Here is a 57,671-nt window from a genome sequence, read left to right as displayed (position 1 = left end):
TAAAACCGGGTCGTGTTGTAAATAATTTTGCAAGTTTTACAGATATAGCACCAACCATTTTAGATATTGCAAATGTTAAGGAAAAGGGAAGTGGTATGGTAAAAATAGAAGGCAAAAGTTTAGTCGATATTTTTAATAATAAATCAAGTAAAAACAGAGACCATGTAATTACAGGGCGAGAAAGAAACGACCCTAGCAGACCAAATGGTTGGGGATATCCGGTGCGTAGTATACATAATCAAGATTTTGTTTATTCTTATAACTTTCATCCAGAGCGTTGGCCATGTGGCAATCCAGAAGCCGATTATAGAGATACAGATAAGAGCCCAACAAAGAAGTATACCAAAACATTACCACATTCTAGTTTGCCTTTTAAATTGTGTTACGGTAAAAGGGCTCAAGAAGAGTTATACGATTTAAAGAAAGACCCAGAATGCTTAAATAATTTGGCATTTAACACAAAGTATAAAACATTAAAAACGAAGTTGCATAACGAGCTTTTTGACGAATTAAAAAGACAAGAAGACCCAAGAATGTTTGGTAATGGAGATGTTTTTGAAAGTTACGAAGGCGAAGCTAGAACTAAAAAATATTTACTTTTAGTAGAGTGGTTTAAAACAGGGAAAAAACCAAATAATATAAAAAACCAATAGTGTAATATGTATAAACACAGTTTGCAATTGTTAATGTCTATAATTCTTTTTTTTGTGATTCCCATTGGTTTTGCTCAAACTAAAGAAAACCTGCCTAATATTGTTTTAATAATGGGAGACAACATTGGTTGCTCTAACATTGGAGCCTATGGAGGCGAAATAGAAACGCCAAATACAATTAAGCCAAATACAATAACTAGCCAACCAGCACATGTAGTAGGCTCAAGCAAACCCACAGAAAGTCGAAGAGTTAATTATTATACCAAACCTCCTCTGGGAGCAAAATCAAAAAAAATAATATAATTATGAGAAAATTATTAAGTATTGTTTCCTTTTTTGTGTTGTTATCGAGTGTTTTTAAAATCGAAGCCCAACAAAAAAATATTATTATCATTTTTACAGACGATCAGGGTTATGAAGATTTAAGTTGTTTCGGGTCCAATAAATTAAAGACGCCAAACATAGATAAAATGGCAGAAGAGGGTATAAAACTAACAAGCTTTTATGTGGCTTCTTCGGTGTGTTCGCCATCTCGAGCAGCTTTACTAACAGGCAGATTGCCTAAACGTGTAGGTGTGCCTGGTGTATTGTTTCCCAGAAAAAATGAAAAAGGACTCCCAACAGACGAAATAACAATAGCAGAATTGTTAAAAGAGAAAAACTATGCAACCGCTCTGGTTGGTAAATGGCATTTAGGTCACGATAAACAATACTTACCGCTTAATCAGGGATTCGACTCTTATTTTGGTATACCGTATAGTAACAATATGTCTATTGCATCTGGTATAGATATTTCTCCAAATATTGTTTTAAATGATGGTTATACGCTAGCTAAAATGCACGAAGATCTTAATATATTAGAAACAAAATCGGCTAAAGAAGCAAGAGATAGGTTAAAGAATAAACCACCATTAATGCGCGGAAACGAGATTGTAGAATACCCTACAAATCAAGGTACATTAACAGAACGATACACTAAAGAAGCGGTGTCGTTTATAGAAAAAAATAAGAAAAAACCATTTTTCTTATACTTTGCACATGCTTTTCCGCATGTACCTATTTATGCAGGCGAGAAATTTAAAGGTTCTAGTGGTACTTCCCCTTTTTATGATGCTGTTCAAGAAATAGATTGGAGTGTGGGTGAGGTTATGAAGGCTTTAAAAGATAACGGATTAGATAAAAATACTTTAGTTGTTTTTACGTCTGATAATGGACCGAACAGTCATGGATCTGCTAAACCATTAAAAGGACGTAAATTTGATACTTACGAAGGCGGACAACGTGTTCCAGCTATTATTTGGGCACCAAACGATATACCGTCTGGACAAGTAAGCGACGAGATTGTATCGGCCTTAGATATATTTCCAACCATAGCAAGTTACGCCAATATTGCTATGCCAAAAGATAGAGTGTTTGATGGTCATAATGTTTCTGATTTTTTAAAAGGAAAAACAAAAAAATCGCCAAGAAAAGAAATGTATTTTTATGGTTCAAATTCAACTAAAATTGATGGTGTTCGTATACAAGACTGGAAGTATTTAATTAATGGATACAGAAAAGCATCTTGGCGAAAAGCAAACTTAGAAGAAGATAAAATCAAATTGTTTAATTTAAAAGAAGATATATCAGAGTCTAAAAACGTTATAGATGATAATCCTAATAAAGCCAAAGCGCTTTTAAATCGTATGATGAGTTTTGATGCAGATTTAGAAAAAGATATTGCTAAGCATTAAAAATGTAAAAACAACCCAATTTATGATCAATAAAGTTAACTTTTTTAAGTTTTTAGTGTGCTTTTTCATGTTTCAAATTTATGCACAAAGAAAACCAAATGTTATTTTAATAATGGCAGACGATGTAAGTTGGAATTGTTTTGGAACTTACGGAGCTCAAGATTATAATACACCAAATATTGATGCTTTAGCTTTAAAAGGTATTAAATTTAATCACTGCTATTCTACACCAATTTGTACACCTTCACGTGTAAAAATAATGACAGGTCAGTATAATTTTAGAAACTATACGCATTTTGGTTATTTAAACCCTAAAGATAAAACCTTTGGTAATTTAATGCAGGAAGCAGGCTATAAAACTGCTATTGCTGGTAAATGGCAGTTAAACGGGCTTTATCACAAAGCAGAAGGACATTTAGATAAAGATAGGCCTCAAAAGGCAGGGTTCGATCAGTCGTGTTTATGGCAGGTTACTACAAGAAAAACAGGGGTAAATGGAGGAGAGCGTTTTTGGAGTCCGCCATTGCTTCAAAATGGAAAATTTTTAACTATAGAGGATAATAAAGATAAATACGGACCCGATATTATGTCCGATTTTGTTTGTGATTTTATAGAAAAAAATAAAAATGAGCCTTTTTTCGTCTATTACCCTACCGTCTTGGTGCATAGCCCTTTTGTGCCAACACCAGATACAATAGGTAACCAGCCCAAAGATCAGGCAGCTAATAAAACTCCAAAAGATAAAATCTTGAAAAAAGCCAATTATGTGGCTATGGTAAATTATTTAGATAAATTAGTAGGTAAAATTGTAAAAAAAGTAGAAGCTATTGGCCAGTTAGATAATACTATAATTATGTTTACTTCAGATAACGGAACAGCTTCAATTACATCTAAATGGAAAGGGCAAAATGTTAGTGGGGCTAAAGGAAGAACGGTAGATATGGGAACACATGTACCATTGGTTGCCTATTGGAAAGGGCATACGCCTAATGGAGGTGTAAGTGACGATTTAGTAGATTTTACAGATTTTTATACCACAATTGCTGATGCTGCTAATATTAAGCCTAAAGCAAACGATCCTATTGATGGACGTAGTTTTTTAGCACAACTTAAAGGGGAAACTAGCATGCCAAGAGATTGGGTGTTTTGGCAATATCAGCCTTATTGGGGTAAATTTAAAGGTACTCAGTTTGTTCGAAACCAATCGTATAAACTTTATGAAGACGGAAGTTTATACGATGTTCCTAACGATTTGCACGAGAAAAATAACCTTATACTAGATACAGGTAATTTAGTAGCTCAAAAAGCAAAAAAGAACCTTCAAAAAGTACTTGATAAAGCTCCGCCAGCTCCTATAATAAATGGAGGGAGAAAAATTCAAGATCAAGATAGGGTTACATATCCAGATTGGACAAATATTGTTAATCCAGACGATTAGTTTTTCTATAAATAACATATTTTATTATGATACATAAAATTCAGTTTAATATTTGTGGGCTACTTTTTTTAGCCTTTATAAACCTATTTGCTCAAAAAAAGCCAAATATTATTTTAATAATGGCTGATGATATGGGATATTCTGATATTGGTTGTTATGGTGGCGAAATACAAACCCCAAACTTAGATGCTTTGGCTAAAAACGGTGTGCGTTTTAGTCAGTTTTATAACAATGCTAGATGCTGCCCCACACGAGCTTCAATATTAACAGGGTTATACCCTCATCAAGCAGGTGTTGGTGGTATGGTTGGGAATGGTCATGGCGATTTAAGTGAAAAAGCGGTAACTATAGCAGAAGTTTTAAAATCTAATGATTACGCTACATACATGACAGGTAAATGGCATGTAGCAGATTCTAGTACGAAAGACGATATGCACAATTGGCCCAATCAGAGAGGTTTTGATAATTTTTTTGGAACAATTAGAGGTGCAGGCAGTTATTTTGAACCTCATACTTTAACTTACAACAATAAAACTGTAAAGTTAAGTGTAGAGGATGATTTTTATTATACCGATGCCATTTCAGATTCTACAGTAACATGTCTTAATAGACATTTTAAAGAAAAGAAAGACAAACCATTTTTCTTTTACGTGGCATACACAGCACCACATTGGCCTTTGCACGCTCTACAAAAAGATATAGATAAATACAAAGGCGTATTTAATAAAGGTTGGGATGTTTTAAGAGAAGAACGTTTGGTTAGAATGAAAAATTTAGGTGTTGTTGCTAAACACACGCAATTAAGTAAAAGAAATCCAAACGCTAAGCCTTGGGATATTATTGAAAATAAAGCATGGGAGTTACAACGTATGATGACTTATGCAGCACAAATTGATAATATGGATCAAGGTATTGGACGTATTTTAGAGAAACTAAAAACGGAAAACGCACTCGATAATACGTTAATTTTATTTCTGTCGGATAATGGAGGTTGCGATGAGCTTTTAAAAGGCGTTAAAAAATGGGTGAATGCCAAAGAGGTAACCGAAACTTTAGATGGCAAAACAGTATCTACAGGAAATATACCAGGTGTAATGTCTGGGCCAGCATCAACTTATATGAGTTATGGTGGCTCATGGGCAAATTTAAGTAATACGCCTTATAGAAAATATAAAAAGTCGGGGCATCAAGGTGGTGTTGCAACACCTTTTATTGTGCATTGGCCAAATGGGTTTAAATTAAAAGATAAAATTAAAACAGAGGTGGCAAGTATTATTGATGTAATGCCAACCATATTAGAAGCAGCAAAAGGAACATATCCTAAGACATATAACGGAAATAAAATTAAGCCAATGGAAGGCGTTAGTTTATTACCCGTTTTTAATAATAAAAGTTTGGATAGAGACGAGTGGTTTGTTGAGCATGGTACAAACAAAGCGTATAGAAAAGGCGTATGGAAAATAGCTTTTTCAAGAGATGATAAGCATGCTAAAAAATGGGAGTTATACAATTTACAAGAAGACCCTACCGAGCGTTTTAATTTGGCGTCTCAATATCCAGAAAAATTACAAGAAATGACAAAAATATGGGTAAAATGGGCTAAACGCGTTGGTGTTATTAAAAAGTAGAGTGAAAGTATAGTTGCTTTTTATTAAGTATTGGGCTTTGTAATAATCCAAAAACCTATAATTATTGGCTAATAAGAGCAATATTGTATTTATATTAAGTACAAATGGTTTTTAGGTTTTTATTATTATACAGTAGATATTAATTTGTATTCATATTAATTTTCAAACTTAAAAAATACAACTCATGCGCATGTTTAAAAAAACAGTCAAAAAATCTTTAGCTATAACTTTTCTTATGTTGGCTAGTTTAACTTTTGCTCAAAAAGGACCTCAGTTTAAAAAAGGAGAAGATCCAAAACCAAATGGAGCAAAGTGGAAGTTAGTAAAAAATATGTCAGATGAATTTAATGGTAAAACGTTAAATAATAGCAAATGGCAAAGTTCTGGACAAGGATGGAAAGGTAGAGCTCCGGGTTTATTTCTTCCAGAAAATGTAAAGGTTAAAAACGGTGCTTTAGAAATTACAACCACCAAAATGGAAAAAGATGTTGTTAAAAATGGAAAAACATTTACGCATGGAGGCGGTTATGTTGGTTCTAGAAATGGTATGAAGTATGGTTATTACGAATGCGAAATGAAAGCTAACAAAACTTTTATGTCGTCTACATTTTGGTTAATTAATGAAAATAAAGGTGTTAAGGGTTGCGATAGAAGAACAACAGAATTAGATATTCAAGAATGTGTAGGCGAAATTGTAAACGATGCAGCTTGGATGAAAAATTTTGACCAAAGAATGAATTCTAATACCCATAGCAGAAACATTCCTGAAGGATGCGATTATGTAAAAGGAACTAGTAAAGGTGGAGCTGATGCAGGAGGTAAAGTTTATGATGATTTTCATGTTTACGGTGTATGGTGGAAAAGTAAAGATGAGATTTTATTTTTCTTAGACGGAAAATTGGTTAAAAAAGTAACACCACCGTCAGATTTTAATATTCCTATGCATTTAAGAATGGTTGTAGAAACTTACGACTGGAACCCGGTACCTGCAGATGGAGGTATGTCTGGTAGTAAAGCAGATAGAACAACCACTTACAATTGGGTACGTTCATGGAAATTAGTAAATTAATCTATGTTTAGCTCAAATGGAGTGTACATTGGTTCATTTGTTGTTTTTTGTCACACCATTTTTTATCAATTTTGAAAAGTTAATATATATAATATGAAGAAATATAGTACTACTTTTTTAGGATTGATTATGTTGTTTTCAATTCAAACTATAATTGCACAAACCGAAAAACCAAATATTCTGGTAATTCTAGCAGATGATTTAGGGTATGCAGATTTAGGTTTTACAGGTTCTAAAGACATACAAACGCCTAATTTAGATAAGCTTGCTAATAATGGTGTAGTTGTAAAAAATGGTTATGTAACGCATCCATATTGTGGGCCATCTAGAGCGGGTTTAATAACAGGACGCTATCAAGCGCGTTTTGGTATGGAAATAAACCTTACAAATTCTTTTTACGATATGTATAACGGTTTACCATTAACAGAGCAAACATTTGCGAATCGCTTACAAAAGTCGGGATATAAAACAGGTGTTGTTGGTAAATGGCATTTAGGAGGGTCGGATACGTTTCATCCAAATAATCGAGGTTTCGATTATTTTTACGGATTTCTTTCTGGAGGTCATTCTTATTTTCCAGAGAATGTAAAGACTCACATGGATCTTATAAATCCTAAAAACGGTAAACCACATTACAGTGCTAATGAAGGAAGCTACTGGCCATTAACACGTAATAATAAGGCTGGTGAGTTTAATGAGTATTTAACAACAGCATTAAGTAAAGATGCAGCTAATTTTGTGTCAACTAGCGATAAACCATTTTGTTTGTATTTAGCTTATAACGCACCACATTTACCATTAGAAGCTCCAAAAGAAACTATAGAGAAATACAATTTTATAAAAGATAAAAAACGCAGAGTATATGCTGCTATGGTTGATGAATTAGATCAGGGTGTTGGTATTGTTATAGAGTCGCTTAAAAAATCTGGTAAATTAGACAATACATTAATTTTCTTCTTGTCGGATAACGGTGGGCCAAGAAAAAAAGGAGAAAATTTTGCTAGTAACGGTAACTTTAAAGAAGGAAAAGGTAGTATGTACGAAGGCGGATCTCATGTGCCTTTTTTAGTACATTGGCCTAATGGTAATTTAAAAACAGGGGAGTTTGATGGTTTAGTATCGGCATTAGATATTGCTGCTACTGCAGTGGCTTTGGGTAATGGCGATACCTCTGGACATGCTTTAGAAGGTGTTAATTTAATACCATATTTAAAAGGAGAAAAGAAAGGTTCTCCGCACGAAGCTTTATACTGGAGAATGCAAGATGGCGCTGCTTGGGCTGTAAGAACAGAAAACGGAAAGTATTTAAAGCGTAATAAAAGTAAAGTAAGTGAGTTGTTTAATATGGAAAAAGATCCTTTTGAGGACAATGATATAATAGCTAAATCTCCAAAATTAAGAAAAGAATTGGCTAAGCTATGGAACGATTGGAATAAAGAAAATATGGGAAACATATTTTTACAAGCAAATGCCTATCAAAAAAAACGCTTACAAATGTATAAAACACTTTATGAAGAGTTATTAGAAAAAGCAAAGAAAAAGGAGCTTTTAGAAATAGAGTAAAAACTAAATAAAGATAAGTAAGAAGCGCTAACAGCATATTATGTTGCTAGCGCTTTTTTTTGCTTTACGAGAAACTTTGTAAAAATTCAGAAAGAACTACTTTTCTATCTAAACTCATTTTCTTTCTTAACCTGCTTCTAGATGTGTTAATACCCTCAACAGTAATACCCATAATTTGAGCCATGTCTTTGCTAGAAAAACCCAATTTAATAAAGGCACACATTTTTAAATCGGTAGGAGTAAGTAGGGGATACTGGACTTTTAAAGACGAAAAAAAGGAGTCGTTAACTTTTGTAAAATGTGCTTGAAATTCTTTCCATTTTCCTGTTGTACTTGTTTTTAAGGCATTCTTTATACCTTTTATTATAGCTATATTATCGCCTTTTACATGTAAGGTATTAAGCTGTTTTTTTATGTCTTCTTGCAATGTGTCGCGCTCTAAAAGTTGCAAAGCAGAAGTTAGTAATTCTTTGTTTTTTAACTCTAAAATTTCATCTTGCTTTGCTATTTCATCTTTTTGTCTTTGATTGATAAAATCTTGATTTAAAATTTTAATTCTGCTTCGTCGATTAAAATAGAAAAATACAAAGCCAAACGCACTAAATAAAAATAAGACAATTAGTATTACTCTTAGTCGCCAAAATACCTTTTCATTTTCTAAAATTTTAATTTGTTGAGATTTTATGGCTTCTTTGTTTTCTTGTAGTTGAGACTCGTATTTGTTTTTTATTTCAAACAACTCTTTATTTTGAGATTTGCTAAAGCTAAAAATTTTGTCGTTTATATTGGAGGTTAATAGCAAGTATTTATATGCTAGTTTGTAGTTTTTTATAGCTAAATAATTTTCTGATAGCTTTTTTGCTACTTGTAATTTCTTATCAGGATGATTTTCAAATTTATCAATAGCTGCTAAACTTGTTTTAAAGTAATAAATGGCAGAATCTCGTTCTTTTTTTGCGTCATAGTACTGGCCAATACGTTCGTGTAACAGAGCATGTATTGGTTTTAGTGGTAATGGGTAATCCTTTTGTAACTTAAAGAGAATGTTTTTAGCCTCTTTTAATTTTTCGTTTTTTATATAAATATGAGCAAGTTGTATTTGTGAATAGTCAGGAATTATAGCTGTTGTTTTTTTGTATGCTTCTATACTTTTTAACGCTAATGCTTCTGCTTTATCATAATTTGAAGTCAGTCTAATCTCTATCCAAGCTTCTAAGTTATATAATCTGGCTAGTAGCTTAGACTTGTCTTTTTCGTTTAAACTATTGTTTTTAACTAGATTTATAGACTTTTCAAGATTTTTGTAAGCTTTATCTTTTTGTTCAAAAATTATGTAAAGAGAAATTAATCTATCAAGTATTTCTATGCGTTGAGTTAAAAATTTAGGAGACTCTAATAAATGGAGCGATTGCCATACTTCGTCGTAACTTTTGCTATATAAGCCTTTTTTCGAGTAATATTTTATTCGTTTAATTCTGGTATTTACAATTTCTAGTGTATCCTTTTTTTTAGTAAAATATTCTAAATCGGTATTTAATTTAATCTGAATAGAATCTGTTTTTATTGCAGAATTTACTTCTGAAGAACTTTGTTGTGCTAGTAATACGTTAGTTAGTAAGAAGCATCCAACTTGAAAGATGCTTTTTATAAGGTTAAATGACATTGATAGGTTGGATGTAATTGTATAATGTTGATTTTGTGATATATAAATATAAATAATATTATATAATGCTAAGTTAAAAAAAGCAATAAAATTGTCATTGCTATGTTTATGCTATGTTTAAAAAGGCTGTTTTTTAGATTAAAAATATAATATTTGGGTTCATATTAAACTAAATTATAATGGTATGTGAATTATATAGCGTATAGCATTAAAATTATGTTAGAAAATAGGTATATGAAGAATACAATATTAATAATGTTTTTGGTGTCTTGTTTTGTTTTTTCTGCTCAAGAAAAAATAGAAATAGAAAAAGGCGATTTTCAACCCAGTTATAAGTCTTTACAAAATTATCAATGTCCAGATTGGTTTAGAGATGCTAAGTTTGGAATTATTGCACACTATGGGCCACAATGTGCTCCAGAATATGGCGATTGGTATGCTAAAAAAATGTATGAGCAATACGATAAGCATTTACGTGCTGGTAAATCATATAACTATCACTTTAAAAATTATGGTCATCCATCAGAGTTTGGTTTTAAAGATGTTATTAATACATGGAAAGCAGAAAAATGGGATCCAGAAGCTTTAGTTAAATTATATAAAAAAGCTGGTGCTAAGTATTTTATAGCGATGGCAAACCATCATGATAATTTCGATATGTACAATTCTAAATACCAAGAATGGAATAGTGTAAATATGGGGCCAAAAAAAGATTTAATCGCCGGTTGGAAAAAAGCAGCTATAAATCATGGTCTTAGGTTTGGTGTAAGTAACCACTCATCTCATGCATGGCATTGGTACCAACGTGCTTATGCTTATGATGTAGATGGGCCAATGAAAGGTGTGCGTTACGATGGGTTTGCAACCAAAAAGGATGGTAAAGGTAAATGGTGGGAAGGTTACGATCCGCAAGAATTATACCCTGGTAATCATTTTGCTCCACCTGCAGGTTTTGAAACAAAAGAAGAGATGGATAATTGGTTTAAAACTAACGATAGTTGGTTTGAGACTATACCGCCAAAAGACAATGGCTATGCCTTAAAATGGTTTTTAAGGTGTAAAGATTTAGTAGATAAATACAAACCAGATATTCTTTATTTTGATGATTATGGTTTGCCTTTGGAGCAATACGGATTAAGTATGGCTTCTCATTTTTACAATTCGAATAAAAAATGGCATAACGGAAAGTTAGAAGGTGTTATTAATGCAAAACATATGGATTCTGTAAAACGGAAATCGGTTGTTTTAGATATAGAACGCAAAAAATCTAATTTGTTAGATTTGGTGCCTTGGCAAACAGACGATTGTATTGGAGATTGGCATTATAGAAAGAACCAAAATTACAAAAGTGTTGGTTATGTTATCAAGAACTTGGTAGATATTGTAAGTAAAAATGGAAACTTGTTATTAAGCATTCCAATTAAATCGGATGGATCTTTAGATGCTTACGAAATTCAGTTTTTAAAAGACTTAGGTCATTGGTTTGATGTTTTTGGAGAGGCCATTTATAATACAAGACCTTGGCATATTTACGGAGAAGGTAAAGAAGAAAAAAACACAACAACTACAATGGCTGCCGATGGTGAAATTAAGCAGAAAAAAGCTAAGCCATTAAGTGTAGATGATGTTAGGTTTACAACTAAAGATGGAACTCTTTTTGCTTTTGTTTTGGGTAAACCGAAAGGTGTAATAAACATAAAAGCATTAGGGTTAAAGCCTGAGTTATCAAGTAGAATTCAATCTGTAAAACAAGTAGGTGTAAAGCAAAAAGTAAAGTGGAAACAGCTGGATAATATGTTAGTAATAGAGGCGCCAAAATATGTTGTTTCAGAATATACAACTGCTTTTAAAATAACATTTAAAGACTAAAAACAGCAACGAAAAGTTAAATTAATTTTTGTTTAAAAACAAAAGAATATAAATGCTAGTGGCATAGAAAACCACTAATAATTAAGCAGGATGACTAATTTAGTAAAAACGATATTTATAGGTTTAACCATTTGTACATTATTTTCATATGGTCAGCAAAAAAAGGTAAAACCCAACATTATTTTTTTATTGTCAGACGATCAGCGAGACAATACTTTTGGTGCTATGGGGCATCCTATAGTAAAATCTCCAAATGTAGATAAATTAATAAATAATGGTGTGCGCTTTTCTAATACTTACATTGCAGAACCTTGTTGTTCGCCAAGTAGAGCAGCTTTTTTTACGGGCATGCACGAGCGTGTAAATGGTATTGGTTTTACATCTAGTTATAGTTTAACCGAGGCACAATGGGTAGAAAGTTACCCAGAATTACTTCGCGAAAATGGTTACTATACAGGATTTATAGGGAAATTTGGAGTAGAATATTATACGTTTAAAGGTAATGCTTCAGAGAAATTCGATTATTGGAGAGCACACGATGGATGGTCTAAGTTTTTTCCTAAAGAATTAGAAAACTGCAAAGCATACTCCAATTCAAAAGAAGAAATTATTACACCAATAATGGGCGAAAGTATCGAGCAATTTCTTGAAAAAGCTCCAAAAGGAAAGCCTTTTTGTTTATCTGTAAGCTTTTCTGTGCCTCACGGAAGTCAAATTATGTCTATGCATCCAGAAAATTGGGATGCTCAAATATGTAAAGTACCTGCCAATCAAAACGAAAAATTAGAAGGGCATCCGTTTTACGACACGTTATACAGAAATGTAGATGTTGAAATACCCGAAGAAACAGCAACAAATCCGTATAAATACATTCCGTTACATATGATTGATCAATTAAAAGGGCGTGCTACACAAACGTATATTTACGACTATAATGTAGATTCTTGTAAAGAGCATCATATACGTTATTACCAACAAATATCTGGAATGGATAAGGTTATTGGTGATATGATGAAGTCTCTGGAAGAAAAAGGATTAGCAGATAATACAGTCATTATTTTTGCTAGTGATCATGGTTTACTAATGGGAGAATATGGCATGGGAGGAAAATCACTCTTATACGATTTGGCATCAAAAATACCATGTTTTATTTACGATCCGCGTTTGCTAGAAGGTCAAAAAGGCCAAACAATTACTAACCTTGTTTCTAGTCTAGATATAACTTCTACAATTTTAGATTATGCCAATATAAAATCTCCTGAAATTATGCAGGGAAAGAGTTTAATACCTTTAATACATGGAGAAGATATAGGGTGGAGAGACGAACTTTTTCTAGAAAATTTTTTTACAGGACGTGATAATCCCTTTTGCGAGGGTATTAGAATGGGAGATTGGAAATACATTAGGATGTATCGTGGCGGATTTTGGGGGTATAATGAAGCCGATATTAACTTTAAAAATAAGCAACCAGGTTTTGAGCAGTTATTTAATTTGAAGGATGACCCTAAGGAAATGCATAATCTTATTAAGCAGTATGAAGGCACCAACTTATTAAGTGAGTTAAGACGAAAAACAGCTAATTATGCTAATACAATGAACAACACGCGAGAAAAATATAAGGAAACTCACCAAATAGCATTAAGAAAGCAAAGAAAAAACAATAAAAAAGTTGAGAAATAAGATGAATTATAAAATTAAAACTTTAGCAAGAAACCTACTATTGCCTATGTTGGTAGTGATTTTAATAAACAAATTAAAGGCCCAAGAAAAACCAAATATCATTTTAATAATGACAGATGATCAAGGCTGGTTTGATGCTGGTTTTAATGGGAATAAAACGATAAAAACTCCAAATTTAGATATGCTGGCTGCTAAGGGAGTTATTTTAGATCGGTTTTATTCAGCTTCAGCGGTTTGTTCTCCAACACGAGCTAGTGTTGTAACTGGAAGAAATCCTTATAGAATTGAAATTCCCGATGCAAACTCTGGACACATGAAAACAGATGAGATAACCCTTGCCGAATTAGTAAAAAAAGAAGGTTATGCTACAGCACACTTTGGTAAATGGCATTTGGGTATTCATACAAAAAAAGAACTAGATGCCAATAGAGGAGGCAAAGAAAAGCATTTTAAGCACTATAGTGTACCAAGTATGCATGGTTACGACGAGTATTTTTGTACAGAATCAAAAGTACCAACTTATGATCCAATGATTTCTCCTGTAGTTTATAACGAAGAAGAATCATTAAAATACGGTTGGACAAGCATAAAAAAAGGAACAGAATCTAAAAATTACAACACGTCGTATTGGGTAGGAGACGAAAAAAAAGCTACTGAAAATTTAGATGGAGATGATACTAAAGTAATTATAGATAGGTTACTACCTTTCATTGAAAAATCTGTAAAGAATAAAAAACCATTTTTTACAACAGTTTGGCCTCACACACCTCATTTACCTGTAGTAACAAGTGATTATTATAAGAATAAATATTATGGAATGACTAATAAAGAAAAACTGTATTACGGTTGTATTACAGCTCTAGATGACCAAATAGGGAGGTTGTGGAAAAATTTGGAAGAAAAAGGAATAGCAGAAAATACGATGATTTGGTTTTGCAGTGATAATGGCCCAGAAAATGGTACACCAGGAAGCGCAGGGCATTTAAAAGGAAGAAAGCGAAGTTTGCATGAAGGCGGTTTAAGAACACCTGCATTTGTGGTTTGGCCAGCAAAATTAAAAGGAAATAAACGAGTAGATTTCCCTGCTTTTACCAGTGATTATTTACCAACAGTTTTAAGTGTTTTAGATATAGAATACCCTAGTAATCGTCCTTTGGATGGCGTGGATTTAATGCCTTTTTTGAAAAAACCTAAAAAAGAAAGAAAAAAACCAATGGGATTTCGTTACAAGAAACAAATATCTTGGGTAAACTATCAGTATAAATTAATTACAAAAGACAATGGTAAAACGTACGAGTTGTATGATCTATTAAATGATGTTTCAGAAGTAAAAAATATTATTAAAAAAGAACCAAAATTGGCTAAAAAAATGCAGGAAGAATTAGGTGTGTGGTTAGTATCTGTAAATAATAGCAAAAATGGTAATGATTATTAAAAAGTTTAAAAGGAAAACGTTGTGTTTATTGTTATGCATAGTTGGTTTAATTAACACTATGTTGGTTGCAGCATGCGTAAATACTTTAGATACTAAAAAGCCTTTAAATGTCATTGTGGTATTGGTCGATGATATGGGATATGGAGATTTAGGAGTTTATGGTAATCCAATTGTAAAAACACCAAATTTTGATTCATTTCATAACAAAAGTGTTAGTTTTTCTAATTTTGCAGTAAGCCCCACTTGTGCACCAAGTAGATGTGCATTGTTAACAGGAAAGCATGAGTTTCTTTCATCGGTTACGCATACAATAAAACCAATGCGAAACATGAGTCTTGAAAGTACTACAATAGCAAATTTGTTTAAAACTAAAGGTTATGAAACGGGACTTTTTGGAAAATGGCATTTAGGGCAATCAAAAGCATATGGGCCATGGGCAAGAGGTTTTAATAAAACATTAGTGGTACCTGGCGATATGCAAAACACACATTACAATCCCAAACTTTTAAAAAATGAGGTAGAGATTGAAACCGAAGGTTACCGAACAGACATTATTTTTAATGAAGCTATGCGCTTTATTGACGATAATAAAGAGCAACCTTTCTTCTGTTACTTAGCAACCTATACACCTCATTCTCCTTGTGTGGTACCAGGCAAGTATACTAAACCATATAACAAATACACAAAACAAATGGATGCTGTTAGGTATAAACCAGAATTTAATGGAATGATTGCCAATGTAGATGAAAATTTGGGTAGACTAATGGATAAAGTAAAATCAGCAGGTCTAGAAGATAATACCATTATTGTTGTTTTGGGTGATAATGGGGGCACATTTGGTGTCGATACGTTCAATGCTGGTATGCGTGGTGTAAAAGCAACTGTTTGGTCTGGAGGAATTCGTACATTTTCGTTATGGAAACTAGGAGAAAATTTTATTCCAAGAGAAATTTCGGAAATGGTGGGGCACGTAGATATACTGCCAACATTAGCAGAGTTTTGTAATCTTAAAATATCGAACAAAACACAAAAAGAATTAGAAGGAAATAGCCTTAAAAAACTACTAGAGGGAAAAGTAAATAAATTGAATGATGATAGGATGCAAGTACATCATGTGGGTAGGTGGCAAGACCCAGAAAAATGGAGAGATCATAAGTATGCCAATTCCTGTGTAAGATGGAAGCAATACACGCTGGTGCGCATAGAACCATGTAGCGAATCAAATTGCAAAACATGCAGGATGATTTGGGAGCGTCAAGATGGACTTCCGATGCTTTATACTTCCAACAAAGAACATCATCGTATGACTATGCCTGGGGAGTGGGAGTTGTTTGATTTAGAAGCAGATCCATATCAAACCCAAAACATTGCAAATAAACATCTTGATATCGTTGATAAAATGAGTAAACATTATGAATATTGGTGGGGAAAAGTAGAAAAGCAGCTTTCAAAATAGTAATTAAGAAGATAAAATAAAGATGTTAAGATAAAATCAAATAAGTGTAATATTATTCTTTTTCGTGGGTGTAAGTTGCAATACAAAAGATAGAATTATTGAAATTTAAGGAAGCCATGAGAAAGTACAATGTGAGATAAACGATGATAATTTAACTATAAAGAAACCTTCAGAAATTCCGAACGATTTGGCGTAAGGTTTTAAGCTTAAAATTAAAACGATTCCTGAATAACAATATTTTTAAAATGTTAAGATTGAAAATGATTATAAATAAATAATACTAAAAATAATGAGAATAAATATACTTAGTATTTTGCTAGCAAGTGTGTTTTTAAGTTGTACAAATACACAAAAAATAATACCCTCAACAAAACCAAACATAGTAATTATATATGCTGATGATATGGGGTATGGCGATTTAAATTGTCAAAATCCAAATTCAAAAATTCCAACACCATATTTAGATCAATTGGCTTCAGAGGGGATGCGTTTTACAGATGCACACAGTTCTTCAGGAATATGTTCTCCAAGTCGTTTTGCTTTATTAACAGGCCAATATCATTGGCGTAGAACCCATAATATTGTGAGTTCTTTTGGACCTCCAATGTTTAAAGATGAAGATATAACATTGCCACAGGTTTTAAAAAATAAAGGTTACGAAACTGCTGCTATTGGAAAATGGCATTTAGGATGGAATTGGAATTTTATAAATAAAAAACCATCTGGCGAGCGTACTTATTGGGGAAAAACTCATAAAACATATTTAGTTGACGATTTAAATTGGAATGCTCCATTAACAGGAGGACCGTTAGATAGAGGATTTAATTATTATTATGGAGATGGCACTATTAATTTTCCGCCTTATGCGTGGATAGAAAATGATAGGTTTGTAGAAACTCCTAATGATTTTTTTGAATTCAATGAATTTGAAAGAGAAGCTAAAGAGATTGATTGGGATTCGCGTCCTGGGCCTAAAGTAGCAGGTTGGGATCCATACAGAGTTTTACCAACCTTAACAAAAAAAACGGTGTCTTGGATTCATAATCAAAAGAAAGAAAAGCCCTTTTTTTTATATTTAGCATTACCATCTCCGCATGCACCAATTATTCCTAATGATGAGTTCGATGGTACGTCAAAAGCAGGTGCTTATGGCGATTTTATGGTACAAACAGATTGGGTAGCTGGGCAAGTTTTAAAAGCTTTAAAAGAAAAAGGTTTTGAAGAAAATACGATAGTAATTTTTACTTCCGATAATGGCCCAGAACAATTTGCTTTTGAAAGGGCAAGAAAATATAATCATTATAGTATGGGTGACTTTCGAGGATTAAAACGAGATATTTGGGAAGGAGGTCACCATGTGCCATTTATTATTAAATGGCCAAATTATATAAAAGCAGGAACTGTTTCAGACCAACTAATTTCACAAGTTGATATTATGTCTACAATTTTAGATATTACAGAAACCGCTACTCCAGAAAAAGCAGCAATGGACAGTCAAAGTTTTTTACCTATTATTTTAGGAAAATTAGAAGGCGAATTTTTAAGAACTTCAACAATTCATAATACCAGAAAAAAAGACTTTGCAGTTAGAGATGGTAAATGGTTGTATATAAATGGGCCTACAGGAGATGTTTCTAAAATGCCAGAATATTATAAGGCATTGAGAAACTATAAAGATTTTAATACAAAAGGCTTACTTTTCGATTTAGAGAAAGATCCAGAGCAGCGTGTTAATTTGTATGTAGAAAATCCAGAGCTTGTTAAAAGTATGGAAGCGCTTTTAAAAGCTGAATTAAGCAGAGGCTATTTAAATTAATTATTAGGTTTTAAGTATGAAAAATTATTTATTGAAAAGACATGAGTTTGGTATGGTTTTAATTGGTCTTTTGTTTGTCATGTTTCAAATAACACATGCCCAAAAAACAAAGCCAAATATTGTTATTATTTATGCAGATGATATGGGTTATGGCGATTTAAAATGTCAGAACCCTAATTCTAAGATACCAACACCAAATTTGGACAAACTAGCGTCTGAAGGTATGCGTTTTACAGATGCACATAGTTCTTCGGGGATTTGTTCTCCAAGTCGGTTGGCCTTATTAACAGGGATGTATCATTGGCGGAGACAGCATAAAATTGTTAATTCTTTTGGAGCGTCTATGTTTAAAGACTCTGATGTTACTATAGCAAATGTTTTAAAATCAAAAGGTTATAAAACAGCAGCCATAGGTAAATGGCATTTAGGCTGGGATTGGCAAATAAAAAGTAAACCTAGCGGTAAAATTGTTCAAAGAGGTAAGAAAAAGACCTTCTATAAACCAGAAGATATAGATTGGAGTAACCCGGTAAAAGGAGGTCCTTTAGATCGAGGTTTCGACTATTATTTTGGTGATGGCACCATTAATTTTCCGCCTTATGCCTGGATAGAGAATGAAAATTTTATCGAATTGCCTAAAGAAATTATGAATCCGAATGGTATTGCATTTAAAACAAAAGAAGGCTCGTGGGAGTTTCGCCCTGGTCCAAAAGTAAAGGGATGGAACCCTTACGAAGTGTTGCCTACTTTAACTAAAAAATCGGTAGCTTATATAGAAAATCAAAATGAAACTGAACCGTTTTTTCTTTACATGGCTTTACCGTCTCCGCATGCGCCAATTATTCCAAACGATGAGTTTATAGGGAAATCTGAGGCTGGAGCTTATGGCGATTTTATGTTTCAAACCGATTGGGTAGTTGGTCAAATTTTAAAAGCTTTAAGAAGTAAAGGCTTAGATAAGAATACTATCGTTGTTTTTAGCTCGGACAACGGACCAGAAAAATATGCTTTTGCTAGGGCAGAAAAATATAATCATTTTAGTATGGGCGATTTTAGAGGTTTAAAACGCGATGTTTGGGAAGGAGGCCACCATGTGCCTTTTATTGTTAAATGGCCAAATCAGGTTGCAAAAGGCTCGGTGTCTAATGCACTGGTATCTCAAGTCGATATCTTGTCTACCGTTGCTGAAATAGCAAATGTTCATTTAGAAAAGCAAGTGGCACCAGATAGTAAAAGCTTCTTATCTATTTTAAAAGACAAAAATATAAAAGAACATAGAAAAGTAGTGGTTCACAATACTTTTAAAGATGTTTGGGGATTGCGAGATGGCAAATGGTTATATATTAATAAAAAAACAGGAGAACATTCTAAAATGCCAGATTCGTTTAAGAAAATGAGGGGTTACTCAGATTTTGAAACTGATTGTTTATTGTTTGATATGGACAAAGATCCTGAGCAACGTGTTAATTTATCAAATACATATCCCGAAAAAATTGTAAAAATGCAGGCTTTACTTCAAAAGGAACTAGATAAAGGGTATTTAGATAATTAAAGCCTTTTTAAAAAGGAACAACCATAACTGTTTCCATTTTTAAATGGGTTCGGTCTTTGCCATAGGCGTAAAAAACACCGGTAAAGTTTTGTTTTCCTTTTAAATATTTGTCTTCAAAAACTTTTAAAGAGTCTTTGTTGGTAAAATAATTAATGGTGGCTTTTACACCCATATCGTGGTTCGAGAAAAAAATAAAACTTTCATTGTTTTCGCCACTAGGTATTCTAGATACAATGGCAATATCTCTATCGTTTTTAGATAAGGAGTAATTAATCTTTTTATCAGCAATAGTCTCGTGGTTAGAGAACAAAATGTCTTTACTATCAAGTTTAAAATAGGGATTTTCTTCGTTAAAAATAGAAATAAATTTGTTTTCGTTTTTTAAAGGGCCAACGTAAATTAAGTTTCCTTTTTTTATGTCTTGAAACGACGAGTTAGAAGAATACCTAATTTCAAAATCACTATTAAATGTTCCAAATAAACGCATTAAATCGTGCGAAGATTCTGCACCCATTCCAGTAATATAGTTGTAATTAGATGGGTAAGTAGTTGTTTTTAATTCCGGTTTTTTCTCAAGTAGTTTATAGTAGTCGTTAATGTTTACAATACTGTAATCTCTTGTCCAGCCATCTGCTCCTGTAATTGTTTTTCCTTTAAAACCAAAGGCGTCTCCAATAAATAACGTGTTGGGTTTGTTATTATTAAAATAACCTTTCCATAGCGTTGGAGCTTCCGGAGCTTTATTATTGTAATAAAAATATCCACAAACACATATAGCTAAAATATAAGGTAATAAATCTTTAAATTTAATAGTGCTTATTAATTGGCCTTCTGTTTTTCTTTTTTCAAATCTAACATTGTATTGACCTTTATCTATAAATAAACGCCAGTTGTAATTGGAATTTTCTTCATTATAATAGTGATCAAGCTTTTTTCTTAGGTTGTAAATGTTAACTCTTACTCTGTTGCTGTTTTTGTCGTTATTATTTCTATCTCCAAAAAACTCTAAATCAATAATGTCTTCTTTTAAAATATCGCCAGTAATACTAGTTTGTACTAAGTATCTTAGCAAAGCTGTGCTTTTAGGCGATTTTTGAAATGTTTTACTTCTCAAAATGGCTTCGCAAAGTTCTAGTTTATTTTCGTTAGAAAGCATTTGTTTATGTGAGTATGTTAACGTTTTTTTTTATTAAGATTTAACCGTTACAAATACCGTTAAATAAGGGTTAAATATACTGCTTTTAGATATAATAGGTAATTTGTCCATGTATTTATTATTAACTCTGTAGCGGGAGATGTTAAATAATTTTATAAAAAAAAACAACTAAACAAAGCTATATAATGAAGATTAAATTTTTAAAAATTTTACTTGTAGGGGTATTAATGATTATAACGGGGTGTAATTCTGATCCAAAACAACCAAAAACAGTAGAAGTTAAAGCTATTGCAGATAAAGTAGCAAATTGGCAAATAGAAACTTTTGAGAATATGGGAGAATATAGAGCGCTCCCACCAAAAGAACAGCGTAAGAAATGGAATAATAGAAACAAGCATCATGAATTAGACTGGACAAATGCTGCGCTTTATGCAGGAATGTACGAATGGGCTAAAACCAATCCAGATGTAACATACGAAAAATGGTTATATGATATTGGTGTGAATAACAAATGGAAATTATATAAGCGTTTATTTCATGCAGACGACCATGCAGTGGGACAAATGTATTTAAGAATGCACGAATTATACGGTCACCCTAGATTAATAAAGCCTTTGCGTAAACAGTTTGATTCTATTTTAACTAGTGAAAAAGCAGATAAAATGCATTGGGATTGGTGTGATGCTTTATTTATGGCGCCTCCTGTTTGGGCTAGATTAGCTAAGGCAACAGGAGAAGAAAAATATCTGGAGTTTATGGATAAGCAGTATAATAAAACCTATAACGCGCTTTGGGATAAAGAAAATCAATTGTTTTTTAGGGATAAGAGTTTTGTAGATAAGAAAGAGAAAAATGGAGAGAAATTATTTTGGTCTAGAGGTAATGGTTGGGTTTATGGTGGTTTAGCCTTAATGATTCCAGATTTACCCGAAGATTGGGAAAAGAGTCAGTTTTATATAGATATTTTTAAGCAAATGTCTTTAACATTAAAAAATACTCAACGTAAAGATGGTACTTGGTCTTCTGGTCTTTTAGGAGGAGAAGATGGATATCCAGTAAAAGAAATTAGCGGATCTTCCTTTTTTGTATATGGTTTAGCATGGGGAATAAATCGAGGTATTTTAGATGCAAAAACGTACGAGCCAATAATGCTTAAAGGTTGGCAGGCATTAACAGAGTGCGTTACGCCCAATGGTCTAGTTGGTTATATTCAACCTATTGGCGCTGCTCCTGGAAATAGTTACCCAAATTATACAGAAGTTTACGGTGTTGGCGCTTTTTTAGCTGCATCAGCAGAAGTTTATAAGTTTGCAGAAAAGAAAGAAGTTGTTAAGGCTGCAGAGGTAATATCGCCTTTTACAACTTTTATGGAAGACGGTGGTTGGTGTTGGTATCAAGACCCTAGAGCTATAATTAATAATGGTAAACTTGTTTTTGGCGGATTAAGTGGGCAATCTGGTGATGTTAAAATTGGTGTTTATAATTTAGAGAATAATATAAATGAAGGCACTATTATTTTAGATAAAAACTTTCAAGTAGACGACCACGATGTGCCTGCGTTTTATGCTAGACCAGATGGTAGTATTTTAGCCATGTGGGCAAAACACGCCAACGAGAAAAAACATTATTACAGCATATCTTCTGCCTCAAACTATTTAGAATGGGGAGACAAACAAGAGTTTGTGCACAATTACAAAGAAAACAAAGGAGTTACTTATATGAATTTGTATTATATGGAAGATGAAAAATTGTTATATAACTTTTTTAGAGATGGACCATCTTTTAATCCAACATTTATAACCTCTACAGATTATGGTGAAACTTGGAGCTCTAGAAGCTCACATTTTATTGAAGACGAAGTGGAAGGTAGACAAAGACCATATGCACGTTATTTTCAGAAAGATAAAAATACAGTAGGAATATCATTTACAGACGGGCATCCTAGGCAATATGGTAATAGTTTGTATTATGCAGAGTTTTCTAACGGATCTTTTTATAATGTTGATGGTACAAAAATTAAAGATTTTAAAGGACCTTTAAAAACAACAGAAGCCGAAAAGGTTTATAAAGGTAGCGAAACAAAGAAAAAACCAAAAGGGTTTGAGAGTGTACCTAATAGTTCTTGGTCTTGTGCTACAGGTAAAGATTCAGAAAATAATCCGCACATGGGGTATTCGCTGTATTTAAGCAACGACGATCATCGTTTTAGAGTAGCATCTTGGAATGGTGAAAAATGGATAGATAGAGAAATTGCTTATGCTGGTAAATGCTTATATACAATGGAAAGTAGCTATACAGGGTTAATGGCTTTTGATCCAGAAGATGTGTCTCAAGTTTATATTTCTACAGATGTTAATCCGTCTACAGGAGAAGACTTAGGAGGTCTTCATGAAATTTATACAGCTAAAATTGGTTTAAGCGATGATATTTCTAGCATTAAATGGAAAGCAATAACAACAAACTCAAAATATAGAAATATTAGACCTATAGTTGTAGCAAACGAAGGACATAAAGTATTACTTTGGCTAAATGGACCTTGGAATTCTTTTGTAAATTACAAGACAGATGTAAAAGGTATCGTTTTATCAAACAATAAAAAATAGATTTAATATGAAATATTTAGTAGTCGTATGCTTCGTTATCCTTGGTTTTTCCGCAGAAGCGCAATCTAAAAAACAAAAAAATATATTGCTACTTTGTATTGATGATTTACGTCCAGAGTTGGCTTCTTTTGGTGCATCGTATATTAAATCTCCGCATATTGATGCTTTAGTAAAAAAAGGGCGAGCTTTTCAAAATCATTATGTTAATGCGCCTAGTTGTGGGCCATCGCGCTATACTTTGTTAACAGGCGTTTATGGTCCGCCACAAAATAATGCGTTGTTTTTACGCTCTAAAATGCTACAAAAACAACCCGAAAAAGTTACACCAAGTATGCCAGAATGGTTTAAGCAAAATGGTTACACTACGGTTTCTGTTGGTAAAGTATCGCATCATCCTGGCGGTAGAGGAGGAGCAGATTGGAACGATAATAATGTTATAGAAATGCCCAATGCTTGGGATAAACATATTATGCCTGTTGATGCATGGCAACATCCTAGAGGAAGCATGCATGGATTGGCACATGGAGAAATTAGAGTAAAGGCAGGAGAAATGGATTTATTTCAAACTGTTGAAGGAGAAGATACCATTTATCCTGATGGGCATATAACAAACGAAGCTATTAATCAATTAGGTAATTTAACTTCAAAACCAGATAAACCATTTTTTTTAGCTGTAGGTATTATAAAACCGCATTTACCATTTGGGGCGCCAAAAAAATATTATGATTTATATGATGGTGTTGATTTGCCAGAAATCTCAAATTCAGAAAAACCTAAAAGCTTTTCTACTTGGCATAAATCTAGTGAGTTTATGAAGTATAATCGTTGGGGCAAAAATCCTAATGAAGATAAAGCATTTGCTTTAGAAGTTAGAAAACATTACGCAGCATGCGTTAGTTATGCCGATGCTCAAGTAGGGCGTATTCTTCAAAAATTAAAAGAAACTGGTGCAGATAAAAATACCATAATTGTATTATGGGGAGACCATGGTTGGAATTTAGGCGAGCATGCCATTTGGGGTAAGCATAATTTGTTTGAAGAAGGTTTACATTCGCCATTAGTTATTGTGCATCCAGAAATAAAGCAGAAAGGAAAAAGCTCTAATGCTATTGTAGAAACTGTGGATGTTTTTCCTACGTTATGCGATTTAACCGGAGTAACTATACCAAGTTTTTCGAAAGGGAAGTCTTTAAAACCAATTTTAAAAAAGTATAAAACCGAAGGGCATACAGCTGTGGCCTATAACGGAAGAGCAAAAACAATTAGAACAGATGTTTATCGTTTAATTGCGCATAAAAACGGATTGTTCGAGTTATACAATCACTCTATAGATCCTTTAGAAATCAATAATATAGCTTTAGATAATAAGGCTTTGGTTAATAAATTGCATAAACTCTTATTACAAAAGCTTAAATAATTTAGCTTTTTATAGACCATTTGTTGCGGTATTTATAACAAATGCATCTTTAACAAGAATACTCTATTTGTAATTTTACAAGTCAAGGTTATGTGCTGTTTTTCACATTCAGACTTAACAATTTTTTTGATGTAAAAATTATATCTATGATGCGAATTCTATGTGTTTTATTAGTTGTTTATTTTTCTGTTTTTAATGGCCATTCTCAAAATCAAATCATTTTTTATAGTGGTTTCGAAAACAGTCTAGCATCCGAATGGGATGCAGCTACTAGTGGTACAGGTATGGATGTTTTCGAAATAACAACAGCATCAAAACAATCTGGGGCGCAAGGTTTTCATATGGATTTTAGTTCAAGTTCTCAAAAAGGAAACTTATGGACACCGCATAATATTAATTGGGAAAATGGAGAAACCTATCGTATTTCATTTTATTACAAGGCTATAGAAGCAGGAGATAGCAGCCAACCAAACATAAAAATTTTTGATGGTAATGGTACAAAATTAACTCAATACAATTTTACATTAAACAGTACAGTATGGACGCAATATTCCATCAATTTTACGCCAAGTGCAGATAATACAGATGGGTATATGTTGTTCTCTATGCGCCCAAATAGCACAGCAAATTTTGGCGAGTTTTATTTTGATAATTTTTTAGTAGAAAAACTAGTGCCAGAAACAGGTTTTTTTGTAGATATGAAAAGTATTGATGTAGCTTCTGAGCCAACTATAGAATGGGTGCAATTTGGGCCTGGGATGAGTGGAAATAACAGGTGTTTTTATACACATCCAACAGATAAAGATACACATTATACGAGTCCGAATATGGGCAATTCTTACCGTTCTACAGATGGTGGATTAACCTATGAGACTATAATGAATGAAGATGCACCTGCCTATAATTCTGGATATAGAGGACCTTTAGAAATGTATTCACTAGATTTTTCTAGGCAAGATGCTAACTATGGGTTTTCTACTGGGAAAGTTAAAGGGAGTTTGTATTTAAGCACAAATAAAGGAAAAACTTGGGTTTTACAAGAATCGTCTGTGTTAGATAATAATTATTTATCGGTAGTAGCAGTAGATCCTTCAGATGATAATATTTGGTTTTTAGGAGCAGGAAGAATGCGAGATTATGCGCGTGTTTCTTATCCGCAATCTAGTCCTAAAGGCGAATATTTAGATCCTAATGCTAATGGTAAAATTTGGAAAAGTACAGATAAGGGGCAATCGTGGACGCTTTCTAATACTGGAATAAATACCAATGCAGAGTTTGAAACCATTCTAGTAGATCCTGTAGATAATTCTATTGTTTATGCAGGCACTAATTACGGTTTTTATAAAAGTACTAACGGAGGAACTACATGGACGTTAAAATCTAACGGTATAGATAACGATATGATTCGTTCTATGGATTTACATCATAATAAAGTTACAAATCAAATTACAATTTATGCTTTAAGTAATATAACTTGGAAAGTAAAGAACGGAAACTCGGTAGAAAACGATCAAGGTGGTGTTTTTAAAAGTACAGATAAAGGTGAAACGTGGACAAACGTAAGTAGTAATCTAGAGGTAGATTTAAATGTATTTAGTGGTGATGGAGATAATAATGTTGAAACAGACTATTACCAATCTATTGCACATTATTTTGGTTTAAGTTCTACTTCGGCAGCAGAAACAGCTTATCCCGTTTTACCAACAAATATAACGCCTAGGTTTAACATGATTACTGTAGACCCTAATGACGCTAACAATGTATACTTGGTTAATGATTTTTCTAATCAAGCGAAGGGAAACTTTGGTCCAGGACAAATTTGGAGAACAAAAAACGGAGGATCAAGCTGGATAGTAACCTTTAGAAATGGTAAAAACTGGAATAATGGTACGCATGACGCTTTTTGGGTAACACAAAGAAACAACCCAATAGGTACTAATATTACCATGAAGTATAAAGCCGATTGGATAAATAGAGATAATTACGAACGTAAAGGCTGTAATTTTACTAAGTTTAACGCAGATGGTTCTATTTTATATACCCAACTAGCAAAAGTTGGTTTTGTGTCTTACGACAAAGGCGATACTTGGGTAGATATAGATGATGAAGAAGCAAAAGAAGCAGGTTCTTCGTTAGATGGTTGGGTTGGTGCAGGAAATAGTAATGTTCCGGGACATGGGTTTTATCAATCGGCTCTATGGCCAGGAAAAGTATTTTGTCCATCAGGAGAAAACAGTTTATGGATTACTAATAACGAGGGTGAAACGGTTAGATCTGGTGCTCAAGGTGGTTCTGTAATGCATTTAGTTTACAATAATAATGGAGTTAGGCAAGAGCATTCTGTAAGTTCTGTAGTAGTACATCCCACAGATAAAGATACTTGGTTTTCAACCTTTTTTAGACAAGCTAAAAGAGGGCAATTGCTTAAAACTACAGATGCAGGAGCTACCTGGACATCGGTTGGAACACCAATTCCAGAGCCTTGGGCACCAGCACCTCCAGGAAGTGGTGATCAAGCTGTGCATCAAGTAGGCTTAATGATAGATAAAAACAATCCAGATAATATGTATTTCTGCGTGCCAAAGTCTAGTTTAAAACTAGAATGGGTTGGAGATAGTGCACAAAGTTGGGGTGTGCATAAATCGTCAAATGGTGGTGTAACATGGTCTGAAATAAACACGGGGTTACCTAATTCTTTAGATGTGGCAAGAATTGCTTTTGATCCTAATGATACAAACATACTTTATGCGGCGGTAATAGATAATAATGGCGGTTTATATAAATCTATAAATGGCGGAAGTTCATGGAGCGAAGTAACATCTACAGTCAATATTTCTGGTAATTCAGGAATAAATGATATTCATTTTGATGTAGATGGGAAAGTATATATTACCTCTGGCTTTAAAAACGAAGGCGTAGATGATGGTGGTCTTTGGGTAAGTGAGGATAATATGGTGACATGGACTAAAATTTTCGATTATCCATGGACTAATAGAGTAGAGGTTTCTAAGTTAGACACTAAGACTATTATGGTGTCTACTTTACCAAATACCAATGTAGATAGAAGAAATGGAGGAACTTACTTGTCTAAAGATGGAGGAGAAACTTGGGTAAAGTTTAATAAAGGAAATGGGCAAGCAGACCGCGTAAACGATATTGCTATAGATTATACAGTGCCCGGTAAATACTACGCTTCTACTCGAGGTAGTGGCTGGTATATGGCTGTAGACCCTAACCCTAATACTTTAAGTGTAGAAGATAGTGCTGTAACTAACACTATTTATGTACATCCTAATCCAACCTTTGGTGCTCTTAATGTTAAAGGCTTTAGCGGAAATGTAAGGTTAAAAGTATATGCTATTGATGGTAAGTTGCTTTTAAATTCAGAAGGAAATACGAGTAGATCTTTCAATATATCATCATTAAGTCAAGGGCTATATATTTATACAATTTTTAGTAACGGAATTAAAATTAAATCAGGGAAAATCATCAAAAAATAAAAAATGAAATTAGAAAACATCTATCTAGTATTACTGTGGGTTTTATTAATTAACTTTAGTGTCGCAGCCCAAAATTCTTCAAAAAGAAAACCCAATGTTATTGTTGTTTTAGCAGATGATGTAGGGGTAGGCGATATTTCAAAATATAGAAGATTACACAACCCTAAAATTATTGTAGAAACTCCAAATATTGATAAGTTGGCAGAAACGGGGATGATGTTTACAAATGCCCATGCACCTGCAGCATTATGCGCAACGTCTAGATATTCTATAATGACGGGTAATTACAATTACCGCAGTCCATTACCATGGGGTGTTTGGGGTGGTTATGCTAAAGGTGTGTTTACAAATAAAACTTTAACCTTAGGTAGACTGATGCAGCAAGCCAATTACAACACTGCTTTTATTGGTAAATGGCATTTGGGAACTGGTTTTAGAGATAAAAGGGATTCTAGCAAAATTTACGATTACAAATCTGAAAAAGATAAGTTTAATATAAATGTAGATATATCTAAGATAGTAAGCGATGGACCTTCGCAAAACGGATTTGATTATAATTTTACATTACCATCTGGAATTCAAAGTGTGCCTTATACAGCTTACGAAAATGATGAATGGTATCCGTTAAATAAGCATTCGTTAATAGGTATTGTTGATGCTGCATATTACAAGAAATTAGGCTTTGTTTTAAATAAAAAAGAAGGTTATGGTGATTCTATGTGGCAACCAAGTGAAATAGGACCATTAATAGCAAATAAAGCTGTAAAATATATAAAAGAAAATGCAAATAAAGAGAAACCTTTCTTTATGTATTATTGTTCTCAGGCAGTACACTCGCCACATGCACCACCAGAAGAAATTGGAGGTGTAAAAATTAAAGGAACAACACCATCTAGCCACTTAGATATGGTAAAGGAATTAGATGTGCAAATAAAAATGCTAGTAGATGCGGTAAAAGAACAGGGTATTTACGAAAATACAGTTTTTATTTTTACGTCGGATAATGGCGGTCTTCATGTAAGTGGCGATACTTGGGATGCACGTCATGAACCAAGTGATATTTATAGAGGTTGTAAAAACGATCCGTATGAAGGTGGAAGTAGAGTGCCTTTTATTGTATCGTGGCCAAATAAAATAAAAGCACAAACAAAATCTAACAAACCCGTATTAGGTACAGATATTATGGCAACTATTGCTGCTATTTCTAATACCAAAATAGAAAAAGGAGGCGCTTTAGATTCTTATAATTTAATGCCATTTTTAAAAGAGGAAAAAAGAGCGAAATCGCGTTCTCATGTTATGCTTCAAGGTGGTTCTCATAGAGAGGTTATGATTGTAAAAGAAGGGTGGAAATTAATTATTCAAATAGATAAAAAGGATAAGACAGATAAAACTAGAATTCCAATTGCTTTATTCGATTTAAATAAAAATATTTGGGAGCACGAAGAGTTTAACTATATTAACAATCCAAAATATAGCAAAAAGGTAAAAAGCCTGCTTGCTTTATACAGTGAAACAAGAGATAGTGGTGTTTTAACAGGAAATCACTAGTAATATTTAAAAATAAAAGAGGTTATGATTAAGTATGGTTTAGTAATGCTTTTTGCATTAATTGGATTTTCGTCTATCGCACAAAAAAATAAACGCCCAAATATTGTTGTTGTTTTAGCAGATGATATTGGTGTTGGAGATATTTCTAAATACAGAAGATTGCACTCTAATAATATTATATTAGAAACACCAAACATAGATAAGTTAGCAGATCAAGGCATGATGTTTACAAATGCCCATTCTCCTGCAGCATTGTGTGCAACAACGCGCTATGCAATAATGACAGGAAATAGTTGTTACAGAAGTACACACCCTTGGGGTATTTGGTCTGGCTACGCTAAACCTGTAATTAGAGAAGACCAAATGACTTTGGGGCGCTTAATGAAACAGGCTAATTACAAAACCGCTTTCTTTGGTAAATGGCACATAGGTACAAGTTTTGCTAAAAAAGGAGTTCCTAATATTATCTACGAGCCTAAAAAGGGTAAAAAGCCTATTTTAGATGTCGATATTACTAAAATTCTATATGGACCAACACAATTGGGTTTCGATTATAGTGTTACTTTGCCAGCAGGAATTCAAGACGTACCCTATGCGTTATACGAGAATAATAAATGGTTAAAACTTAAAGAAGATTCTAAAATAGATATTATAGATGCAGAATATTTAGCCACTGTAAATGTAAAGTTGGATAAAGATGTTGGTTTAGGAGATTCTAATTGGGACCCACATGCTATTGGACCAATTTTAGCTAATAAAGCAGTAGCTTATATAGCAGACAATGCTAATAAAAAAGATCCGTTTTTTATGTATTATTGCTCGCAAGCTGTACACGTACCACATGCGCCAACAGATAAATTAAACGGAAAGAAAATAAAAGGCACTACACCATCTTTACACATGGACATGATAAAAGAATTAGATGTGCAAATGGGTATGTTGGTGGCAGAACTAAAAAAGCAAGGTGTTTACGATAATACGGTGTTTATCTTTACATCAGACAATGGTGGATTATTGGTAGATAAAAACACCAGAAAATCTGGGCATCAAGTTAGTGATATATATAGAGGAGCAAAAAATCAACCATACGAAGGCGGACATCGTGTGCCATTTATTGTAACATGGCCAGATGGAGTAAAAAAGAATCAGCAGTTCGAAAAACCAATATTAGGGTTGGATATTATGGCAACCATTGCAGCAATAACTAACCAGAAACTAACACAAAATGTAGCGCAAGATTCTTATAATTTATTACCTATTCTTCAAAATGATAAAAAAGCTTCAACACACGATTATTTAATGGTTCAAGGTGGGGCTGCTCACGATTTTATGATTATTGATAAAGGATGGAAACTTATAATTAGAGTAGATAAAAAAGACAAGTCTGATAGAACAAGTACAGCAAGAGCTCTTTTTAATTTAAATGATAATATTGAAGAAAAGGAAGCAGAGAACCTACTAAATAATCCGAAGTATAAGCATAAATTAGACGAATTGTACAAAAAATATGAAGAGACTCGATTTAGTAAAGTATTTACAGGTAATCATCAACTATAAGTATTAAATAAAGTTGTTTATCTTGCTTCATTATAAAAGTAAACCATAAAAAAACTAACCCAAATGAGACGTTATTTAGCAATAACACTATGCATATGTGCTGCATTATCAATTTCATGTAAAAATGAAGTTGCAAAAGAAAAAAAAGTAGTTAAACCCAATGTTTTATTTATTCTAGCAGATGACTTAGGATATCACGATTTAAGCTTTGCGGGTAGTAAGTATTACGAAACACCAAATATTGACAAACTAGCAAGTCAGTCGGCAATTTTTGATAATGGTTACGCAGCATGTCAAGTTTGTAGTCCGTCTAGAGCAAGTATTATGTCAGGTAAATTTCCTGCAAGACATGGTATTACAGATTGGATTGGAGCAAGATCTGGCGAGACATGGCGAGAAAAAAATCGACACACAAAATTATTACCTGCAGAGTACGAGCATGTTTTAAATAAAGATTTTGTTACACTTCCAGAAGCTTTAAAAGAAGAAGGTTATAAAACGTTTTTTGCAGGAAAATGGCATTTAGGAGATAAAGGTTCGTGGCCAGAAGATCATGGATTCGATATTAATATAGGCGGGTTTGATGCAGGAGGACCACGTGGTGGGTATTACGGACCTTTTAACAACCCTAAATTAGAAAACAAGAAAGATGGCGAAAACCTATCTATGCGTTTAGCATCTGAAACGGTTAACTTTTTAAGTAAAAATAATCCAAACCAAACAGGTCAGCCTGTTTTTGCCTTTTTATCTTTTTATGCGGTGCATGGGCCTATTCAAACCACACAAGAAAAATGGTCTAAATATAGAGCAAAGGCTGAAAAACAGGGTATTCCAGAAAACGGATTCGAAATGCGGAATAGGTTACCAATGCGCGTTGTACAAGATAATCCTGTTTATGGTGGTTTGGTAGAAACCATGGACGATGCGGTAGGTAGCGTTTTAAAATCTTTAAAAACATTGGGGTTAGACGAAAATACTATTGTTATTTTTACATCAGATAATGGAGGCGTTTCTGCAGGCGATTCGTTTTCTACATCAAATTTACCTCTTAATGGTGGTAAAGGTTACCAATTCGAAGGAGGTATTAGAGAGCCTTATCTATTAAAAATACCAAATGTTACAAAAGGCGAAGTTATTAGCGAACCAGTATCTTCAACCGATTTTTATCCAACATTATTAGATTTAATAGGAGGAGAACAAAGACCACAAGAGCATCAAGATGGTGTAAGTTTAAAGCCTTTGCTTTCTGGTGGTAAATTAAGCGAGCGCGCTTTAATCTGGCATTATCCGCACTATGGTAATCAAGGCGGAGATCCCTCAGGAATTATAAGGCGTGGCGATTGGAAACTTATTCATTATTACGAAGATGGTAAAGAAGAATTATATAATTTAAAATCAGATTTATCAGAAAAAAATAATGTAGCTAGTAATAATCCAGAACGAGTTAAAAAGCTTAGTGCAGAGTTGTTTACTTATTTAAAAAATGTAAATGCTAAATTTCCAACTAAAGATCCGTTATATGATGTACAGAAGGAAGCAGAGGTGTTTAAAAAGAATGCTACAAAACTATTGAAGAATCGAGAAAAAGAAAGAAAAAAATATTTAAACCCAGATTTCGATCCTAAAAATAATTGGTGGGGAAGTAAAGTTACTAACGATTAAGCAGAACTTTATATGATAAGGTCTCTGATTAAACTAGCTTTTTTATTCCCGGTATTTGTGTTTTCGCAAGAGGTTAAACCTAATATTGTTTTTCTTTTAGTAGACGATGTGGGATGGGGAGATTTTGGTTGCTACGGAGCAAATTTTAACGAAACTCCTAATATAGACAAACTGTCTAGCCAAGGCATGTTATTTACCAATGGTTATGCTGCTTGTACTGTCTGTTCGCCAAGTAGAGCAGCTATATTAACGGGTAAATATCCCGCAAGAACCCATTTAACAGATTGGATTGATGGGCACCCATATCCGCATGCTAAATTAAAAGTACCAGATTGGACCATGAAAATGAATCATGACGAAGTACTTTTACCAGAGGCCTTAAAAGAAGGAGGTTATAATACTGTATTTTTAGGAAAATGGCATTTGATGCCTATTGGACAAGAAGATTTTGAATCGCATTACCCAACAAATCATGGTTTCGATATTAATATAGCAGGTAGAGAATGGGGTGCTCCAAAAGGTAGGGGTAAATATTTTTCGCCTTTTGATATGCCTAATTTAGACAATGGTAAGAAAGACGATTTTTTAACAGATAAACTTACTGATGCTGCTGTTACTATTCTAGATACCATTAATAAAGAGAAACCATTTCTATTATATTTTTCATACTACACGATTCACGGACCAATAATGGCGCCTAAAGCATTGATTTCAAAATATGAAGAGAAGGCCAAAACATTTAAAAATACTAAAAATGAGTATTTAAATCCTGCTAGAGCTGGAATGGTAGAAAAGTTAGATAATAGCGTGGGTGTATTAATGCAAAAGTTAGAAAATTTAGGCATAGCCGATAATACAATCGTTATTTTAACAGGAGATAATGGAGGGAATTATGATGAAACCACTAACGGATTAAAAGGTTATAAAGGATTTTCGCATGAAGGTGGAACAAGAGAACCTTTTTTAGTAAAATGGCCAAATAAGGTAAAAGCAGGTGCAGTTTGTAACGAAAAAGTTATTGGAACCGATTTTTATCCTACCATTTTGGATATGGCAGGTTTAAAATTAAAACCAAAACAACATATAGACGGTCTTAGTATAATGCCTTTATTAACTGGTAAAAAAACAAAGTTAAAGCGAGATAAATTGTATTGGCATTATCCGCATTACCACAGAACAAAACCTTATGGAGCTATTCGTAATGGCGATTGGAAACTTATCGAGTTTTTTGAAGACGGAAAGCTAGAATTGTATAATTTAAAAACCGATCCTAACGAGACTTTAAACATTTCAGAATCTAACCCTAATAAAGTAAAATATTTACTAAAAGATTTAAAAAAGTGGAGAAAATCTGTAGGTGCGCAAATGATGACACCTAACCCTAATTATAATGCAGAATTAGCAGATAAAAGAGCTAAAAAGAAAAAGTAAGTTAGGTGCTTAAAAACAGACTTAAAAATTATTAATGGACGCCTAGATACATTGTAAAAACTACCAAAGACACTTTATTTTATTAAATCATGTAGTTTCAGCTTTAAAATATTTAAAAGTTGTTGGTATCATGAATAACAGAAGAGATTTTATAAAAAAGGTAGGTATAGGAAGTGTAGCTATGGCAGGAGTATCAGGATCTGTTGTTGGTTTAAATCGTTTAGATAATAAAGACATTTATTTTAGCGAAAACATAATTTTAGGAGATGGTAGGCAGGTAAAAGTTAAAGTTACTGCTCCGTTGTTTTGCCCCTATCAAAGTAACGGAACTCCAGCTCAAAAAGGCGGAAACGATTACTATTATCAATCTCATGCATTTACCCAAAACCCATTTACTTGTGCTGCTAGCGGTATGTCTGGCTCTCCTGTAATTATAGATGCTAAAGGTGTTTTTGTTGGATTTATGACTACATTAGGATTCGAAAATTCAATTTTTAGTTTTGATGGAAAAGAAACATTAAGCATAAATATCCCTGAAGGTCAAGATATTTATTTAGATGAGGTAGGTAATGGAGACAAGGCATGGAAAGCATATAACCGTATTATGATGCAGCGGTTAAATATTAATCCTTACAAAGAAACACCTAAGTTTTGGGCAGATGTTGAGTATTGCACTTGGTCTGAACAAAAAAAGCAATCTACCAAAAGACAAGAGCATTTTCATTTGCTAACTCATGATTTTGTAAAAAGATATATCGACAAAATTATAGAATTCGATTACCCTAAAGGTAAGCTAACATTAGATCATGGTTGGGGTATGTTTCCTGATGGAAGTATTAATTCTGGTTTTGGTTCTTGGGTTCCCGATCGTAAAAAATTTCCAGATTTTAGAAAAACAATGGATTTAATCAACGAAAAAGGTTTTACACCTGGATTATGGATTGGTTTTCCTAAAATTCATAAAAACAGTATGGCTGCTAAAAAATACCCAGAGCTTTTGGGGAATTTTAAGCAAGGATCCAATTCTTCTAGAAAAGACGATATACAATGGTTAAATGCCAAAGCAGATATTTTTGATTATGCATCCGAAGTAATTGCACGTTTTTATAATATGGGTGTAATGAAGTTTAAAATAGATATGTCTTATAACACAAAATCTGATATGTTGCACATTCATAAAGAACTTTATAAGGCAGCAAAATTAATTGATAAAAATATAGAAATGGAATTTCATGTTCCAGATATTTTTTTTACTAAATATACCGATGTTGTAAGAACTAATGATGTTTGGTTAAACGATAATTACAATTGGAAAGGGCGAGTAAAAACACATTACGAAATCTGTTATAAATCTGCTCCTGGGCGAGGTATTAATCTCGATCATATAGGTGGAAATGATACCGGAGCTATAACAGAAAAGAAGTTTTTAGAGCATTTAAACGGTTACGAAGGTAAAACGGGTTATCCGTTAGTGTCTGTTTTACCACACCATTGGGGAGACAAATGTGTAAAGAAAACAGGAGAGTATTTGTGGAAATACGAAAAAGGAGAGAAAAATATACTTTCAGATTTTTATTAGATTAATCTTCAATAATTATAAAATATAATAATGAAATATAAAGGAATTATACTAGTAGGATTAGTTTCAATATTAATGTCTTGTGGCTCGAAAATAGAAACGAAAATATATCAACCTAAAAAGGAAGAGGGAAAATATATTTTAACACCTAAAATAGGAGAAAAAGTAAAAATTCATGGGGCATCGGTTTTTGGTGTTCGTCCTAGTTCTCCATTTTTATATACAATTCCAGCTACAGGAAAAAGGCCTATTACTTATGCAGTAGAGAATTTGCCAAAGGGGTTAACAGTTAACCCAAATACAGGAGTTATTAGTGGTTTTGTTCTTGATAAAAAATTAGGGAGTCATAAAGTGGTTTTAAAGGCAAAGAATAATTTAGGGGAAACTTCTAAGATGTTTGATATTATAGTAGGAGAAACTATTTGTTTAACACCTCCTTTAGGATGGAATAGTTGGAATTGTTGGGGACCAGATGTTACTCAAAAAAATGTTATTGCTTCTGCAAAAGCGATGGTAGATAAAGGTTTAAAAAACTTTGGGTGGTCTTATGTTAATATTGATGATGCGTGGCAATCGCATAGAGGAGGCGTACATCATGCGATTTTATCAGATTCTATAAAATTTCCAGACATGGAAGGTATGTGTAGAGCAATTCATAGTATGGGACTTAAAGTTGGAATTTATTCTTCACCTTGGGTTACTACTTATGCTGGGTATATTGGAGGGTCTTCAGATTTTGAAGATGGTCGTTGGAATCAATCTATGAATCAAAAGAAATTAAAAAGTAAACGAACATTCACACGGGTTGCAGAATATACTTTTGACGATAACGATGCTAAACAATGGGCAGATTGGGGGATAGATTATTTAAAGTACGATTGGAATCCTAATGAGCCTGCAAGTACCATTCGTATGGCAAAGGCTTTAAAGAATAGCGGTCGAGATATTATTTATTCCTTGTCTAATACAGCACCCTTAGAGAATGCCGAATTATTTGGAAAGGAAGTAAATTGTTTTAGAACCTATGGAGACTTAAAAGACCGTTGGGATGGTAAAGGAAGCCATAAAAGTATAAGAGACGAGTGGGAAGCACATAGAACTTGGATGGAAACAGGTTTTAGGGGAGCGCCAGGGCATTTTCCAGATCCAGATATGTTGGTAATTGGTGAGGTAAATAGTAGAGGTGGACACCCACAACCATCTAGATTAACTGCAGATGAGCAATACTCGCATGTATCGTTATGGACATTATGGGCTGCGCCAATGCTTATTGGTTGCCCTATAGAAACTATGAACGATTTTACATTAAACTTGCTTACTAATCATGAAGTTTTAGAAATGCATCAAGATGCTATGGCAATACCAGGAAAATCAATTTTTCATGACGATACTATGGATATTGTTGTAAAAGACTTAGCAAATGGCGATAAAGCTGTAGGTTTATTTAATTTAAAAGAAACCGAAGCAACATTAACTTTAAACTATAAACTAGCAGGTATTTTAGGAGAGCAAATGGTTAGAGATTTATGGAGACAAAAAAATATTGGTGTTTATAAAAATGCGTTTTCTGCTGTAGTACCTTCGCATGGTGTTGTACTAGTAAGGTTGCAAGCTGTAGTTAAGTAAACAAATAAGCACATTTTATAAACTAATAAGAACATAAAACGTATTAAGAGCATATTACTTTGTGTTTTACAATAAAATAAATAAAAGAATAATGAAATTTGAAAAATTAAAGGTTTTTACTGTTTTAGTAGCGATTATAGTTAGTTCGTTAAATACCATAAAAGGTCAAAGTAAGAAAAATCAAAAACCAAATGTTTTATTTATTATGGTGGATGATATGAACGATTGGGTAGGTGCTTTTGGAGGTAACCCACAAGCCTTAACACCTAATATGGATAAATTGGCAGCTAAGAGTACTGTATTTAAAAACGCTTATTGTTCTGCAGCTTTATGTAACCCATCAAGAACTAGTATGTTAACTGGATATCAGCCTTTTACAACAGGTGTTTATGGTAACGTAGAAGTGTTTAGAAAAATAAAAGGTTTTGAAAACACTGTAACTTTACCGCAGTATTTTGCGAAAAATGGATATAAAACTGCAGCAGCAGGTAAAATTTTTCATAATCCAAGAGGAACAAAACCAGAACCAAAAGAAGGTAGCGATCCAGGATCTTTTCAAGAAGAGCATAAAGGAGGATTAGGCACACCATATCCAAAACAAAGATTTCAAAATGGTTTAAATTTTAAAAGAGCAGGAGTAAAAGGAAGTAAAACAAAATCTTTTGATTGGGGACCTGTAGATGTAGCAGATGAAAAGACACCTGATTGGAAATCTGCAGATTATGCAGCAAATTTTCTTCAAAAAAATCATGATAAACCATTTTTTTTAGCATGTGGAATTTTTAGACCGCACTTACCATTATATGCACCTAAAAAATATTTCGATTTATTTAATGAAGACGATATTGTTTTACCCGAAGTTTTAAAAAACGATTTGCAAGATGTTGGTAAAATTGGTAGTAATTGGTCTGGAGGGAAATTGCATAATGAGATTTTATTAAATAAAAAATGGAAATCTGCAGTTAGAGGCTACTTAGCTAGTTTAGCTTTTGCAGATGCTTGTGTTGGCCACGTTTTAGATAATTTAAACAACAGTAATTATAAAGATAATACCATAATTGTTTTAATGGGAGACCACGGTTGGCATTTAGGCGAAAAAGAGCATTGGTCTAAACAAACTCTTTGGGAAGAGTCTGCAAAAACACCGTTAATAATTTTCGATCCTAGAAACAAAAGCAAGAGTGTAAGTGTACGTACTGTTTCTTTAATAGATATATACCCAACACTTATAGAGTTATGTAATTTGCCAAAAAAGGATGATTTAGACGGACATAGTTTTAAGCACTTAGTTGCTAATCCAGAAGGCGATTGGCAGCATTCAGCATTAACAACAAAAGGTTTAGGGAATCATTCTTTGAGAAATGAAAATTACAGGTATATAGTATATTCTGATGGATTTGAAGAACTATACGATCATAGAATAGACCCTATGGAATGGTATAATATTGCAAATAATAAGCAGAATATAAAAGTGCTTGAAGGTTTTAGAAAAGAATTGAAAGCTTTATTAAATTAGTTGTTATGAAATATATAATAAATAGATTGTCTTTTAAGATTGTTGTAGTTATACTTTGTTTTCAGTTAAGTGTTTGTGCTCAAACCAACAAGCAAGAAAAACCAAATATTATTTATATTCTAGCAGACGATTTAGGTTATGGTGATTTAAGTTCTTACGGACAAAAAAAGTTTATAACACCAAACATTGATGCCTTAGCAGCAAAAGGCATAAAATTTACTCAGCATTATAGTGGTTCTACGGTATGTGCACCATCACGGTCAACTTTAATGACGGGGCAACATACGGGACACACACCAATACGAGGTAATAAAGAACTTAAAGGTCAAGATGGTCAAATTCCTATGTCCGCTAATTCAATAACGGTTGCAGAATTACTAAAACAGGCTGGTTATACAACAGGCGCTTTTGGTAAATGGGGATTAGGTTATATTGGTTCTGAAGGTGATGCTTTAAATCAAGGTTTCGATAAATTTTATGGTTACAATTGCCAACGTAGAGCCCATAGATATTATCCAGATTTTATTTGGAATAATAAAGAAAAAGTTATTCTTGAAGGTAACGATTGGACAAACACAGTAACCTATGCACCAGATAAAATTCAAGAAGCGACTCTAGATTTTATTGAAGAGAATAAGAATAAACCATTTTTTGCTTATGTACCATTGGTATTACCTCATGCCGAATTAATTTCGCCAAAAGATTCTATTCTGCAAAAGTATATTGGAAAGTTTGAAGAAGTACCGTTTACAGCACCTTATGCTTCAGATTATGGTCCAGATATTATTAAACAAAAGTATTGTACACAACCAACACCATTTGCAGCGTTTGCATCTATGGTAGATAGAATGGATGTTTATGTGGGGCAAATTGTAAAGAAGGTTGAGGCATTAGGTATAGCAGATAACACAATTATTATGTTTACTAGCGATAATGGTCCGCATAGTGCTGGAGGTGCAAATCCTGAGTATTTTAACAGTTCAGGCGGTTTAAAAGGTATTAAACGCGATTTGTACGAAGGAGGAATTAGAACCCCTTTTATAGTTTCTTGGCCAAAGAAAATAAAACCAGGGAGCATATCTAATCATGTTTCTGCTTTTTGGGACCTTATGCCAACAGTAGCAGATATTGCAGGAGTAAAAACACCAAAGCAAAGTGATGGTATATCGTTTTTACCAGCCCTCTTAAATCAAAAAAATCAAAAGAACCACGAATATTTATATTGGGAATTTAACCATAAAGGCGGAAGACAAGCGGTACGTATGGGAAAATGGAAAGGTGTTATTTATAATGTTTTAAAGGATAAAAATGCTAAAATGGAACTATATAATTTAGATATTGATGAAACTGAATCTAACAATATAGCTGGAAACCATCCAGATATTGTGGCTAAAATTCAAAAGATAATGAATGAAGCGCATGTTAATTCCAATGTGTTTCCTTTTAAAAAGGAATAAAGGTTTAATTTATTTTAATTTCGCTTTATGAGGTATTTATCATTTACAATTATTGTTTTTTTATTATTTAAAACGATGGTGTTTTCGCAAAATAATAAACCTAATGTTATTTATATTTTAGCAGACGATTTGGGTTATGGTGATTTAAGTTGTTATGGACAAGATAAGTTTAAAACACCAAATATAGATAGGCTTGCTAGTGGAGGAATGAAATTTACAGACCATTACTCGGGTAACTCTGTTTGTAGTCCCTCTAGAGCTGTTTTAATGACAGGGCAACACCCAGGACATGTTTATATTACGGGTAATTCTAAAGAAGAGTTGCCAATGGATATGGTATATACTTCGCTTCCAGAAATATTTAAAAATGCGGGTTATATAACAGGAGCATTTGGTAAATGGGGGCTAGGCTATACAAATGAAGATGATAGTAGAAACCCTTTAAGTCATGGATTTGATGAGTTTTATGGTTGGAGAACACAAAGTGCTGCACATACATATTACCCTAAAGAAATGGTACATAATGGTAAGATTGAAAAGCAGATAGAGGGAACTTATGTACATGATGTAATTATGAATAAAGCTTATAGCTTTATAGAAAGTAATGCAAAGTCCAAGAAGCCATTTTTTTGTTATATTCCAACAGCAATACCTCATGCAGCAATGCATGCACCTAAAAAGTTACATGATATATGGCGAAAAAAATATCCGCAGTTTGATACGGTTATTGGTAAGTATACCTCTAGACATGAAGATTGTAAAGATGTCATAAATCCTATAGCAGCTTTCCCTGCAATGGTGCAACATTTAGATAATCAGATAGGTGAGATTATTAAATTATTAAAAAAGTATAAAGCTGATAAAAACACCTTAATTATTTTTACTAGCGATAATGGTACGCATCACGAAGGAGGTCATAATCCTAAATTTTGGAATTCTAACGGGCCTTTAAAAGGAGGGAAACGAGATGTTTACGAAGGCGGAATAAGAGCTCCTATGTTGGCATACTGGCCTAGTAAAATAAAGAAAGGAAGTACTACAAACTTACCTAGTGCATTTTGGGATGTTATGGCAACAGTTTCAGATCTTACAAATCAGCCAACGCCAAATCAATGTGACGGAATTTCTTTTTTGCCAACACTTTTAGGAAAAGATGAAAACCAAAAAAAAGCTGAATTTTTGTATTGGAAATATACCGATTGGAAAGCAACTAAGGAGGCTATTCGTATAGGTGACTTTAAAGGTATTTTGATTCATAAAAATAAAACAAAAAAAACAGAAGCTAAAGATTTACCTTTTGAGTTATATGATTTGTCTAAAGATTTAGGAGAAGATAACAATATTGCAAAAAAGCATCCTAAAATGGTTAAAACTATGATGGATAAAATGATTATAGCAAATAAGTAGATCAAAGTATTTTGCATATGGTTAATACCGCATGCTAGTGCTAAGATAAAATCAAAGTAATTTTTTCTTCCAATATAGACTCAAAAAAGAATTAGTTTTTTTTAGGAATATAGTTTAAACCAAGAAAGACTAAAAGTGGTTTGGAAGATGTTGAGCGTATAAAATTTGAAAAACAAACAAAGTTTCAATAAAATTATATAAATCAATTAATCATAATTGTGTTTTTGTATTAGCATAAATGTTATAAATAATAAACTGTAGAGTACATGTTATTTATTGGAGAATACTCATTTATTTCTTTATGTATGGAATTTTACATTTAATAAAGGAAATGTAATTACAGATGAAAAAGAAATTATTTAAATTAATTGTTTTATTGTCAATTTCGGCAATGGCTCAACAACAAAGCTTCGATAAAAACTGGAAGTTTATTCAAGAAGATATTTTAGGAGCAGAACAGGTTAATTTTAATGATAACTCTTGGAGGGTATTAGATGTACCTCACGATTGGAGTATAGAAGGCGAATACGATGAAGCTAACCCAATGGGAGACCAATGCGGGTATTTACCTGCTGGTTTTGGTTGGTATAGAAAAACTATAGATGTACCTCAAGAATGGAAAGGAAAATATGTAGAAATAGCTTTTGATGGTGTTTGTATGAATAGTACGGTTTGGGCAAACGGAGAAAAGTTAGGTAATAGACCTTACGGTTGGGTGTCTTTTGCTTATAATATTAGCAAGCAAGTAGCTAATTCGAATAAAATAACATTTGCAGTTAGGGTTGATAATAATAAGCAACCATCTGCACGTTGGTACACCGGTAGCGGAATTTATGCACACACCTGGATTAATGTAAAAGAAAACCTCCATATAGCTAGAGATGGTGTTTTTGTAAGAACTAAAGGAAATAGCGTTTTTATTGATACTAAGATTGAAAATAAAACGCTTAAATCTTCTAAAGGCATATTAAAAACATATGTGTTAAATGCTAATGGTAATAAGTTATCTGCTACAAGTGCTAAGTTTAAAATAGCAGAGAGTTCTAATAATAAAATTGAGCAAACTATAACTTTAAATAGTCCAGAATTATGGTCTGTAGAAAATCCAACGTTGTACACTTTGGTAAGCGAGGTCGTGGTAAAAGGGAAAACTATAGATAAAAAAGAAACTAAATTTGGTGTGCGCGATGTTGAGTGGAAAGATGGAACAGGTATGTGGATTAACGGTAAAAATATTAAACTACAGGGAGTGTGTAACCATCAAGATGCAGGGGCTTTGGGTGCAGCTGTTCCAGATAAAATTTTAAGATTTAGAATTCAGCAATTAAAAGATATGGGCGTAAATGCTATACGCACATCTCATAACCCACAAACACCAATTTTTTACGATTTATGCGATGAAATGGGGATGATGGTTATGGATGAAATTTTTGATGGTTGGATGCAAAAAGCGCAAAACGATTATGGAGCACATCATTTTAATACATGGTGGAAACAAGATGTAACAGATTGGATTAAGCGGGGTAGAAATCATCCTTCTATTGTAATTTATAGTGTAGGTAACGAAACGCGAGGCGATATAGGTAAAGATTTGGTTGCAACTTGTCATCAGTTTGATAATACTAGATTAGTAACCTCAGGGCATTCTGCTTCAGAATATATGGATGTGTTTGGGGTAAATGGTCATAGTGAAAAACAAGGCTTTTTTGAAGAGTTAAAACACGAAGGTCATCCGTTTTTTATAGGGACAGAGAATACGCATACTTGGCAAGTAAGAGGGTTTTATAGAACAAAAACATGGTTTAGAGACGGTTTTCCTAGCGAAAGACAAAAACCATATCCGTTGCCAGATTTAACAGAAAAAGAAGTGTTTTCTCACGATTGGGTTAGCGATTTAGAACGCGGACATAAAAAACAAATTTTTAATTCGAGTTACGATAATGCTATGGTTCGTGTATCGTCTCGGTTAAATATAGAGCAGTTGCGAGATATACCTGAGTACGCAGGGTCTTTTCGCTGGACAGGTTACGATTATATAGGAGAGGCAGGCTATGTGCATGGAGGTTGGCCTTTTAAATCTTTTATGGGAGGCGCTATAGATATGGCCAATTTTGAAAAAGATTTGTTTTACTTATATCAAAGCCAGTGGACAAGCAAACCCATGGTACATATTTTACCACACTGGACTCACCCAAAGGTGGCATTAGGAACCAAAATACCTGTTTGGGTATATTCTAATTGTGATGAGGTCGAATTGTTTTTTAACAATAAATCTTTAGGTACAATAAAGCCAGGTACAATTTGGAATAAAATGCAATGCCAATGGATGGTAAAATGGCAACCAGGAAGTTTAAAAGCTGTTGGGTATAAAAAAGGAAAAGCAATTACCACAAAAACTATAAGAACAGCTAATGCACCGTCTAAAATAGAGTTGTCTGTAGATGGAAAACCGCTAGCAAAAGCAGGACAAGATATTGTACAAATAAGGGTAACAACTACCGACGACAAAGGAGAAATGTATCCTTACGGAGAAAATAGAACCTTTTTTTATGTTTTTGGTCCAGCTAAAATAAGAGCGCTAGACAATGGAAGCCCAATAGATGTAGAAAAGCATTTTGAAGCAAAAGATAGAAATGCATTTTATGGCCTAACAAGAGCTTATATAGAATCGAATGAAAATAGTGGGGATATTACATTACTAGCAAGCTCTATTTTAGGAGAGAAAAAGCAAATTACATCAAATAAGGTAAGTATAGATACAAAATTAATAGCATTACGAGGGAAGCTTAAAAATGTAAATATTGAAGTGTTTTATACAATTGATGGATTTGAGCCTAAAACAACATCAAAAAAATATGAAGGGCCTTTTAATGTAAAATTAGGAGCTACTGTTAAAGCTATGGTAGTTGCTAACGGGAAACCGGTTCAAATCTTACAAGAACGATTTGCTTTAGATGAAGGTTTTCTTTGGAATAAAATAAAAGAGGGTAAAACAATTATTGAAGGAGAACAGGCCGAAAATGCTAAAACTATACAAGGTAAAACACTTTATAAAGGAAAAGATTATAGAGGTAAGGGTTATGTTAAACTAGCCAAGAAAGGCGATTTTGTATCTTGGTATCAAGAAAATGATGGAGGCGAGGTAGCTGTTGATATGTATATAAGGCATGGTGGTAAAAATATTGATGAGGTTGGAGCTTATATTAACGTATTAGTAAATGGCAAAGTCGTAAAAGAAAAAGTACTGTTAAGAAATACAAAGAACTGGGGTGCAGACTGGTACAAAACCAAGGTGAATATTAAGCTAGGAAGAGGAGCTAATAATATTAAAATAATTAACGTTGGAGAAGTAGGAACTTTAATTGATGAAATTTTTATAAACTAAACAAGTAAGAATTAAACTTTACACACTTAGTGAGATACTACCTTTAATTAACTCGCTTCGTATAATTTTTTGAATGTCAGGATTGTCGTTTTGCGGAATTAAAAACGGTTCAAAGTCTTCTATATTATTAATTTGCTCGGTTTTATCAATAAATCCGTAGCCTTTATAAGTGCCTTTTTCAATTATAACAAAAGCATCTTCATTTTCGTGTCTTCCTTTTTGTTTTAAAATAAGGTCTTTCGAATCCTCCTTTAAGTGAGTAATGGCTTTTAAAACACGTTCGTTATAGCTTTTGTAATGTTCTTCGTCTTTACAAATACCTTGACAAGTATGTATTTTAAAGTGATTACACGACGACACACCTTCTTGTAAATGGCAATATTTGGGGCAAAGCTTAAATGTACTGCAAACACGTTCTATATATTGTCTACATTCATTTATAGAATATAAAGTAAGTATTGGGTAAGGGGCAGCCTTTAATGTGTTGTATGCAAGGTGTATAATACCATTTCTATCTGTGTAATTAAAAATAGCATACATTTTAGGTGCGCGTTTAGAAAGTTGATTAAAGTCAGGATAATGCTTTTTAATGGCAGCATCTTCCATAAGAAGCGCTATAAATTCAGATCCAGATAGCTCAAAATCTATATCGGCAATATCTCGGCACATATCCAAAGCTTTTTTTGCTTTGCTATAAAAATGACTTAAAACACGCTTTTTAATATCTTTTGCTTTACCTACATAAATAATCTTACCTTTTTTATTTTTGAAATAATAAATACCAGGCGTACTTGGTAAATTATTAAAAACCGATGTTGGTAAATGCGATGGTAAGGTGGCTTCTTTAGACGATTTGTTTAAGAATTCGTTAAAAACAGCTTTGGCATTGTCTTGTTTAAGTAAAAGTTCAAATAAAATAACTGTAGCTTCAACATCTCCTTTTGCACGGTGTCTGTTTTCTATATTAATGTTTAAGGCGTTGCATAATTTACCAAGACTATACGATTTGTGACCCGGAATTAATTGTCTAGACAATCTTACTGTACATAGTTTTTTTCTGTTAAAATCGATACCAATAGCTTTAAATTCGTTTCTAATGGCGTTATAATCAAAATTAACATTATGTGCTACAAATGTTGTGCCTTCTGTTATATCTAAAATATTATTTGCAACTTGAGAAAAAGTAGGCGCATTAGCAACTAAATAATTATTTATACCGGTTAGCGCAACAATATAATCTGGAATAGGTTCTTGCGGATTGATTAAGGAAGTAAACTCGTCTATAACTTTATTTCCATCATATTTAAAAATAGATATTTCGGTAAGTTTATTAGTTTTACCTGTAGTTTCAACATCAATAATAGTATAAATCATTAAAAAAATGTTTAGTCGTCTTCAGGAAAAATAATATGCTGGTAAGCTCCTAAATCTGGAGTGCTAGTTCTGTTTTTATTCAAAATATCTAAAGGTACTTGACTTGCAAATGTGGCTAATCCTTGATTTATAGCAGCCGATTCTTCTCCAATATTAAATTTATTTAATTGGGTATCTAAAAAGTTAGGATCTTCGTTAAAAAGGTTTCCTTGGTAGTGTGTCGTGTTTGTTAAATCGTAATTAGCACCAGTAAGGTTTGTATTGGTATTATCAAATCGAATTAAAGAATTAGTGAATTTAAAATTAAAATCGACAGCATCATCTTCAAGCTCGTCTAATAGAATTTCGGGGTTATCGTTTCCATAAATAATACAATTATTAAAGTTGGCTTCTATAAGGCTAGAAAGTGTAGCGTTATTATTATCGTCTAAAATAAAATTGTTTAATAAAACCGAAGGAAATTGCCTAAAACTATTATTCCAATAATTGGCAATGGTACTGTGCGTAAAATTGTATTTGCCTCCAAAAGTACCCGCAAAAGACGATTGTCCTGTATTATTTATAACAACATTATTTCCTGCAATAGATGTACGTCTTCCTAAAATACCAAAGGCACTCGAGTTGTAAATTTGCGTGTTAGATATGTTTAGTTTGTTGTTTTCTGCATGCGGATTTCCATCAGATAAAATACCAACGGTTGCATTTTTTATAGTCGCGTAATTAATAATGTTATCGTAACTACCTTCAACTAACCAAATTGTGCCCCATTGCCCTGGTGTATTTGCAAAATTACTTTCTAGTCTGTCTCCTTCAAGTATAACCTCGTTTTCTAATAATTCTTGGTCGTTACTATAAGCGCCATTTATATGTAAAGAGGCTGCGTTAGATACTATTAAACCAGAATTTTTATGAAAGTGTAAACGGGCTCCAGCATCTATAGTAAGTGTTTTTCCAACAGGTACAGCAGCAAAACCATAAATAACGTAAGGTTTTTGGTTTGTAAAATGAAGTTCGTCTTCTAGTAATTCTCGACCTTGTATGTTGGTTCCTGTGTATTGGCCACCAACGTTTAAAATTAAAGTTTCAAGCACTTTTGTTGTGTTATTTCTATTTGGATAGATAAAAATAGCATCTTGTACTAAGGTTACTAATTCAACTTTTTGAAGGTTAGCATTGGCATCAAATTCAATTTGATCTGTGTATAAATATGTGCCATCAGGGTTAGAAAAATTATTAAAATCGATAGTGGTTTCAACAAAAATATACATGCTGTCTTTGGCTTGAATTTCTACATTTTCAAAGACTTTACCTGGCATGCCATCTACACTTAACCTATAACTTGATGTTTCGCCTAGGCCTAATTTTAACGACGGTATTACAATATCTTCGTCGCTTCTATTATACACTTTTAAGTTGTATGTACTAGAGCCTATATTAGAGAAAACAGTGTCTAGATATATGGTATCTCTCGAAAACTCTAAACTTCCTGTGCTTGGTGTAAATTCAAAATCTTTACGACAAGAGCTCCAAAGTGTTAGAAAAATTAGGGTTAAAGTGAAATATAGATAGCGTTTCATTAAAAAAATAAGTTTTTAGAACGTTAAAAATATAACTTTTGACGTTAAGATTTAGTATGTAACACCGTATTTAATTTTAAAGCTATTTACTTTTATTGTAATTGTCTATTATTTTTAAAAAGTCTTGACTAAACAGTACTAAAGAATCTAAAAGAATAAAATTATTTTCCTTTTTTAAAAGGTTGCTATCTAGTTTTTTAGCATCGCAATAATCGAAGAACAAGCCTTTGTGTTTTTTAGAAATATTTAAGTTGTTTTCTAGTAGTTTGTTGTTAAAGAATTTATCGTTGGCAAATAATGAATCGAACTGTTCGTAGGTTGTTGCACTTATTAATGGTTTTTTTGTTTTTTTACTTTTGAAAAGTTTCCGAATTAATTTCGACAATTCAACAAAATCTATATTACCACTTGCCATGGGTTTATACAAATGTGGATTATTTTTAATATCGTTCTTAATTTGAAGACCTAGATTTTGAGTATATGCTTTAGATTTAAAAGGTTTTGGTTCTGTTTTATTGGTTAAAAGAACTACATCTAAGGTGTTAATGTCTTTTTTTAATTCGATTACAACCTTGGTTTTAGTGTAATTGCTGTTAATTATTACCGCTTGCTTTAAATGAAATAAAGAAGAAATAATAAGCGTATCGTTAACCGATGCTTTAATATAAAAATCACCTTTAATAGTAGAGTAGGTAGAGGTTTGTTTTGTTGTATTGGTTATTTTTGCACCTTTTACCGTGTCGTCTTTATCGTATATTTTTCCAGAAACAACTTGGCCTAACAAGATGTAGGGTAATAACAGAAAAAAAAGTAAAGTAATTTTTAGCATGTTATTTAATACAAATTAATTGCAAGTAAATAAATGCTTTTTAAAGTACTAAAAGCTTTACATTAAGATACTTTAACAGTAGTTTTAATTAAGAATTAACAAATAAGTTTTTTATTTCTTGTGTAATTCTGGTTGGTCTTTTTGTTTTAGAAGTTATAAAACACCATTTAGTTTCAGACTTTGCTAATAGTTTGTTTGTGGTTTTGTTAAGTATTTCTACCACACGCACACAGGTTACTCCTTCGTTTTCTGCAATGTATGTTTTAATTTGTATTAAATCGTTTAACAAAGCTTCTGCTTTATGCTCGATGTAATGGTTAATTAAAACCCAAAAATATTTACTTTGAATGGCTTCTGGAGCATTTTTTTGCCAATGTGCTTTGGCCACATTTTGTACCCATTGCACATAATGTACATTGTTTACATGATTTAAATCATCTAAATGATCTTCGGTAACTTTTAATGTGGTTTCGTATGTATTCATTAAATATAAAAAATGAGACTATCTAAAAAAAGCGCTAAAATAGGAATTTATAATGATGTAACCCTAAGTTAACCTTTTTTTAGATAATCTCATAATATTTTTTGTATAACTAAAGTTGTGCTTTAATCATTTTTACAGCAGTTTCTGCGGTAATATCACGTTGTGGAGAACCAAACATTTCGTAACCTACCATAAATTTCTTAACCGTTGCACTTCTTAAAAGTGGTGGGTAAAAACTCATATGAAAATGCCAATGGTTATTTTCGTTACCATCTGTTGGCGCTTGATGAATACCGCTAGAATAAGGAAACGATGTATTAAATAACTTATCGTAAGCTTTAGTTAAAACCGATATAGCTTCAGCATATTGTAAGGCTTCATCATCATTTAACTCTAAAATACTACGCTTTTGCTTTTTAGGTACAATCATAGCTTCAAAAGGCCATACAGCCCAAAACGGAATTAAAACAACAAAGGTTTCATTTTCAAAAATAATACGTTCTTGTTTTTCTAATTCTTGAGCTAAATAATTGCCTAAAAGACTACTTTTTGTTTTATTAAAATAATTTAATTGTTGCGTATTTTTCTTTTCAACTTCGTTTGGTAGTGTAGATTGACTCCAAATTTGACCGTGTGGATGCGGATTACTACAACCCATTACAGCACCTTTGTTTTCGAATATTTGAACATAGTTTATAGCTTTATTAGCGCCTAACTCTGTATATTCTTTTTGCCATGTAAATACAACTTTTTGAATCTCTTCTGGAGTCATATCAGCTAAACTTTTAGAGTGATCTGGGCTAAAGCAAATTACTTTACAAATACCAGTTTCGCTTTTAGCAATTAGTAAACCATCTTCAACAGAAAAAGTTTTGGAGTCTTTTTGTAGCGCTCCAAAATCGTTAGTAAACACAAATACATCTTCGTAATTAGGGTTTACTTCTCCATTAATTCTTGTGTTTCCTGGGCATAAATAGCAGTTTTCGTCGTAGCTTGGTCTTGCTTCGTTATTTACAGCTTCGTTTTGTCCTTGCCAAGGCCTTTTAGCCCTGTGAGGCGATACTAAAACCCATTCGCCTGTTAAAATATTATAGCGCTTGTGCGAGTAATCTTGTAAATCGGTGTTCATTTTGTAATTATATTGAGTGTTTTATTTGACTATATGTGTGCCTTCAGAAAGTTTTATGAAGTAAACAGAACATGCTTTATTAAATGTTTTTAAATAAGCTTCGGAAGCAGATTTACCAAAGGCTTCAGCTTGATCTTTAGATACTAAGTTAATGGTGCAACCACCAAAACCGCCACCCATCATTCTAGCTCCTAAAACATGATTGTTAGCTTTTGCTTGATCTACTAAAAAGTCTAACTCGTCGCAGCTTACTTTGTATTGATTAGATAGGCCATTATGCGAAGCAAAAATTAAAGCTCCTAAGGTTTCTAAATCATCAGCTTCCATAGCTTTAGATGCTTTAACAGCTCTTTCGTTTTCTTCTATAACATATAATGCTTTTTGGTAGTTTGCAGGTGTTACTTGGTCTTTAACAGTTTCTAAATCGGCCACAGTAGCATCGCGCAAAGCTTTAATACCTAGTAACTCAGAAATGCTTTCGCAAGCAGATCTTCTGTCGTTATAAGCACTATCAGATAAGCTATGTTTTACATTTGTATTGATTAGCATTAACTGGTGATCTTTAAAATCTATTTTATAAGGTTTAGATTCTACAGTTCTACAATCTAACAATAAGGCGTGGTTTTCTATACCAAACATACTAGCATATTGGTCCATTATACCACAGTTTACACCAACATAATTATGCTCGGCTTTTTGAGAAATAAGTATCATTTCATGCTTAGAAAGGCCAAGGTTAAACAACTCGTTTAACCCAAAAACAACGGAGTTTTCAAGAGCTGCCGATGAAGACATGCCTGCTCCTCCCGGAATATCGCCTTTAAAAACAATATTAAAATTACCAACTTCTTTATTTCTATTTTGAATTTCTGCAACAACACCAAAAACATAGTTTTCCCAACTTCCTTCTTTAGATGGTTTAAGTTTATCTAAATCGAATTCAATTTTACTATCCATATCTAAAGCATATGCTGTAGATGTGTTGTTATCACTTTTTTGAATTGCTGCAGCAATTCCTTTATCTACTGCTGCAGGAAAAACAAACCCGTCGTTATAATCTGTATGCTCTCCAATTATATTAATTCTTCCTGGCGAAAAAATAAGAATGGGTTCTGTTTTAAATGTGTCGACAAAAATGGCTTTTACATCGTTAATTAATTGTGCACTCATAATCTTTTATAGTTAGTTGTTAATCTATTTTTAAATTCCAGGTAATGGTATGTGTTTCGTTTGGTTCTAGTGTTTCTAGACCAATATTATTGTTAAAGCTATCAGATACTCCTGTTGTGGGCTCTATAGCAATCGTGTTTAATCTTGGTGGCGTGTAGGCTTGTAAAAAATTCTTTTTTCCGGTAGAACCTATTTGTAATTTATATTTAGGCGTGTTAAAAGACACGTTACCTGTATTTAAAACCCAGCAGTCGTCTAGTTGCTTATCTTCAATGTTAAATGTATTTAAAGGAGTTATATCTTCTATACCTGTAGTAATATTACGGTCTCCAATTATAAGTTTTTGAGTCGATTCCATTTTAATAACACTCTTTTTTAAATCGTCGCTAGTAAAGTAAGGATGCCAACCTAATGTAAAAGGGAAAATTTTTAAACTGGTATTTTTAACGCTTACTTTTAAATCTAAATTAGTGCGTGTTAAAGTATATTCTAGTTGAATTTTATAGGTGTATGGAAAACCTGCAGCTTCTTTATTTTCGTTATATTCTAATGTTACAGAAGCCGAATTGTTATCTGCACTTTTGTTAATTATTTTAAAGGTTTTGTTATAAACTAAACCGTGTAAGGCGTTATTTTCTTCTTTTTGATTGGCTTCAAATTGATACGTTTTTCCATTAAAGGAATAAACTCCATCTTTAATTCTATTTGCAAAAGGAAAAAGAATAGAAGAAGAGTATGTATCAGAATAATTTAATGGCGATAAATCTTGAATAATAGCATGCCCGCCTAAAGTTAATTCTTGTAAACTGGCACCAGCTTTTAAATAAATTTTTGCAAAAACACTTTTATCTAAATTCGAAATTTCTAAAGTGTTTAATTCTTGATGATGTGTTATGTTATACAATGCTACGTTTTTTTAATAGTTGTTTTACAATGAGTTTCTTATAATTAGGTTGTTAGGGTTTTCTATTTGTAGTTGTTCTTTATTTAAAATCATTTCGGCTAGGCGCTTACCCATGGCATTAAAATCTGTAGAAATGGTAGTAATTCCATTTTCTACAATTTCTTTAAGTAGGGTGTCATTATAAGATATAACACCAATATCTTTGCTTAGTTTTAATTTTTCGCGTTTCATTTTTTTTATAACACGAAGCAAGCTTTTATCATCTGGAATAATATATAAGTCGCCTACTTTTGGTGTTCTTTCTTTAAGAGCATCAATAACTTCAAAATCTAATTTGTTTTTTGTACAATACATCTCAAAACCTAATTTCATGCCAACGGGTTGCTTGGCTTCTGGCCAAATTAAAATAAGCTTATTATATTTTTTTATAAGATTTTTAGCTTTATCTAAATTGGTGTAAATATCTTTTTCAAAATTTTGATATATAGCAGGATACTGTTTTAAATCGTCGTGGACTTGATCTAAAATATAAACCTTGTCTTCTGGTAGGTTTTGAATACTGATATTAGTATTCTTTAAATTGGCAGGCATTATAATGTAATAATTATAGTCGCCTAAATTATCGTGTATTAATTTATTAAAGAGTGCATCGTTAAAATGATGGAAAAAAATATCGACTTGAATATTGTCGCCTAAGCTTTCTAAAAATGTATTGTATAGGTCTTCTTTAAACGAATTTAGCTCATCAAAAAGTAAAAATATTTTTTGTTCTACATTAACATTTTCGCTCGATACATAATAGCCTTTACCAACTACAGATTGTATAATACCTCTATTTTTTAGCTCGTTAAAAGCGGTTAAAACAGTATCTCTAGAAAGCGAATGTGTGTTTTTTATACTGTTAATAGAAGGTAAACGATCTCCCTTTTGCAATTTGCCAGAAACAATAGCATTTTCTACAGATTTTATAATCTGCTTGTACTTAGGGAGTCCTATTTCTTTTTTGATTTTTATCATAAGTTATGCCACAAATATATATAAATTTAAAACAAAAACCTACTAGACCCTACTAGTTTGTTTTTTTGTTTAAAAAAAACAAGGTTATTAAATATAAATTTCTATATTTGGGATTTTAAAATCTGAATTTAATAATAAATTAAGACTTAAACTATTTAATTTATATGTGGTTAAGGCATTTAATTATTGAATTCTGAAAAAAACAAATAAACTAACTAAACAACAAAACAAGCATTATGACAGCAGGATTTGAAATGTGGGACTATGTAGTCTTTGTCGCTTACGCCATTTTAATTTTAGGTGTAGGTTTGTGGGTATCTCGTGATAAAGATGGCCATGAAAAAAATGCCGAAGATTATTTTTTGGCAAGTAAATCGTTACCGTGGTGGGCTATTGGTACATCATTAATTGCAGCAAATATTTCTGCAGAACAATTTATTGGGATGTCTGGATCTGGATTCGCTCTAGGTTTAGCCATTGCATCTTACGAGTGGATGGCAGCATTAACATTAATAATTGTTGGTAAATACTTTTTACCAATATTTATAGAAAAAGGACTGTATACTATTCCAGAGTTTGTCGAAAAACGTTTTTCTACCAACTTAAAAACCATATTAGCTGTCTTTTGGTTAGCACTTTACATTTTTGTTAACCTAGCTTCAGTTTTATACTTAGGAGGATTAGCAATAGAAACGATTATGGGCATAGATATGATGTATGCTATTATTGGTTTGGCATTATTTGCAGCTGCTTACTCTTTATACGGTGGTTTATCTGCTGTAGCCTGGACCGATGTTATTCAGGTGGTTTTCTTGGTGTTAGGTGGTTTAGTTACTACATATTTAGCATTAAACACAGTATCTGGTGGCGAAGGTGTTTTAGCAGGATTTGCTAAAGTGGTAGAGGCTGCGCCAGAGAAATTCCATATGATTCTTGACGAGTCTAACGATAACTACGTAAACTTACCAGGTATTTGGGTGTTAGTTGGTGGTTTATGGGTAGCTAATATTTATTATTGGGGTTTCAACCAATATATTATCCAGAGAACATTAGCAGCAAAATCTTTAAAAGAATCTCAAAAAGGTATTTTATTGGCTGCATGTTTAAAATTAGTTATTCCATTAATTGTGGTTATACCAGGTATTGCTGCTTATGTAATGGTTAACGATCCAGAAATTATGGCTGGATTAGGCGAGGTTGGTATGCTAAATGTACCATCTACAGATCAAGCAGATAAAGCTTACCCTTGGTTATTACAATTTTTGCCTGTAGGACTTAAAGGTGTAGCGTTTGCAGCATTAGCAGCAGCTATTGTATCATCTTTAGCATCTATGTTAAACTCGACATCTACTATTTTTACAATGGATATTTATAAGCAATATATAGACCCTAGTGCAAATGATAAAAAGACCGTAAATGTAGGTCGTATTTCTGCTGCGGTAGCATTACTTATTGCGGTTATTGTAGCGCCTTTATTGGGAGGGATAGATCAAGCATTCCAGTTTATACAAGAATACACAGGAATTGTAAGTCCAGGTATATTAGCTGTTTTCTTATTAGGTTTATTCTGGAAAAAAACAACTAATAATGCTGCAATTTGGGGAGCTGTAGCTTCTATTCCAATTGCTTTAGCATTAAAGTTTTTACCTAAGTATGTTGAAGCGTTCGAGTTTTTAACACCTTGGATGCACCAAATGGGATTAGCAACATTATTATCTATGTTAGTTATAATTATAATAAGTAATATTGAAGGAAAAGGCGCAGACGATGCAAAAGGTATTGCATTATCTAAAGAGTTATTTAAAACAACACCGTTGTTTAATATTGGTTCTTTTGTAGTGTGTATTATTTTAGCAGTATTGTATGCTATGTTCTGGTAGACCTTTAAAATAAAATAATTTAAAAGTCCTTTTAATTGTAATAATTAAAAGGACTTTTTCTTTGCATTAGTATCAGATTTACTGTGATGGACATTTTATAAATTGACATACACTTTTTTTTTGCTTTATCCCTGTAAATTTACATTGTAAACAAGCTAATTTAAATTATGATTAAAAAAAGACTTTATAATTACGTGTCAGTTTTTGTTTGTGTAATGGTTAATGTTATTACAATAAATGCTCAAAACACAGCCAAGCAATATGGTTTCGAAAATCAAGGTGTAAGTTGGGATAAAGACGAGACTACCTACTGGAGTGTAGTAAACACAAACGTTGCAACTGGTAGTTATGCTTTACAATACGATGTGCCAAAAACTAGTGAATTTTTAGATAAGGCACTTTATAGTATAGAGACTAATCATACAATTCATAAAGTAAGAACAGCAAATTTTAATAACCAATCGCATATTATAGCAAGCTCGTACGAGGGTATTGTAATGGCTGTAGCTTTTGATGGTGGTATTTTATGGAAGAATAAGCTGTCGGGTTTTATGGTACACGACATATGGTGTGCAGATATTACAGGCGATAATAATGATGAAATTTTGATAGCAAATGCAGATGGAATTATTTATTGTTTAGATAGTAAAGGGAAAACGTTATGGCAATATCAAAAAAATGAAGTGCCTATGTACACGGTTACGGTTGTTAAAAAAGAGGGAACACCCTATATAGTTTGTGGTAGTTTAGATTTAAATGTGTACTATTTATCGGCAAATAATGGCACCTTAGTAAAAGAATTAAAATCATCTAGTTATTCTAAAGAAAAAACATGGGGAACTACTACAGCAAAAGACTTTGTGCATTATGCTAACTTTTTAAGACCAATGACAATAGATGTAGACAACGATATTTTGGTAATGCACGCTAGTAATAACCCGTCGCAAGATAGAGGCGCTATTTACCTTTTTAATACTTTAAGTGATGCCCCGATTAAAAGAATTGAAACCTCGAGTACTGCTCCAATTGGGGAGTTGAGAATTTCTGATTTTGATAACGATGGTATTAATGAAGTTTTATTAGGGTCGTCAAGCCATCAAAATAACTCTGGTATTACTCGTTTAAATTTAAAGGACGATACGCAAGAAAAGTATGGATTAAAAAAGTTAGGTTTTGGATATTCTGTGGTTCAACCCGAGTTAATTAAAGATATAAGCACAAATAAATATATGTGCTTGGTTGGCAATCAATTAGTTTTGGTTAATACTAATTTAGATACAAGTAGCGAAGAAAAGTTAAAGACTAAGTATTCGTATTACGATATGTGGAAACAGCCAGAAACAAGTAAAATTGTTTTAGCTAGTTGCCAAAGTGGAGGTAGTCAAATTCATGTTATAAATACCGAAATATCTGGATGGAAAGATGCTTATAAGGCTTTAATTCCGAAAGGTAAATTAAAAAAGATAATAAATAATACTGCGAGTATAAGATCTAATTTGACCACTTATAATAAGCCTACAAACCAAAGAGAAACTCGCGATATTTATTTTATGACCGAAAACACAAGTTCTGGTTTGGCAAAAACGACAGCAAATAATATTCGTGATAATTACAGTACACCTATGTTTTTAGGAGGAAGCCATATGGGACAAGCCGAAGATTGGAATAGGTCTACTTTAGGAAATGCTAAATACGAAGCCAAACGCGATGCTAGAAGAAACTACAATTTAACTCAACAAGGCGCTATAGATCATATTACAAAATGGTACGATGAGAAACCAGATGGCAATACAGGAATAGCTTATTGGGGAGGACACGGTAATGATCCATACATGTTTCAATTAAGTACAACCAAACAAATTCTTGATTATGCCAATGGAAAAAAGACGGTTTTAATATACCCTG

Annotated in this window: 38 protein-coding genes (2 of these 38 running past the window's edge); 28 read left to right on the top strand and 10 right to left on the bottom strand. The window is 32.8% G+C overall.

Features of this window, described 5'->3' with window-relative positions:
- From ABD715_RS13205 to ABD715_RS13175, 7 genes are all read left to right on the top strand, one after another.
- A protein-coding gene (locus tag ABD715_RS13205; protein ID WP_344788741.1) for a sulfatase family protein crosses the window boundary here: on the top strand, positions 1-653 show its 3' end. The gene continues 895 nt to the left of window position 1, outside the view; the window shows 653 of its 1,548 coding nt (coding positions 896-1,548); the start codon falls outside the window, past its left edge; its stop codon occupies positions 651-653.
- A 54-nt stretch (positions 654-707) separates the two neighbouring features.
- Entirely contained in the window at positions 708-956 is a 249-nt protein-coding gene (locus ABD715_RS13200) for a hypothetical protein (RefSeq protein ID WP_344788740.1), read from the top strand.
- Between the two features lie 2 nt (positions 957-958).
- Entirely contained in the window at positions 959-2,386 is a 1,428-nt protein-coding gene (locus ABD715_RS13195) for a sulfatase family protein (RefSeq protein WP_344788739.1), read from the top strand.
- 22 nt (positions 2,387-2,408) lie between these two features.
- Complete coding sequence (locus ABD715_RS13190; protein ID WP_344788738.1) at positions 2,409-3,824, top strand: sulfatase family protein; 1,416 nt, start codon at positions 2,409-2,411, stop codon at positions 3,822-3,824.
- Between the two features lie 26 nt (positions 3,825-3,850).
- Positions 3,851-5,452 carry an arylsulfatase gene (locus ABD715_RS13185; RefSeq protein ID WP_344788737.1) on the top strand — a complete coding sequence of 534 codons (1,602 nt, stop codon included), beginning with the start codon at positions 3,851-3,853 and terminating at the stop codon, positions 5,450-5,452.
- Positions 5,453-5,636: 184 nt separating this feature from the next.
- Positions 5,637-6,521 (top strand): family 16 glycosylhydrolase, encoded by an 885-nt coding sequence (locus tag ABD715_RS13180; protein ID WP_344788736.1) that lies wholly within the window; start codon positions 5,637-5,639, stop codon positions 6,519-6,521.
- Between the two features lie 93 nt (positions 6,522-6,614).
- Complete coding sequence (locus ABD715_RS13175; RefSeq protein WP_344788735.1) at positions 6,615-8,084, top strand: sulfatase family protein; 1,470 nt, start codon at positions 6,615-6,617, stop codon at positions 8,082-8,084.
- A 64-nt stretch (positions 8,085-8,148) separates the two neighbouring features.
- Here ABD715_RS13175 and ABD715_RS13170 read toward each other — a convergent pair whose 3' ends face one another.
- A complete protein-coding gene (locus ABD715_RS13170) occupies positions 8,149-9,747 on the bottom strand; it encodes a tetratricopeptide repeat protein (RefSeq protein ID WP_344788734.1) in 1,599 nt (532 codons plus the stop codon).
- 234 nt (positions 9,748-9,981) lie between these two features.
- Between ABD715_RS13170 and ABD715_RS13165 the strand changes: the two genes are divergently transcribed.
- From ABD715_RS13165 to ABD715_RS13140, 6 genes are all read left to right on the top strand, one after another.
- On the top strand, positions 9,982-11,616 hold the full coding sequence (locus tag ABD715_RS13165) for an alpha-L-fucosidase (RefSeq protein WP_344788733.1): 1,635 nt from the start codon (positions 9,982-9,984) through the stop codon (positions 11,614-11,616).
- A gap of 90 nt (positions 11,617-11,706) precedes the next feature.
- On the top strand, positions 11,707-13,296 hold the full coding sequence (locus tag ABD715_RS13160; protein WP_344788732.1) for a sulfatase-like hydrolase/transferase: 1,590 nt from the start codon (positions 11,707-11,709) through the stop codon (positions 13,294-13,296).
- Position 13,297: 1 nt separating this feature from the next.
- The gene (locus tag ABD715_RS13155; protein WP_344788730.1) at positions 13,298-14,731 is read left to right on the top strand and encodes a sulfatase family protein; all 1,434 of its coding nucleotides are present in this window, start codon (positions 13,298-13,300) and stop codon (positions 14,729-14,731) included.
- Positions 14,732-14,789: 58 nt separating this feature from the next.
- Entirely contained in the window at positions 14,790-16,187 is a 1,398-nt protein-coding gene (locus ABD715_RS13150; RefSeq protein WP_344788729.1) for a sulfatase-like hydrolase/transferase, read from the top strand.
- A 289-nt stretch (positions 16,188-16,476) separates the two neighbouring features.
- A complete protein-coding gene (locus ABD715_RS13145; protein WP_344788728.1) occupies positions 16,477-18,003 on the top strand; it encodes a sulfatase family protein in 1,527 nt (508 codons plus the stop codon).
- Positions 18,004-18,019: 16 nt separating this feature from the next.
- Positions 18,020-19,555 (top strand): sulfatase family protein, encoded by a 1,536-nt coding sequence (locus ABD715_RS13140; RefSeq protein WP_344788727.1) that lies wholly within the window; start codon positions 18,020-18,022, stop codon positions 19,553-19,555.
- 7 nt (positions 19,556-19,562) lie between these two features.
- Here ABD715_RS13140 and ABD715_RS13135 read toward each other — a convergent pair whose 3' ends face one another.
- Positions 19,563-20,711, bottom strand: a complete 1,149-nt coding sequence (locus tag ABD715_RS13135; protein ID WP_344788726.1) for a hypothetical protein — start codon at positions 20,709-20,711, stop codon at positions 19,563-19,565.
- 185 nt (positions 20,712-20,896) lie between these two features.
- On the opposite strand from ABD715_RS13135, the gene ABD715_RS13130 reads away from it, so the two are divergent.
- The 13 genes from ABD715_RS13130 to ABD715_RS13070 all read left to right on the top strand — a co-directional run bounded on the left by ABD715_RS13130 (position 20,897) and on the right by ABD715_RS13070 (position 45,402).
- Positions 20,897-23,314 carry a glycoside hydrolase family 88 protein gene (locus ABD715_RS13130; RefSeq protein ID WP_344788724.1) on the top strand — a complete coding sequence of 806 codons (2,418 nt, stop codon included), beginning with the start codon at positions 20,897-20,899 and terminating at the stop codon, positions 23,312-23,314.
- 7 nt (positions 23,315-23,321) lie between these two features.
- Entirely contained in the window at positions 23,322-24,731 is a 1,410-nt protein-coding gene (locus tag ABD715_RS13125) for a sulfatase (RefSeq protein ID WP_344788723.1), read from the top strand.
- 146 nt (positions 24,732-24,877) lie between these two features.
- On the top strand, positions 24,878-28,231 hold the full coding sequence (locus ABD715_RS13120; protein ID WP_344788722.1) for a T9SS type A sorting domain-containing protein: 3,354 nt from the start codon (positions 24,878-24,880) through the stop codon (positions 28,229-28,231).
- A gap of 3 nt (positions 28,232-28,234) precedes the next feature.
- Entirely contained in the window at positions 28,235-29,782 is a 1,548-nt protein-coding gene (locus ABD715_RS13115; RefSeq protein ID WP_344788721.1) for a sulfatase family protein, read from the top strand.
- A gap of 24 nt (positions 29,783-29,806) precedes the next feature.
- Complete coding sequence (locus ABD715_RS13110) at positions 29,807-31,339, top strand: sulfatase family protein (protein WP_344788719.1); 1,533 nt, start codon at positions 29,807-29,809, stop codon at positions 31,337-31,339.
- A gap of 63 nt (positions 31,340-31,402) precedes the next feature.
- On the top strand, positions 31,403-33,001 hold the full coding sequence (locus ABD715_RS13105; RefSeq protein ID WP_344788718.1) for a sulfatase: 1,599 nt from the start codon (positions 31,403-31,405) through the stop codon (positions 32,999-33,001).
- Between the two features lie 12 nt (positions 33,002-33,013).
- Positions 33,014-34,432, top strand: coding sequence for a sulfatase (locus ABD715_RS13100; protein WP_344788717.1), 1,419 nt, complete (start codon positions 33,014-33,016; stop codon positions 34,430-34,432).
- A 130-nt stretch (positions 34,433-34,562) separates the two neighbouring features.
- The gene (locus tag ABD715_RS13095) at positions 34,563-36,011 is read left to right on the top strand and encodes an alpha-galactosidase (RefSeq protein ID WP_344788716.1); all 1,449 of its coding nucleotides are present in this window, start codon (positions 34,563-34,565) and stop codon (positions 36,009-36,011) included.
- 30 nt (positions 36,012-36,041) lie between these two features.
- Positions 36,042-37,637 carry a putative Ig domain-containing protein gene (locus tag ABD715_RS13090; protein ID WP_344788715.1) on the top strand — a complete coding sequence of 532 codons (1,596 nt, stop codon included), beginning with the start codon at positions 36,042-36,044 and terminating at the stop codon, positions 37,635-37,637.
- Positions 37,638-37,728: 91 nt separating this feature from the next.
- Positions 37,729-39,153: a sulfatase gene (locus tag ABD715_RS13085; protein WP_344788714.1), complete on the top strand. Its 1,425-nt coding sequence runs from the start codon at positions 37,729-37,731 to the stop codon at positions 39,151-39,153.
- Between the two features lie 5 nt (positions 39,154-39,158).
- Positions 39,159-40,610, top strand: a complete 1,452-nt coding sequence (locus ABD715_RS13080) for an arylsulfatase (protein ID WP_344788713.1) — start codon at positions 39,159-39,161, stop codon at positions 40,608-40,610.
- Between the two features lie 27 nt (positions 40,611-40,637).
- Complete coding sequence (locus ABD715_RS13075) at positions 40,638-42,017, top strand: arylsulfatase (protein ID WP_344788712.1); 1,380 nt, start codon at positions 40,638-40,640, stop codon at positions 42,015-42,017.
- Between the two features lie 343 nt (positions 42,018-42,360).
- Positions 42,361-45,402, top strand: coding sequence for a glycoside hydrolase family 2 TIM barrel-domain containing protein (locus ABD715_RS13070; RefSeq protein WP_344788711.1), 3,042 nt, complete (start codon positions 42,361-42,363; stop codon positions 45,400-45,402).
- A gap of 18 nt (positions 45,403-45,420) precedes the next feature.
- Here ABD715_RS13070 and ABD715_RS13065 read toward each other — a convergent pair whose 3' ends face one another.
- The 8 genes from ABD715_RS13065 to ABD715_RS13030 all read right to left on the bottom strand — a co-directional run bounded on the left by ABD715_RS13065 (position 45,421) and on the right by ABD715_RS13030 (position 53,886).
- On the bottom strand, positions 45,421-46,776 hold the full coding sequence (locus tag ABD715_RS13065) for an exonuclease domain-containing protein (RefSeq protein ID WP_344788710.1): 1,356 nt from the start codon (positions 46,774-46,776) through the stop codon (positions 45,421-45,423).
- Between the two features lie 11 nt (positions 46,777-46,787).
- A complete protein-coding gene (locus ABD715_RS13060) occupies positions 46,788-48,353 on the bottom strand; it encodes a hypothetical protein (RefSeq protein WP_344788709.1) in 1,566 nt (521 codons plus the stop codon).
- Positions 48,354-48,435: 82 nt separating this feature from the next.
- Positions 48,436-49,182 (bottom strand): hypothetical protein, encoded by a 747-nt coding sequence (locus ABD715_RS13055; protein ID WP_344788708.1) that lies wholly within the window; start codon positions 49,180-49,182, stop codon positions 48,436-48,438.
- An 88-nt stretch (positions 49,183-49,270) separates the two neighbouring features.
- Entirely contained in the window at positions 49,271-49,666 is a 396-nt protein-coding gene (locus ABD715_RS13050; RefSeq protein ID WP_344788707.1) for an acyl-CoA thioesterase, read from the bottom strand.
- A gap of 109 nt (positions 49,667-49,775) precedes the next feature.
- Positions 49,776-50,795 carry a UDP-glucose--hexose-1-phosphate uridylyltransferase gene (locus ABD715_RS13045; RefSeq protein ID WP_344788706.1) on the bottom strand — a complete coding sequence of 340 codons (1,020 nt, stop codon included), beginning with the start codon at positions 50,793-50,795 and terminating at the stop codon, positions 49,776-49,778.
- A gap of 21 nt (positions 50,796-50,816) precedes the next feature.
- Positions 50,817-51,965, bottom strand: a complete 1,149-nt coding sequence (gene galK / locus ABD715_RS13040; protein ID WP_344788705.1) for a galactokinase — start codon at positions 51,963-51,965, stop codon at positions 50,817-50,819.
- A 19-nt stretch (positions 51,966-51,984) separates the two neighbouring features.
- Positions 51,985-52,869, bottom strand: coding sequence for an aldose 1-epimerase (locus ABD715_RS13035; protein ID WP_344788704.1), 885 nt, complete (start codon positions 52,867-52,869; stop codon positions 51,985-51,987).
- Between the two features lie 24 nt (positions 52,870-52,893).
- Positions 52,894-53,886, bottom strand: coding sequence for a GntR family transcriptional regulator (locus ABD715_RS13030; protein WP_344788703.1), 993 nt, complete (start codon positions 53,884-53,886; stop codon positions 52,894-52,896).
- Positions 53,887-54,122: 236 nt separating this feature from the next.
- Here ABD715_RS13030 and ABD715_RS13025 point away from each other — a divergent pair, with 236 nt between their 5' ends.
- Both ABD715_RS13025 and ABD715_RS13020 read left to right on the top strand, forming a co-directional pair.
- Positions 54,123-55,766: a sodium/sugar symporter gene (locus ABD715_RS13025; protein WP_344788702.1), complete on the top strand. Its 1,644-nt coding sequence runs from the start codon at positions 54,123-54,125 to the stop codon at positions 55,764-55,766.
- A gap of 167 nt (positions 55,767-55,933) precedes the next feature.
- On the top strand, positions 55,934-57,671 hold the 5' portion of the coding sequence (locus tag ABD715_RS13020; protein WP_344788701.1) for an outer membrane protein assembly factor BamB family protein. The gene runs 1,211 nt beyond the window's last position; only the first 1,738 of its 2,949 coding nucleotides appear in the window; its start codon is at positions 55,934-55,936; its stop codon lies beyond the right edge, outside the window.

Origin of the sequence: Postechiella marina (assembly GCF_039538365.1) — a bacterium.
GTDB classification, from domain to species: domain Bacteria; phylum Bacteroidota; class Bacteroidia; order Flavobacteriales; family Flavobacteriaceae; genus Postechiella; species Postechiella marina.
The sequence above is the reverse complement of the archived record's forward strand: the minus strand, read 5'-3'. Positions and strand labels throughout refer to the sequence as shown.

Bases quoted from the DNA above. Each gene is read 5' to 3' on its own strand.
- ABD715_RS13125 (WP_344788723.1), top strand. From the start codon at position 23,322: ATGAAATATTTAGTAGTCGTATGCTTCGTTATCCTTGGTTTTTCCGCA.
- ABD715_RS13180 (WP_344788736.1), top strand. From the start codon at position 5,637: ATGCGCATGTTTAAAAAAACAGTCAAAAAATCTTTAGCTATAACTTTT.
- ABD715_RS13090 (WP_344788715.1), top strand. From the start codon at position 36,042: ATGAAATATAAAGGAATTATACTAGTAGGATTAGTTTCAATATTAATG.
- ABD715_RS13095 (WP_344788716.1), top strand. From the start codon at position 34,563: ATGAATAACAGAAGAGATTTTATAAAAAAGGTAGGTATAGGAAGTGTA.
- ABD715_RS13050 (WP_344788707.1), bottom strand. From the start codon at position 49,666: ATGAATACATACGAAACCACATTAAAAGTTACCGAAGATCATTTAGAT.
- ABD715_RS13150 (WP_344788729.1), top strand. From the start codon at position 14,790: ATGTTGGTTGCAGCATGCGTAAATACTTTAGATACTAAAAAGCCTTTA.
- ABD715_RS13160 (WP_344788732.1), top strand. From the start codon at position 11,707: ATGACTAATTTAGTAAAAACGATATTTATAGGTTTAACCATTTGTACA.
- ABD715_RS13120 (WP_344788722.1), top strand. From the start codon at position 24,878: ATGATGCGAATTCTATGTGTTTTATTAGTTGTTTATTTTTCTGTTTTT.
- ABD715_RS13045 (WP_344788706.1), bottom strand. From the start codon at position 50,795: ATGAACACCGATTTACAAGATTACTCGCACAAGCGCTATAATATTTTA.
- ABD715_RS13025 (WP_344788702.1), top strand. From the start codon at position 54,123: ATGACAGCAGGATTTGAAATGTGGGACTATGTAGTCTTTGTCGCTTAC.
- ABD715_RS13115 (WP_344788721.1), top strand. From the start codon at position 28,235: ATGAAATTAGAAAACATCTATCTAGTATTACTGTGGGTTTTATTAATT.
- ABD715_RS13085 (WP_344788714.1), top strand. From the start codon at position 37,729: ATGAAATTTGAAAAATTAAAGGTTTTTACTGTTTTAGTAGCGATTATA.
- ABD715_RS13155 (WP_344788730.1), top strand. From the start codon at position 13,298: ATGAATTATAAAATTAAAACTTTAGCAAGAAACCTACTATTGCCTATG.
- ABD715_RS13100 (WP_344788717.1), top strand. From the start codon at position 33,014: ATGATAAGGTCTCTGATTAAACTAGCTTTTTTATTCCCGGTATTTGTG.
- ABD715_RS13060 (WP_344788709.1), bottom strand. From the start codon at position 48,353: ATGAAACGCTATCTATATTTCACTTTAACCCTAATTTTTCTAACACTT.
- galK (WP_344788705.1), bottom strand. From the start codon at position 51,965: ATGAGTGCACAATTAATTAACGATGTAAAAGCCATTTTTGTCGACACA.
- ABD715_RS13175 (WP_344788735.1), top strand. From the start codon at position 6,615: ATGAAGAAATATAGTACTACTTTTTTAGGATTGATTATGTTGTTTTCA.
- ABD715_RS13170 (WP_344788734.1), bottom strand. From the start codon at position 9,747: ATGTCATTTAACCTTATAAAAAGCATCTTTCAAGTTGGATGCTTCTTA.
- ABD715_RS13145 (WP_344788728.1), top strand. From the start codon at position 16,477: ATGAGAATAAATATACTTAGTATTTTGCTAGCAAGTGTGTTTTTAAGT.
- ABD715_RS13070 (WP_344788711.1), top strand. From the start codon at position 42,361: ATGAAAAAGAAATTATTTAAATTAATTGTTTTATTGTCAATTTCGGCA.
- ABD715_RS13185 (WP_344788737.1), top strand. From the start codon at position 3,851: ATGATACATAAAATTCAGTTTAATATTTGTGGGCTACTTTTTTTAGCC.
- ABD715_RS13140 (WP_344788727.1), top strand. From the start codon at position 18,020: ATGAAAAATTATTTATTGAAAAGACATGAGTTTGGTATGGTTTTAATT.
- ABD715_RS13190 (WP_344788738.1), top strand. From the start codon at position 2,409: ATGATCAATAAAGTTAACTTTTTTAAGTTTTTAGTGTGCTTTTTCATG.
- ABD715_RS13055 (WP_344788708.1), bottom strand. From the start codon at position 49,182: ATGCTAAAAATTACTTTACTTTTTTTTCTGTTATTACCCTACATCTTG.
- ABD715_RS13030 (WP_344788703.1), bottom strand. From the start codon at position 53,886: ATGATAAAAATCAAAAAAGAAATAGGACTCCCTAAGTACAAGCAGATT.
- ABD715_RS13135 (WP_344788726.1), bottom strand. From the start codon at position 20,711: ATGCTTTCTAACGAAAATAAACTAGAACTTTGCGAAGCCATTTTGAGA.
- ABD715_RS13105 (WP_344788718.1), top strand. From the start codon at position 31,403: ATGAGACGTTATTTAGCAATAACACTATGCATATGTGCTGCATTATCA.
- ABD715_RS13110 (WP_344788719.1), top strand. From the start codon at position 29,807: ATGATTAAGTATGGTTTAGTAATGCTTTTTGCATTAATTGGATTTTCG.
- ABD715_RS13080 (WP_344788713.1), top strand. From the start codon at position 39,159: ATGAAATATATAATAAATAGATTGTCTTTTAAGATTGTTGTAGTTATA.
- ABD715_RS13165 (WP_344788733.1), top strand. From the start codon at position 9,982: ATGAAGAATACAATATTAATAATGTTTTTGGTGTCTTGTTTTGTTTTT.
- ABD715_RS13065 (WP_344788710.1), bottom strand. From the start codon at position 46,776: ATGATTTATACTATTATTGATGTTGAAACTACAGGTAAAACTAATAAA.
- ABD715_RS13195 (WP_344788739.1), top strand. From the start codon at position 959: ATGAGAAAATTATTAAGTATTGTTTCCTTTTTTGTGTTGTTATCGAGT.
- ABD715_RS13130 (WP_344788724.1), top strand. From the start codon at position 20,897: ATGAAGATTAAATTTTTAAAAATTTTACTTGTAGGGGTATTAATGATT.
- ABD715_RS13075 (WP_344788712.1), top strand. From the start codon at position 40,638: ATGAGGTATTTATCATTTACAATTATTGTTTTTTTATTATTTAAAACG.